This is a genomic window from Sediminitomix flava (genome assembly GCF_003149185.1).
Taxonomy (GTDB): domain Bacteria; phylum Bacteroidota; class Bacteroidia; order Cytophagales; family Flammeovirgaceae; genus Sediminitomix; species Sediminitomix flava.
Genome location: NZ_QGDO01000003.1, coordinates 173,014 through 230,684, shown reverse-complemented (window position 1 = coordinate 230,684; position 57,671 = coordinate 173,014). Strand labels below are relative to the sequence as shown.

Below are 57,671 nucleotides of genomic sequence, written 5' to 3'. Positions count from 1 at the left end.
GATTTATCTAATAATTCATCCGTATCACAACCTACAATTGATAATCCTAGTAAGGCTGCCCCTATTGTTTTTATAAATCTTTGTTTCATGACTTCAGTTGATTAAGGATTAGAAATTGATTTGGAATCCGCCCATTACTGTTCTTGGTTGTGGATAGAAACCACGGTCAATTCCTACATCCAAGAATGCTCCACTGTTTGATTGTCCAATTTCTGGATCAGCACCTGTGTAATCTGTGATCGTAAATAAGTTTTGTGCTGAAACATAAACTCTAACCTTTGAAGCTCCAATCTTCTCTACAAGTTGAGTTGGTAAAGAATAACCTAAAGAAATGTTCTTCAATCTTAGGAAAGAACCATCCTCAATGTAGTAGTCAGATACTTCATCATGACCTCCGTGATAACCGAATAGGTTAGATCTTGCTACATCTGAATTTGAGTTATCAGCTGACCAAGAATCTCCAAAATATGTAGGTCTGTTCAAGTTGATGGCATCTGGACGAAGGAATGCTTTGTAGATATCGTTTCCTTGGCTTCCGAAGAAGAAGAAGTTCAAATCAAATCCTTTGTATTCCAATCCACCCGTAATACCGTATGTAAACTCTGGGAATGGGTTACCGATAAATGTTTTATCAGCCTCTGTGATTCCTTCTTCTCCATCTAGGTCTTTGAATACTATGTTTCCAGCTTCATCAAAACCATCTACTTGATAACCATAGAAACTAGCGATAGAATGTCCTTCTTCTGTTTTCGAGATTGGTGATGCCCAAGATGGTTGAACCACACCTGAATTAATTGGCTGTCCTCCTCCTAAATCTGTCACTTCATTTTTCATGGTAGCGAAGTTGAAACCAAGATTGTATTTCAAGTCACCAGCTACTGTGTTTCTGTGGCTAAGAGCGATTTCAATACCTGAGTTTCTTACACTACCTACGTTAGAGAATGGAGCACCGATTCCTACATAAATTGGCGTACCCACTTGTGCCAACATATCAGAAGTTTCTTTGATGAAGTAATCCACAGAGATTCCGATTCTATTATTTAAGAAATCAGCATCTAAACCAATGTTTGTTTGAGTTACTTCTTCCCACTTGATATCTTGGTTACCCATAATGATTGGTGCAATACCATCTGTTTGCTGTCCTGAAATCACATATTGAGCATTAGAAGTAAGACTTGGAAGGTATTGGTAAGCATCAATTTGGTCATTACCATTTACACCCCAACTCGCTCTAAATTTCAATAGATCAATAAAGTCTATATCCTTAATGAATTCTTCATCTGAGATATTCCAACCTGCAGAAACTGAAGGGAAGTAACCCCATCTGTTATTAGGACCGAATTTAGAAGAAGCATCCGAACGAACTGTAGCTTCGAACAAGTATTTTCCTTTGTAGCTGTAGTTTACTCTACCAAAGTATGACAACCATCCGTTCTCAACAACTGAAGCTGGAGTCACATTGATTTGTGATTTATCTTTCATCATTGCGAAAGTCACATCATCAAAGTTATTTGTGTAGAAGTTTTGACCATTCATTGACGAAGAAGACCATGAATCTTCAATAACTGTCATACCTAGAAGACCGACTAACTTATGATCATTTTGTTCAAAAGTATATTGTAAAGTATTATCCCATTGAGTTCTAAAAAATGTTTCTAAACCTTCTTGGTAATAAGCATTTAGATTTGTGAAAGTTTGCTCTGGATAATCGAACGTAGGTGTGAATGAACGAGTTTTACCCGTTTGACCGTAGTACGAATAATTTGTTCTAAACTTGAAGTTGTTCACTTCATAAGATGCTCCTGCGAATGCCGATACCACATCAATTACAGCATTGTTGTTCGTCAGCTCAAGTGCTAACATTGGGTTTGTAATTGCTCCAATATATGGCAACTCTACACCATTATAAGACTGTACTGGAGTTTGTCTACCTGGGTTAAAGATTTCACCGTTGTCCGCATAAACTGGGAAGATTGGAGGCAAGTTGTTCACATAATTCAAAATAGCACTACCTGTACCTGCACTGTTTTCAGCTAAGAAATTACGATCTGTTTGTGCATAAGTACCTCCAAAATTAATTTTCAATCCTTCTGCTAAATTTTTATTGAAGCTTCCTCTAAGAGACTTTCTTTCAAAGTTTGACTTATCCAAGTCTCCGCCTACCATACCATCTTGTTTGTAAATACCAGTTGCAAACATGTAGTTGTAGCTTTCTCCTCCGCCACCAACGCTAGCATGGTAATTTTGAATAGCTGCTTGATTGAATACTTCGTCATACCAATCTGTATCTGGTAATTTAGCTGCCTCTTCTGCTGTAAATTTACCTCTTGAAGGAATGCCTTCTTCTAGACCGTAAGTGTTATAATAATCTACTGAATTGTTAAAGAAGTCAATGTATTGATTCTTATCCATCAATTCTGGCTTATTACCCAAGCTTTGAACTCCGTAATAACCTGAGAAGCTTACTTTAGGAGCTGTTGTCTTATTATCCCCTGTTTTAGTAGTCACCAAAACTACTCCATTACCACCTCTAGCACCATAGATTGCAGCTGAAGCACCATCTTTCAAGATTGAGATATTTTCAATATCTGAAGAGTTTAGGAAATCAAGATTAGGAACCTGTACTCCATCTACGATATAAAGAGGATTTGAATTGTTCACAGAAGAGTTACCTCTAATTCTGATGGTCATTGGCGCACCTGGTGAACCAGACTCTTGAAGTACAACAACTCCTGGAGCATTACCCTGTAATGCTTGCTCTGCACGAGCTACTGGCTGTTGAGCTAATTTTGAACCGTCAATTTTAGTAACTGCTGTTGAAACTTCTCTAGCTGAGATTTCACCATAACCAATTACTACAATTTCATCTAACTGATCAGCTTCCTCAATCAATTCAATATTAATTACTGATCTTCCTGCTACTTCAACTTGTGTGGTTTGAAAACCAATGTAGCTAAATACAAGTGTACTATTTTCTCCTACAGATAAAGTATAATTACCATCAAAATCTGTAACCGTACCTGTTGATGTTCCTTCTAGTTTTACGTTAACACCGGGTAAAGGCATTTTATCTGTTGCACTAATGACATTTCCTTTTATGATTACCTCTTGAGCTTGTGATGGAAGCACAAAGGCAAAGCTTAAAAGTCCGAAGAGAAGCCATCGGCAAGACATCGTTCTTTGAATAAGTTTCATAGTCTTATAGTAGTTTACAGTTGGCAGCATTCAGCTATCCATATAAAAAATATTGCATGTATTTTCATGCGTACGCCCGGGCATGTACGTCAATAAACAGATGCTTAAACTTAGTGAGTCAGAAATGTGATTTTGTATTCTTTTTGTAGATGCCGAAACACCTGTGATGATTAAAAAGTAATACTGTTCCTTTTTTCTGTCATTGCAATAAAGGGCTAAAACAATAGTAAAAACAACACTTCAACTACTTCAAGGGTACTTCAACCCCCAAATCAGCACACTTCAATCACGCAAATAGCGTCATAAAGACACTTATGTTGATTTTAATTTATTTTCACATTTACTCATCCAATACTTTTATCGCTAAGAATTCTATTATATAAATTTAAAGAACATCTGTTAAGATTTACATTTCAATTGAATTACTTCAAAAAACAATAGAGCTATTAAAAAGAAAAAAGTCCACCAATACACTTGATGGACTTCAATACATATACTTCTAAGATTAGCTTATAAAGTCAGGATAAAATCTTTCAATTTCACTTCTTTTTCTAAGCCTAACTTTTTCTTTAATCTATACCTACTTGTTTCAACTCCTCGAACAGACATATTCAAAGTATTCGCAATATCTTTAGTTGACATATCCATTCTTATATACCCACATATTTTACATTCTTGCGTTGTCAAATCTGGATAGTGATTCTTTATCTTTTTAAAGAAATCGCCATGAACAAAGTCAAAATGCTCCTCAAACTTCTCCCATTCTTTGCTATCATTGATATCTTTTTCGATTCGTTTAATCAAAACCTTTAGTTCTTTCTGCTGAAGTTTTTGATCAACTCCTTTCAATGCTTTTTGTAGATCTTCTTGAAGACTTGATAAAAAGGCATTCTTTTGAGTCAAATGCATGGTAGACAAAGTCAACTCTCTGTTTTTAGATTCAATCTGATCTTTCAACATCTCATCTTGAAGCTGTTTAATTTGCCCATCTTTCTGAGTAAGTTGATATTGAGTTTCCTCCATCAAATCCTGTTGTTCTCTAGCATAATGAGATCGAACAACGTATATACCGACTCCAGAACTCGTCAATAAAATAGCTATATAGCACAAAATAGCCCAGTTTGAGCGATACCAAGGTGGTTTAATGATAAGTCGGACTGAAGTTTCAAAACTAACTTCTTCTTGAATATTCTTTGCTCTTACTTTAAAAATGTAAGTACCTTCTCTCAAATTTGTATAACGTTGTTCAGAAGTTTTATTCCACTTTGACCAACGATTGTCATAACCATCTAAAATGTATTGGTACTCAACAAATTCGCTCCCCTCAAAATTTGGAGCTACAAAAGATAGTTCTATGTTATTCAGTTCAAAAGGTAAATTTATCGTTTTAATCTTATTCGCTTCTGGAAGGTATTTCTGAAGAACAATTTCTTCTTCAGTCCCATTCATTGCTTTTATTTCTCTGATTGAGACTTGATATTCCTTCTGATTATTGGGTTTAAAAGAAGGGTTATAATGAATAAATCCATCTTTACTTGTAATCAAAATATTATGAAGATCAATCGGTACTACTCGGTCAAAATTATCACAGATCATAGGATTAATTCTGAAGAACTTCTTTCTCTCGACCTTATGGTTCCCAAATTTATCTAATTGTATATACCCAAGCTTGCCTTCTTGAAGGAAATAAATATTTCCATTCATATCTTCAGTCATATAAGAAACTCTCTCTTCTCCTAATAACTGATTAAAGAAATCATCCTTTACAAATCTATCTGAAGTTTCATCATAAACATAAATACCTGATTCAGCACAAAATATAAGACGGGAATTGATCTTATACATGTTGATAAGCAAGTTAGAAGGAAAACCTTCGTCTTTACCATAATGCCTGAGGTCCTCTACACTATCCTTTTCGGCATTGAGTTTCATCCGATAGACTCCTTTAAAGCCATGACTTGCCCAAATAAAGTGGTTTTCATCTTGAGCCATTAACCTTGGAGATTCAGTAAATCCTTTCAGCTGACGAACAGGTTTCCATGTTTTATTTTGTTTTTCATAAAGAATGATACCCCCATAAAACCCTTGAAGAACAAAGTTTTCATCTTCAAGTAATTTCATATAGTTCCAAGCTCCATTTTTATTACTCAACTGTTCAACACCATCCTTCTTTATCTTGAATGCCCCATTGTGTTGAGCATAATAAAGACTTCCATCTAATTCTTCTATTTCATGAGCTTGACCTTGAGAGCCTAACATAAATTCAAACTCTAGTTGATGAGTTTGAGGATGCTTATTTCCTTTGAAAAGGCCATTTGAGGTTCCTATATAAAGTTGACCTTCAAAAACTTTTGCAGCATAACCCGCCCCTTCTACGCCATTATTTTCATTAAATAGCGTAAACGGAGAATTTAATTCAACATAAGAAATTCCCTCATTGTGAGTAAGCCATAGATTACCATTCTTTTCCTGATAAATACCATAAACTATTCGATCATTCAATCCTTTTCCTTTGTTGAAATGATGAATAATTTCGCCTTCATCTGAGATGATAAACAGTCCATTATTTTGAGTACCAACAGCGATCTTTCCATCTTTAAGTACTCGAACAATATTTATCATACTGTTTTCAAAAATAGTATGTAAAGAATTTGCCCAAGGGTGAAGTTCCTTGCGATCATACAAGTACATATTTCCTTCTAAGGTAGCAATGAGCAGTTGATCATCTTTAAATGGTACAATAGAACGAACAGTTTGTTGCTCTAAAACAGCACCGCCTTTCACCTTTTTGAAGGAATCGCCGTCAAGTTCCTGCAAGCCTAAACTCCAAGAATTGGCATATACTTTACCTCTCACATAATAGCTATAGAAAGTAGGTGTTTGGGGTAAAATCACCTTTAAATTCTCGCCATCATATCTGAAAAGTGCATTATGAGAACAAAATAGAATTTCAGAATTTTCTAATTCGTAGATATCCCAAACTTCATCAAACTGAACATTTAAGGATGAATCTATTTTGACTGTTAGGTCTGTGTATTGGAGTTGCCCATTCTCTGCTTTTGAGAAAAAACCAAAGTTACCCTGTCCTCCTACATAAATATTTCCATCTGTAGTTGCTAAAAGGGACATCAAATTGTTATTGGGTCTGTTCAAAGCATAGGTTTGCCAATACTTTCCGTCAAACTCAAGTAAACCAGCACTATTTGCGAAGTACATACTCCCATCTTTTCCTTTAGTCACTTCCCAGTTCTTCGAACCACTCTGATAATCAAGGGAACTGTAGGTTTTAGTTAAATGAACTCCTTTAAAAACTCTTTGAGCTGATAAACTCTGATAATAAAAAATAAGACTGAAAAGAAGACCCAATCGTAGATAAGAATTTCTTGATGATATCTTCATGTTGATAGTAAAATATGTGATGTTGTTGTAAAACTCTAAATGCGCCTTGTTTTACAAGATAAAAATTAATTTAGAAAATATTTAATTATTCAAATTTCTAAGGATTCTTCTGTGCCTTAGACCTAATGAGATATATAACTATATTTATTTTGAAATCAATCTAAATTATAAAAAAAGGGATCACAGTATGATCCCCATTTTTCCTAAATAACATGATTACTTTATTATCCCAATCAAATTGTCGCCACTTTTTCGTTTTCCTCAATTTTTTCAATTTCTTTCTCACCCTTCCATAAAGCTTCCATATCTTCTAAAGATTTACCTTTTGTTTCAGGGACATATTTCCAAACAAATACAATTGTTACCATACACATTACTCCATACACCCAGAATGGAAAACCTCCATGAAAATTATCTTGAAGCGTCTGATTATCCATCATCATTGGGAAGGTCTGTGATACTATAAAGTTTGATATCCATTGTACAGCTACAGCAATTGACATCGCTACCGCTCTAATACTATTTGGGAAAATCTCAGATAGCAATACCCAAACTACAGGTCCTAATGATAATGCAAAACAAGCTATATAACCTAGAACAAATACCAACAACCACACATCTGTATTTTGAAAATATGCTGCAGTACCCAATGCAATCATACAAACGCCCATTCCAAATGATCCGATTAGCAATAAAGGTTTACGACCAAACTTATCTACTGATACAATTGCGATCACGGTAAATAATAAATTTACGGCCCCAACTACAATGGTTTGAAGCATTGCCGTATCGGTTCCTCCATCACCCAAATTCTTGAATATTTCAGGAGCGTAATACAAGAATACATTGATGCCTGTTACTTGTTGGAAGAAAGAAATAAGTGAACCAATCACTACAATTTTCAATGCCCATGGAGCAGTAATACTCACTTTTTCTACAAGACCTTCAGCATTGAGAGATTTTTGAATACTATTTAAAGCAGCTTTGGCATCTCCGCCTATTTTTTCTAAAACTCCCAGTGCTTGACTTTCCTTATTTTTCATTGCCAACCATCTTGGAGATTCTGGAACTGTGATCAATAGAAATGTAAATAAACCTGCAGGAATTGCTTCAGAACCAAACATCCATCGCCAACCTGTATCTACATTCCAGCTAATATCACCTTGAAGAACAATATAATAATTCACGAAATAGACCACTAACATACCAAAGATGATAGCAAATTGATTAATTGCTACTAACCGTCCTCTTAGATGTGCTGGGGCAATTTCTGCGATATACATTGGAGATAGTATAGAAGCAATACCTACACCTACTCCACCGATGATTCTATAAACAATAAACTCTGTAAAAGAATCAGGAACAGCTGAACCTACTGCTGAGATAAAAAATAAAATACCTGCAATAATCAATGCTAATCTACGTCCGATTCTATCGCTCAACATACCCGCTACTCCTGCCCCCAATATACAACCTCCTAAAGCACTTGAAGCTGCAAAACCTTGCTCAGCTGATGATAAATCAAAAAAAGTTTTCAAGTTTCCTATTGCTCCCGAAATTACTGCGGTATCATATCCAAAGAGTAAACCTCCTAATGCTGCTACACAGGTTATTAAGGCTATGAAAGTCGTATTATATGATTGTTCTATTTTTGTATTCATTGATTTCTTGGTTATTAGTTTTCTCTATGAGTATTTGTCCATGATTACAATCACATTTTAGTGTAATCATGACACATATTCAATTTCTAACCTCATGGATTTCCAAGAAAGCGGTTTCGCAACCGTTTTCAATACTTCCAAAAGGGATTAAAAAACTATAATTTTTACTGAGAAACTTCTAATTCATCAAGAGGTAAAACCAGACCTTCTGCAAAACTGTAATAGGCTGGTTTAGGCTCCAATTCTTCATCAAAAACCGTTGGCCAATCAGTCAAGTTAAAGAAGGGACGAATCCATGTATCTCGATCTGTAAAATCCCAAAACGTAATCCCAAATTGCTGAGCCGCAGGTACAACTTTTCTATATATTTTTACGATTCTTTGGTATTTCTCTGCTTGAAGTTGTTTGAGCTCTTCTGTCAACTCAGTAATACTTTGTTCTCCTCCACCTTCAGTATCATTGTGTTTATTGAAAATGATGTCAAGCTCTGAGATATGTATTTTTAAACCTGTTTCAGCAGCTTTCTTTAAAGAATTTTCAATCAATTCTTCTGGTGTATCAATACGGATATGCATCTGAAAACCTAAACCTGTAATAGGAACATTTTGCGCTTTCAATTCGGTAATCATAGAGATTACCCCATCCAATTTCTCAGCATCTCTTTCAATATTGAAATCATTGTAAAATAAATCTGCTTCAGGATCAGCTTCATGAGCATATCTAAATGCATTTGCAATATATTTTTTACCCAGATTATTGTACCAAAGCGTTTCTCTATATGCTCCACCTTCAGAAGCAAAAGCTTCATTTACGACATCCCAAGCTGCTACTTTTCCTTTATACCTTCCGACTACCGTTTGAATATATTCTTTCATAAAAGAATCCATCCATTCTGCGCCATTTTCTGCTGTTTGATCTTTTATCCATTGAGGTGCTCCATGGTGCCAGATTAAGGCATGTCCAAAAAGTCTTTGATTATTCTTTTCACAGAAAGAAACCAAGGTATCAACCTTATCCCAATAATAAACACCTTCTGTAGGAATTATACCGTACATTTTCATGTCATTTGTGGCAGTGATACTATTGAAATTCTTTTCTGTGATAGCTTGTAATTTCGGGTCTTTTAATACGTCACTGATATTTACGGCTCCTCCGACTGGAAATTTGCCCCAATCTTTTAAGCCTTTGTCTGTACTTTGTCTGATCTGATCTTGAATAGAAATTGTTTCTTTCTGTTGGCAAGAAACCACGCCTACTAAGGTTGCTAAAAAGCACAAATAAAGCATTGAATATAATTGATGTTTCATGTTGTCAGTCTTTAAAATTGTCATGAAACCCAAAACGTCAGTTTAATACCGATTAATAAAAGATGGTATGTCCACTGACGTTTTTGAGCTTTTTGTTTAAACTACTTATTTATGAATTATTCAAGTCCTTCAAGGAAACCCGTATGTGCTTTCTTGATATTAAAATCTTCATCATAGAACAATGCCCAGTCGGCATGTCCTTGTTGATTAGGAATCCAAGATTCATTGTCTCTTAATCCCCAAATTGTGAGAGCAAACTTGCTTCCCTCTGGTATTGCATTATAGATTTCTACAACTTCAGTTACCTTGTCTTTTTGTGCAAATGCTCTTTCTTCAGTCAATTCAGAAATGTCATTGTCTGGGTTTACTTTCACATCTAATTCTGAATAATGAAGTAAAACACCTTTGTCTGTGACGAGCTTCGTATTTTCTGCAATTCGAGCTTTAGAAGGGCCATTGTAACTGATATGCATTTGGAAACCAACTCCATCTAAAGGGACATTATTAGTCTGAAAGTCATCAATCAGATTTAGTACTGTACCTAGTTTTGTTTGATCCCAACAAAGGTTATAATCATTGTAGAAAAGCAATACATCTGGATCAGCTTCTCTAGCCCATTGGAAACATTTTTGGATATAATCAGCGCCCATTCTTTGAAGGAAAACTGTATTTCTCAATTCGCCATTACTATCATTGACTGCTTCGTTTACGACATCCCAAGATACGATTCGACCTTTGTAACGAGAAACGGTAGTTTTAATGTAATCTTCTACCATTGTTTCAAACTCCTCATCAGTTCCTGCAAAATCTTCAACCCAAGTAGGCGTAGCAGCATGCCAAATAAGTGCATGACCGTGAATTCTCATTCCATTTGCTTCGGCATAATCCACCAATTGATCTGCCGCAGTGAAATCATAACGTCCTTCTGTTGGATACATAATATTCATTTTCATCTCCCATTCTGCAGTAATTTGATTATACTCTCTCTGATAAATCTCATGATGTGTACCATTCAACCTTTCAGTAATAACGGCCATACCTACGTGGAATGACTCTGCGACTTCTTTTAGTGCTGTATCTGGCTCTACATCATCGGCCACTAGAGTAGTTACCTTTTCTGCCACTGAACTTTCAGATCTCAATTCCTGATATTCTGCGGTTACTCTCACGTAATAGGTCTGATTGGCCTGTAAGTCCGTAAAACTATAATTATCATCCTTCACACTTACGCTTTCATATGGCGAGACAAGTTCTGTAAAAGATTCATCGGTAGCCAAACTGATCTCATAACTCTGAGCATTGACTATTTGTGTGTATTCAATTTTAAAACTATTCGCTTTAAGATTGGTCACATTATATATTTCTGGCTGAGCTAGCGTAATGCTTCTCTCCTTGTTTTCTTCGCAGCTTGTGAAAGCTAAAAGGAAAGCAAATAGAACTAGAATGTGCTTTGTGTTCATGATTGCTTCTTTTTTAATGTTTAAAAAAATTAAACTACATATCCGTTTCGGATACTGCATTTACTCTGAAAAATGTAATCTTATTGATCTATAATAAAGACTACAATTCGTGATAGGTGATATTATCGATATAGTAATTACCTGCTGTATTCCCTTGAATCACTACCCAAGGATACGTAATGCTAGGATCAATCTGATCTTTTAGATCATACTCTAGCGTCTGCCATTTTCCTGCTTCTACATCAAGGAAATAGCCTGTTTCAAAGCTTTCTTCTAATTGGAGTTTTAGTGACCCCGCTTCTTCAAAGTAAACATCAATCGTAATTTTATCTGCAGCTATACCTACAATCTCACCATTTCGAACGGCATTTGAAGACCAAGGCTCTGTTTGACTCATCATCAGCACAAATTCAGAACTGTTTTCTGCAGATGGTGACGGATTTGCCACAACAGACACAGGCTGACTCCACGCATTCCATTCTCCGACTTGCTGATCTTCGAAATCGCCATAATTTGTACCTCCAGGTCCTCCAACATCTAAGGCATAATATTTTATGTTATCGATATAATAACTTCCTCCTGTATTTCCTTGAAAAAGAATCCATGGATATTCTGTACTATCATCTACTTCATTTTCAATATCATACTCTAAAGTCACCCATTCTCCCGCTGGTACTCCTTGGAAATAACCTGTATTAAAATCTCCTTCAATTTGAAGCTTAAGATCTCCTGCTTGTTCAAAGTAAACATCTACAACAATCTTTGTGGTTTTACCATTGACTTGAGCCACTTGACGGCAAGCACTATTCTCCCAAGCACTAGATTGTGTCATTTTCAACACCATATCTGATGGATTAACGGCATTTGCTGCAGGGTTTGCGACTACAGAAACATCTTGCCCCCATGCATTCCAATCTCCTACTTCGCCATCTTCAAAATCACCTAAGAGTAAGAAACTATCACCACCTACAGGTGGAAGATCTGGATCGCGTTGGTTAATGACAATCTCTTGAGAAGTGGAATCATATCCCAAATCATTACCCGAATACAGCGTGACTTTGTATGTCCCTTCATTTGGATAATAGGTGGTATCCATTCCCAACTTTCCTCTCACAAAAGGACCATCTTCTTTAAACTTCCAAGAGCTTAGTACATGTGAGCCTGTTGAAGTATTATTTAGAACAATATAGTTCGGATTTTCTTCACTTGGTGTCGCTGTAAACTGTGCTACAACGGATTCTAAACTTGGCTCATCTTCTGAATTATTACAACTGTAAAACAGCCCTATAAGTAAGAGTGAGCTAAAATATATCGCTATCTTTTTCATAGTGAATTTCATAAGATTAAAAATTAATAGCCTGGATTTTGGTCTGCTTCATCGATGACTGGATTTACATCAATTTCTTTCTGAGGAATAGGCAACAGTTCATGTTTTCCTTTCACAAATCCTGTTCCTGCTAAGAAAGATTCTGCCAGATTCCAACGTAGTAAATCATTGAGACGAACTTGCTCTCCTGCCAACTCTACTTTTCGTTCGTGAACAATTGCATCAAAAATTTGCTGCTTGTTTCCGACAGGATAAGAAACATTCATTTCTGATGTTCCATAACGAGGCATACCTACACGATCACGTACTTGATTCATAAGTTCAACGGCCTTAGAAGTATTGCCCAACTCGTTCTCCGCTTCTGCCCACATCAAAAGGACATCTGCATATCGGATGACTCTGTGGTTGATCCCAGAAGCAATTTCTTCATTCGGACGTTGGTAATAGTTTTGGTATTTCTTCCATGCGGCTCTATGATCTGGTAAGCTTACTACCTCTGTACCATTATTAAACATTTCTCCATCAGTATAGAAATTGGCTACATATCTTGGGTCATTGTCTTCATATTCATCAAGCAAATCATCACTAGGATAAGAATTAAACCAATCATTCCAACCATACTCCTGTCCTCTAAGAGATACATACTGCATACCAGAAGCGTCTTCATTCCACCAAGTATCTGCATCAGACCACCCAAACTCTCTAGTGAACCCAACTTCAAATATAGACTCCTCATTATATTCCGTTTCTTCCAAGAAGTTGTCCATATAATCAGCTACCAAGTTATAACCTGTCACCTTCTCAAAACTATCTCTTGCTGCTTGCCATTCTCCCAAATACAAATGCATTTTGCCTTTGAGTGCCCAAGCGGCTCCTACAGTTGCTCTACCTCCATCCGTATTCAAACGATCTGGTAAAAGCTCTGTGGCATAGTTCAAGTTTTCAAAAATGAAATCATACACTTCCTCTTTCGTAGCTCTTGGCTGTGGTATATCTGTCAGCTCTGTATAAATAGGCACACCGCCAAACCTTGTCACCAACAGATGATAATAAAAGGCTCTCATAAAGTACGTTTCACCTAAAGCTCTATTGATATCATCTTGCGTGACATTCTCAAATTTGTCTTGATTAGAAATGACAAAATTCGCCTTATTGATTCCTCTGAAACAATTGTCCCAATAGGTAAAAATCCCTTGATGGTTTGCATCAAAATTGAAATCAAAATACTGTCTTTTATCTGTCTCGTGCTGAGGGTTCAGAGATACTTCATGCGCCATGTTATCGTGCATGAAGAAGAAATGACGAATAAACAAACCCTTCGACTGCATATTGGCATATGCTGCATCTACTGAAGACTGTAACTGTGCTTTATTCTTGAAAAAAGTCTCATCAGTCAGATCATTTGGGTTTGATAATTCTAAAAAGTCTGTACTACATGAGCTTGCGAAAAACACAATCAACAATGATAGAATATTAAATCGTTTCATTTTCATCACCATTTAAAAGTTTAGTTGTAGTCCGCCAATAATTGTGACAGGTGTTGGGTAATTCCCTCTGTCGATTCCCATTTCAGCAGGGTTATTTCCACTTGCAGCAGCAGCACCTACTTCAGGATCTAAACCACTGTAATTTGTCAGTGTGAAAAGATTTTGGGCACTCATATACAATCGACATCTTGAAATGTATTTAGAGATTTTCTGACTCGGAATCGTATATCCTAAAGTGATATTTTTTAACCTCACATAAGAACCATCTTCCACAAATCGATCTGATGTTCGAAGGTTATCTCCAGAGCTATTCAGACGTGGGACATTTGAATCTGGATTTTCTGGAGTCCAAGCATTCAACATCTTCGGCTCGGCATTGAAGAAACGTTGTCCACCTTCCAAATACCATAAAGTAGTGTTGTAGATTTCATTTCCATAGGTTCCGTTTAAGAACATATTCAAGTCAAAGTTTTTGTATGAGAAATCTAGACTAAAACCAAAAACCAAATCTGGTGTAGGATTACCGATCACAACTCTATCATTTTCATCGATCACGCCGTCATTGTTCTGATCTCTGTATTTGATATCTCCAGGAGCTGTATTGTTGGTTTGTTCTGCTGAAGTATAAATTTCTTCCCAAGACCTGAAAATACCCGCTACTTCATAGCCATAGAAATGGCGTAGTGGCTCTCCTTCTACACTTCTCAGAATAGAACCATTGTTTTCGTAATAGCCTTCGTACAAAGTTTCTCCACCCAAATCATTGACCTTATTATTCATGGTACTCAAGTTCAGATTGGCTGACCACTTAAAGGCTTTGTCAAAGTTTTTCACCCCCAAATTGACTTCCACACCACTTACTTGTGCTCCTCCTGCATTTTTGGCTTGTGTTGAATTAACTCCACCAATCGAAGAAACTTGTGAAACATTGATCAATAAATCATTACTTTCATTTTTATAATATTCTGCCGAAAGTGTAAAACGATCTTCAAACAAACCTAAGTCGATACCTATGTTAGTCATAAATGTCGTCTCCCATTTCAAGTTCGGGTTGGGTAAGTTTCCAGCCGTAGAACCCGGAGTTTGATACAATCCATTATTTCCTTGGAAAATATAGTTGTGATTACCCGTCATAATAGATGCAGAATAGCGGTAATCTCCAATATTATCATTTCCTACTGAACCATAACTACCTCTAAGTTTCAACTGAGAAACGGCATCTGTTTCTGGGAAAAAGGCTTCGTCTGCGATATTCCAACCTGCGGAAACGGAATAAAAACCAGCCCATCTATTATTTGTTCCAAACCTTGATGAAGCATCATATCTGTAAGAAGCAGCAAATAAATATCTGCCATCATAATCGTAGTTGAGTCGGCCTAAATAGCCCAATTTTCCATATATAGTTTCGAAAGAACCTCCTGTCAGATCAACATTGGTTATGTTTTCTATCTCGTTTGTAATTTCATTAAAGCTAGACATTCCTGCATTCGAAGATTTCTTTTCAATTCGTTCCGCTACGGCAATCGCATTAATATTATGTTTGCCAAATGATTTTATGTAACTCATTTGCCCTATCAATGTCAAAAGGCTGTGCTCACCATAGGCTCTTTCTATCAATGCTCGATCACGAGACAGCGCAGAACCATCATTGTAAGCCGCTGAGAAAAGCTCATTTTTATAACTGAAATAATCCATACCCGCCTGTCCTTTGGCAGTCAAACCTGGTAAAATTTCATACTCGGCTGAAAGTGTACCGAGCATATTTACTCTTCGATTAGAGATTTGCGTATGCTCTAATACTCTTAAAGGGTTTTCGGCATCTTGCCCATCTAGTTTTACGTCAGTACCTTGAAAACCGCCTAAGTTAGAGGCATTATAAGCTGTCAAATATGGAGGCATCTTAATGGCATGTTCTAAGGCAGAACGTCCTCCACTTGTTTGTTCGGGTTGTTTATCTGTATAAGAAACAGAAAACGTTTGATTTACATTTAGTTTGTTTTTGGTATAAGAAGAATTGGCTCTAAACATATATCTTTCGATACCTGTATTTTTTAGAACACCATCTTGATTCATGTAATTTGTACTGATTCGGTAAGTTGCATTTTCAGAACCTCCCGAAAGGCCAACATTATAATTTTCAATTTTCCCTGTTTGGAAAATCTCATCTTGCCAATTTGTATCGTATTTGCTGATATCCATAAACTTCGGATTATCCAATCTTCCCGAGGCAGGATTTTCCCACATTCCCGCATATTGAATATACTCGTCTCTGTTCATTACATTGTAACGTTGATTCACGGACTGCACTCCTGTGTATCCATCTACATCAATTGTAATTTCTCCTGTCTTTCCTTTTTTCGTAGTGACCAAAACAACACCATTTGCACCTTGTGCACCATAAATTGCTGTTGTAGCAGCATCTTTCAATACTGTCATATTTTCGATATCAGAAGGGTTCAGATCTCCTAAACCTTGTACAATAATACCGTCAACAACAATCAGTGGAGAGTTTCCGCTTGTACCCATCACTCCACGAATTTGAACAATCGGGTCATTTCCGGGAGAACCATTATTACTCACCATTACCCCCGGTGCTCTACCTTGTAAGGCTTGATCTGCCGTATAAACGGGCACTGAAGTAATTTCTGCTGAACCTACGGTAGCTACTGCACCAGTTACCTTAGCTCTTTCTTGTGTACCATAACCAACTACTACTATTTCTTCCAACTGCTGTACATCTACTTCAAGTGTTACGTTTATCTCAGTCTGTCCTAAAACCTCAACTTCTTGAGATTTATACCCTACAGAACTGAAAACCAAAACGCCTCCTTCTTGAGGTACACTAATAGAAAATTCACCATCAAAATCGGTGATTGTTCCTGTAGAAGTTCCCTTCAAAAGTACGTATGCACCTACTAAGAATGTCCCGTCACTTCCATCTGTGATCGTTCCTTTAATCACCCTGTCTTGTACGCCTTCTGCCAGAAGCGGAATCGAATAGACATTTAGCATAAACACTCCCAAAAAAATGAGTGCTCTATGCCATTTTTGAGGCAAAATCACTTTAAGTTGATTACAATTCATTGTATTTTGCGTTAAAATAAACATTGATTAAAAAAGCTGCCGATGCCTGCACAGCATTTGGCAGTAGTCAGTAAGCCTGCACGCTTACTGACTTTTTATCTTTATTTCATTTTCAGATTAGCGGTTATGACTTCAGTACTTGAGGCATCTGCTACTCCTTCAAACCCTGCTTGCTTTCCTCCTACCGAAAACTGTACCGTTCCTTTATAATTGATTTTATTGCCTCCCAAAGTGATCACCTTCAGTTGTTCTGGCTTTAAATTAAAAGTAACTCGTTTTGTTTCGCCTTTTTTCAAATGAATTCGGTCAAAACCAATTAAAGATCTAATCGGAGCTAATTCTGCATCTGGCATACTTACGTAAAGTTGTACAACCTCATCGCCATCATAATCTCCTGTGTTAGTTACATCTACACTCACATTTACCTTTTTGCCTGCTTCTAGCATTTTAGGAAGATTCAATTCAGAATATTTGAATGTCGTATAACTTAGACCATGACCGAATGGGAATAAAGGTTCTCCCTTGAAGTATTTATACGTTCTATTCGTCATGTCATATGATTTGAAATGTGGCAAATCATCTACGGACTTATAGAATGTGACTGGCAAACGACCTGCCGGATTGTAATCTCCAAATAATACGTCTGCGATCGCTTTTCCTCCAAATTGCCCCGGATACCAAGCCTCCAAAATTGCGGGTACGTTTTCAGCCGCATAATTCACCGCCAAAGCACTACCATTCATGAGTACCAATGTCACAGATTTTCCTGTTTTCATGATTTCCTGAAGTAACTCTCTCTGAGGTTTCGGTAATCTAATATCAGAACGGTCTCCTTTGTCAAAGCCCTCCAAAAGAACAGGCATTTCCTCTCCTTCAATATCTGGACTTAAACCAAGACACAAGATCACTGCATCTGCTTCTTTTGCTGCCTTTACGGCAGGAGCGAGTAAGTCTTCATCCATTCTACCCCAAAGCAATTGAACTTGTGGGTCTGCATGGAAATTGTAATAGTCAACTTGAACGGCTACCTTTTCTCCTTCCTTCAAATTCATATCATAATATTTCATTTGAGGCTGGTGATCATCCGAAAATTCAAATACTTGTTCTCCATTCAAATGAAGTTTACCAGAGTTACAAGCTCTTAGTCCAATACGGTAACTTCCTGCTTTAGGTGCCACTATTTCTCCTTCCCATCTGACCGTCATTGTATCTGATAAATGCCCTTCAATTGGTCTTTCAATCCAAACAAAATCTACTATTTCATCTTGGCGAACAAAAGCAGGTTCTCCGTTCCAATTATCATTTGTAAAATAACTTCCTTTTAATCCTTTCTGACCTTTACAATTCAAGTTTTCAGCAGGAATTGGGGTTAGTAATGGCCAACCTTCTGCAATCTCAGTTCCTCTTTCATATACCACTTCTGCATTTGGTAATTTGGTTTTAATCGCTTCTAGTGGTGTAATATATGTTTTTGGCGTACCATGATAATTCCCTAGTAAAGCCTGCTTTGAGTGTGCGTTAGGACCAATAACAGCTACTTTTTTCAAGTCTTTAGAAAGTGGCAAATGCTTATTTTCATTTTTCAACAATACCATCGACTCTTTAGACATTTGCTCAGACAAAGCGTAATGCTTTTCACTTGTTACTACATCGTAAGGAATTTGTGCCCAAAATACTTCTTTTTCATCATCAAACATTCCCAGTTTGAAACGAGCCGTAAATAATCGTGTAAGTGCAATATCTAGCTCTTCTTCATCAATTATTTTCTCAAGAACAGCTTCGGCCAAATGTGGATCATAAGTGTTTCCACAGTTCAAGTCTGTTCCTGTTTTCACGGCCAAAGCAGATGCTTCTTTTCCATCTGAAGAAACGCCATGACGGTTTGGAAAATAGAAATCATTGATGGCCCAACAATCTGAAACTACGTATCCATCAAAAGCCCAATCTTGTCTTAAGATCGAATCTAGCAAAAGATTACTTCCACAACATGCTTGATCGTTATGTCTATTATATGCACACATCACCGACGCTACATTGGCTTCAATAATTGCAGCCTCAAAAGCAGGTAAATAAGTTTCGTGCAAGTCTTTATCTGTAGTGATATAATTATCTTCGTGTCTTGACTTTTCTGGCCCCGAGTGCACGGCAAAGTGTTTTGCTGTTGCTACCACTTTCAAATAATCATCTCTATCCCCTTGAAGGCCATTAATAAAATTCACTCCAATTCTTGAGGTCAAAAATGGGTCTTCGCCATAAGTTTCTTGTCCACGTCCCCATCTCGGATCTCTGAAAATATTGATATTGGGCGTCCAGAAAGTTAAACCTTGATAGATTCCTCTTTTTCCTTCTTTAATAAATCTATGGTGCTTTGCTCTAGCCTCATCTGAAATGGCTGTTGCAGCCTCAAATATAAGCGTAGTATCCCAAGAAGCCCCCATCCCGATTGCTTGCGGAAAAACCGTTGCTTCTCCTGCTCTACCTACTCCATGCAAACATTCATTCCACCAATTATAAGCAGGAACATTTAGGCGTTCGATGGCTGGCGCATCATATTTCATTTGAGAAACTTTCTCTTGGAGTGTCATCTGACTTACCAATTGTCTAGCTCTCATTTCTGGTGTCAATTCATTTTCTACATCCTTATTAAAAGTATATGCAGAACCTGCCACCACAATCGTGATAAGCGCTAAGAAAAATATCTTTTTAGGTTTAAAAAAATGTTTCATATGTCAGTCGTTTACTTTTTATACAAATCGGACAATTGCAATGATCAAAACTATCAACAAGGTGATCAGTAAGGTCTCAATGATGATCACCTTTTTAGAGATCGTTGGCTTCTTCATGGCTTTCTCGTTTTCGTTCTTTGCAAGAGCAAGCTACATAAACGTACGATTGACACCTATAACGAATCGTTCACGAAAGTGTATTATTGACGCATTTGAGGTGGTTTTCGCATTATTGCACGATATGTTTCATGCAATGCATCATCATTTGCACCACTGACAAGATATTTTTATTCATTATTTAAAAAATCTAAAAGTGTAGCAAAGCATGGGCTACATTTCTTCTAGTAAAAAAGTGTGAGTGTGTATAAAATTAGGGATTGAAAACATTCAGAAATCTTGAGATATACTAAACTCCGTTTTCTTCTTCTCCAATGGAGCTAAACTTGTAGGAGTGTAAAAGTATTTATTCCTGGAAAGTAAAATTTTTCTATTCGTAGCGTTTTGGGAAACTATCTACAAATAGAGAAATGAATATAATCGGAAAGCTTATTTTCACTTACTCGAATTAAACTGTTTTTTTATATTGAGTCTGAAGACTCTTTTTTCATATTCCAGTTTGAAGATCGCTACGCTAACTCTTCAAACAGTGTTTTGTATGATTTCCATTTCCTCATACAAGACTCATAAGGAGGAGGGGAAATACTTTACTAAATAAAGTTTTATAACTTACCTCTTCTCAGATGAATTTATTTCATACCAATTCTCCCAACTTTTTAAATCATTATTTAAATTCTCTATAGTCCGATAAGGTAAACCGTTAAGTGAATAGACTACATTTGGTTTTATGCCTGTTAGATTATGGAGGTAGTACAAACTTTTTTTATACTCTTTAATTTCTTCATCAGTCACCCATTTTTTACCATTTTCAAAATTATAATGTTCTTTCACTATGTTTAAATGATAAAGAAATTCTCTCTCATCAAAACTCTTTTGATCAGTAGATAAGCATGAGGAAAAAGTAAAAAAGTAAACGATAAGCAATACTTTTTTCATGTTATAGATTTCTTTTTAAAATTTAAGAGACTGATTTGTCATTACAGTCACTTCACATTTTTTTATCTGAAACTACCTTTCCTTCATCACTTGGCAAAATCCCAAAGTATTCTTTATAACATTTCGAAAAATAAGAAGGGGATGAAAAACCAACTTTATAGCCTACATCACTAATATTCGTATTTCCTGCTTGAATCTGTTTTTTGGCTTCTTCTAAACGTATTCGGCGAATAAACTCAGTAGCAGAAACACCTGCTAATGCCTTCACTTTACGGTATAACTGACTCCTGCTTAAGTATACTCCTTCGGCAATGACTTCCACCGATAACTCTGGGTCACTTATTTTTTCATAAACCAATTTCATGACTTGGCTTAAGAAATCTTTGTCAGCTGTTGTGGTATTTTCTAGTTTTTCTTTTTCGCTAAAACCTCCCAAGAATTTCTCAAATAATATCTGACGAGAATGTAATAATTGCTTGAGTTGGACTTTCAAGTGAATGATATCAAAAGGCTTGCTTAAGTAAGCATCAGCACCTAAATCAATTCCTCTGATCCGATCTTTCAGAGCTGTTTTTGCAGTAAGCATTAGCAATGGAATATGACTTGTTTTAAGATTTTTCTTTACTTTTTCACAAAGTTCAAATCCATCCATTTCGGGCATCATCAAATCTGTAATGATCAGATCGGGAGTATGTTTTTGTGCTTTTTCAACTCCTTCTGCTCCATTTTTGGCCAGAATTATTTTATAAATAGACGCAAGTTCAGTTTTCAAATAGGTTCTGAGTTCGTAGTTGTCTTCTACAATCAGTACTGTTGCTTTCCGATCTTCTTCTATATTTTCTGAAAAATTATAGATTGGAGTAAAGTCTATATGTTTATTTTCTACTTCATGTACTTCCACTAAAGTATTTTGAATATATTCTGCATTAAAAGACAACGGGAAATACAAATGAAAGACCGTTCCTTTCCCTAATTCACTTTCCACTTCTACACTTCCTTCATGAAGTTCCATAAAGCTTTTGACCACTTCCAAACCAATACCTGTACCGCTGTAATACCACTTATTTTGATGTTCTACTTGGTAGAAGCGTTCAAAAATATGCGTTACGTCTTTTGCTGAAATACCAGGCCCAGTATCTGCTACAGAAAGTTTGAGATAGTTCTTCGTCAATCCTTCTTCTTCCTTTTGTTGTTCAGCAATAGAAATGCTGATTTGCCCACCATCGGGTGTCAGTTTAAAAGCATTTGATAAAAGGTTAAACAGAATTTTCTCGACCATTCCTCGGTCTACTTGAACAGGACTATCTTGAGGTGTAGGCACCAACAGATTTATTTTACGGCTTTTCGATTCTTCTTCAAAATGAGAACTGACCTCACTCACAATATCCATCATCTGAATATCTGATTTCTCTAGTTTCATTTTATTAGAATTCAACTTGCGGAAATCCATCAATTCATTAATCAGACGCTCCAAACGCTGTGCATTTCGTTGAATCGTCTGAAATTTTGAGAAAACTCCTGTCGGAACTTGCTTATTGATCACCAAATCATTCAAAGGATTTAAGATCAAGGTCAGAGGTGTTCTGAACTCATGAGAGATATTTGTAAAAAATTGAAGTTTTCGCTGATGAAGTTCTTCCTCTTGTTTAAACTTTTCTCTTTCACGCATTAGTTCTTCTTGCTCTCTAAATCGCATTTGAAATAAATAAGAAAGTCCAATAACAACCAACAGCAGTGAAATCACATAAGTCAGAATTGCCCAATTACTTCGGTACCATGGTGGTAAAACTTTGATTTTTAATGTTTTTCCTTCTGACCATTCGCCATCACCGTTTAGAGCTTTCAAATGGAAAATATAATCCCCCCTTTCCAAAGTGGTGTAAGTTGCACTTCGTTGATTACTCACATAATTCCATTCATTTTCCAAACCTTCCAAATAGTATGCAAACTTGAATCGGTCTGGGTTTGTGAAATCTATGGCCGTAAAATCTATGGTAAAAACATTCTGTTCATGATTTAGAGTAATATTTTCCGTCTCAGAGATATCATCTGACAGTGGCGAATTTTCTTGCTGAGGTAAAGTAATTCGATTATAAATCCTTAAATCTTTTAGGTAAGAAACCACCTTAGAATTCATCTGATTGACGGCTCTTGGCTTGACAATATTTAGCCCTTTAAGGTTTCCTAAATAGACTTTCTTCTGTACATCGGAATGAAGAATTGCATTGTAATTGAAGCTTTTAGAAAAAAGTCCGTCATTCAATCCAAAGTTACTCACTTCTCCTGTTTCTGGATTGAGCAATGACACGCCAGACTTCCCTGTGATCCATAATTTCCCATCTTCAGATGCTGTAATACCACAAACGATATCTTGCTCTAGCCCCTTACTCTTGTTATACCAAATAAATGCATCAGATTTAGGGTCATAACAATAAAGCCCTGCCCCGTCTGTTCCTACCCAAATACGGTGAGAAGCATCTTCAAAAAGTGTAAGTACATAATCAAAATTTGGATGATGAGGCTTAAATTTCTCGGCATCTCGGAAAGATCGAATATTGAAATCATCTCCGTTTTTATCCATCAGAAAAAGTCCATTTGTCGTGCCTATCCAAATTTTATGATCATGGGCTACCAAGACTTTTCGGACATCACTTACGTCAATCTGATGTCTTCGTATTTCCTTTTCTTGGTGATGTGTAAAAGCATTTTTTTCATAAGAATATGAATGTAAACCAGCTCTAAAAGTTGCTATCCAAATTGTTCCTTCTTTATCCTCATCAAAACCAATCACTTTATTACTCGCTAAAGCACCATTGGTATTTTCATGATTATAATGAATGAAATTCCGACTTCCTTTGGCTAAGAAAAAAATGCCTCCATCCCAACACGCTACCCATAAGTTTTCTTTACTATCTAAGAATAAACCTTGAACAGCATCATTGGTCAGTCCAGAAATGTATGTTTGGTCTTGTGAATTGATATGTTCAAAACGATTCTGATTGATCATATATTTATCAATTCCACCACCATCCATACCAATCCAAAGTACATTTTTTCCTTGAGCAACCAAGGCATTCACAGAGGCTGACTTCAATGAATTCGAATGAATCGGATTATGCTGAATCTTATCAAATTTATAGTAATTAGGATCAAACAATCCTATTCCATAATCATAATAGCCCAACCAGAGTTGATCGTGAGCAGAAGTATATAAAGCCCAAATTGAGTTTGACTCTAAAGAAGCATTTTGTAAGACATTTTTCTTAAGTTGGATAGCTTCTTTTTTTCCTTTAGGGAAAAGAAATAGTCCATCATTTTCTGTAGCAAACCAAAGTCCATCGCCTTCCGTTTCTGCAATATCCATCACTCGGTTACTGGTCAAATCAAAATGTTTCAATGTAACCAACGGCTTTCCTGTATGCTGACTCAGCTTAACTTGGTACAGCCCATTCTCAAAAGTCCCTAACCACAATTTGCCTTCTTTATCCAAATAAATAGACTCTAAAGCTTGATGTACTAGCTCAGAATGATTCATGGCAAAAGACGGATAATACAAATGTTCGTAGTCTTTGGAATATTTTAATAAGCCTTGATTTGTAGCTAAAAATGCAGTTTCGTCTTTATCGAAAACAATATCATATACATTCGGGTCTGATTTGTCACTTCCTTCAGGCTTCCAAATTCTTTGAATCTCAAAAGTTTCGGGATTGATTTTTACCAAACCAAAACTATGTGTTCCTATTAAAATTTGGTGATCAGAATCTTCCGAAATACAAGCGACTGAGACTGGGAATCCTTGAAAGGAAAGTTCTATTCGTTGGAAGTTACGCGCTGTTTTCTGATACAAATTCAATCCTTTTTCTGTTCCTACCCATAGCCTTTGCTGGCTGTCTTCAAAAATGGCTTGAACAAAATTGCTACTCAAAGACGTTGAATCTTGCCAATCGAAATGAAAAGCATCATAATTATGTCCGTCAAAACGGTAAAGTCCGCCACCATAAGAGCCAATCCACAAATAACCCAAATGATCTTCTTGAAAAGAATTGATCGGACGATTCGCTATATTTTCTTCAAAAGAAATAAAATGTTGGAAATCGTTATGCTGTGCACAAAGAAGGTTTTGGCCAAATAAAAAGGTGATTAAAAATAGATATTGAAATCCTTTAAAAAATTGATGGTTAGTCTTCATTCTTCACTTTCAAGTCCCAAAAAGCATGATGTATTATTGGACTAATTTACATAAATAAATATGGTCTAGGAAGTAGCTAAGCAAGAATATAAGTCAAAAAAACACTTATATATTGATATTTAGCTACATTCCATTTAAAGACCTATTTAGATTCTATATTTTTCACTTTTTTACTTGCCCAATATATCCCTCCAAAGATGTGTTTTAAGAAGTTTTCATCTTTGTAAACTTCGGGTTTGTGCCCCAATGAAGTATAAAAAACACTTCCACCTTCAAAATGATGAGACCAAGCCACAGGATGGTCTTTTCCCATGCCTTTCAAAGGGATTTCATCATAGCCAAGTGTATAATCATAAGTAGATTCATCTACGGTAAGGATCACATTGAGTTTGCTCACATCAATATGAGAGAAATTATACCATTCATCACTCCAAAGCCACTTCTGAGGCAAATGCCAAGTAGCAGGAAAATCGCCCACATTATGAACTACTCCTGCTTGCAATTTCGGATGATCTACAAAAACACCACCTACTAATTTATCATACCATTCATTTCGTTTTATGGATGCCGATGCACCATGAATCCCTACAAAACCACCTCCTTTGTGAATAAACTCTTGCAATGCCTCTACTTGTGAGCTATCCATAAAGTCAGTATTGGTATTCAGAAAAATAACAACATCACACTGTGGCAACAATGTTGGAAGCTCATTTGGGCGTTGAGTCCATCGGAAAGCAAATTGATTTTTCTGAGCCATGTCCTGAAACGCTTCAACAGCTACAGGAATACAGTCTGAGTGCCAATCATCATGATGTATAAAAAGCAATACCTTAAATTGATTTTGCGCTGGAGCTTCTTCAGTAAAAGACATAAGTAATAGAGTTAGAATCAAAAATTTGTGGATAGATCTCATTGGCTGATTTCATCTAATAAGTCATAAAAAATATATCTCCATGCCAAATTCACACTAAATAAAGGCGGATAAGAATAGTCTTCTACTTCTGCAACCAAATATTGTAAGCCTGCTAATTCTTTTAACTTGATCAGTTCTTTAAAATCAATCTTTCCACTTTCTCCCAATTCTTTTTCGTCCTTCATATGCCAGCTCACAAAACGTTTCGGGTATTTCTCAAAATAATCTTTTGGATCTACTCCTCCCTTATACATCCAATATAAGTCCGATTGAAATGATACATATTCGGGATTTGTATGGGCTAAAAAGTAGTCGTAAATAGGCTTACCATTCACCTCAAGAAATTCATCGGCGTGATTATGATAAACGAAAGTCAGACCGTTTTCTTTACAGAGTTTCCCAACGGCATTATAGTACTTACAATAAGCTTCCAATTCTTCTTCCGAACGGACTTGCTTTAGCTGATGATTTGAGGTAGAAAGATATTCCACACCTGCTTTTTTATGATCTGCAATACAATTTTGCCACCACTTCATAGCCTCTTCCCATTTTCCTTTTTGAGGTAAATCATAGAAAGTCATTGAACCCAAAAACTTCATTCCTTGCTTTTCGACTGAGGCTTTAAATTCTTGAGCTTTCATTCCATAGAAAAGCCCATCTGAGTAGACAAAAGTCTCTACAAAACTATAGCCCATTCGCCCCAATTGTTTTAATGTTCCTTCTGGATCTTTCAGCATATCTTCATGAACAGAAACCAACTGTATTCCGATATTTTTCCTCTTAGAATTCTGTTTGATATACTTCACTTTCCAAAGTGATTTTTCAGAAGGGTCAAAACCTTCAATAGATAAATCAGTGAAATTATTAAAGGTAAATTTAGCGGTCATAAATGGCTTTCCACTCATATCAATATCAAGCATATCCCAGCCATTTTTATGATTTGAGAATGTTCCTTTTCCTAAAAACAACACCCCCTCACCGTTTTGCCCTAAGGCAAAAAGAGAGTCAGATTTCTGATCATAACTCAACTGTTCTGAGACAATATTTTTATAAACACCATCTTGCATTTGAAAGACTTCAACCTGCAACGATTGGTTATTCATTGTTGGACGGCAACTTACTCTTAACTCTGGTTTTTCAGCTATACTATCCGAATTTGAAGAGACGGAACTTACCCAATCTCCTGCATACCACATGATTCTATCTTTATGTGCCGTTTCTGACAAATTGGATTGTCCGAATAAATTAAATGCTAGGAGGTAACTATTAAGAAAAAAGAATATTGAAAGTAATCTTCTATTTTTTTTGAGGAATATCATACGAGAAAAGTTTTTTAGGGATAAAATATTATGAGAAAAAATACCGCCTATCAAAATGACAGGCGGTATCTCATAATCATGACTGAGGCCTTCGCCTCTTAACAATTTCAAGTTATATATTACTCACTTAGAAATGTTCTAACTTCATTGGCAACATGTGCTGCGGTAAATCCAAACTTCTCATCAAGTACTCCTGCTGGAGCAGAGTACCCGAAGTGATCCAGACCACAAACTTTTCCATTCTCTCCTACCAACTCTAAAAGGGTTACTGGCAAACCGGCTGTAAGTCCCAATTTTGGCACTCCTGCTGGCAATACTTCTGCTTGATAAGCTTTGTCTTGCTTTCTGAACAGTCCTTCTGAAGGAACTGCTACAATTTTCACTTTATACTCTGTCAATAATTCAGCACCCGCTACCAACGTAGCTACTTCAGAACCACTTCCTAGCAATAGGATATCTGGGTTTTCTACATCAGTAACTACATATGCTCCTTTTCTAGCTCCTTGAGCTGCCTCACAACGAGTACCCTCAACTACTGGAAGATTCTTGATATTTTGTCTCGAAAGAATCAGAGCAGAAGGCGTAGCTGTATTTTTAAGTGCCATTTCCCAAGCTACTGTTGTCTCTTCTGCATCAGAAGGACGAAGTGCCAACATCGAGTTTTCTCCATGATGGTTTTGTAAACGTTCCATCAAACGGATTTGCGCTTCATGCTCGATTGGCTGATGAGTAGGTCCGTCTTCACCCACACGGAATGCATCGTGAGTCCATACATACTTCACCGGAAGCTCCATCAAAGCAGAAAGACGGTATGCAGGCTTCATATAATCAGAGAATACAAAGAATGTTCCGACTACAGGAATTACACCTCCATGAAGTGCCATACCATTTGCCAAACAAGCCATTGTAAGCTCAGATACCCCTGCTTGAAGGAATGCGCCTCCATAATTATCTTTTGTGATTGTTGTCGTTTTCTTCAAGAACCCATCTGTTTTATCTGAGTTACTCAAATCTGCTGAAGACACAATCATGTTTTCTACTTTCTCTGCAAATGTGGCCAACACAGCCGATGAAGCTGCTCTAGTTGCTACATTTTCTTTTTGTACGATACTTGCAAAATCAACATTCTCGATGGTATTCATTTTGAAGAAATCATCCAATTTCAATGCTAAATCTGGATGCTCTTCAGCCCATGAAGTTTCTGTTGCTTTTCTGCTTTGTACATACGTTTGATTGTAAGTATTCACCTCTGCATAAAGCTCTGCTACTTCAGGAAAAATTCGGAATGGATTTTCAGGATCTCCACCCAAGTTTTCAACTGTCTTGGCAAAAGATGCACCCGCATTTGTAAGAGGCTGCCCATGAGTAGAAGTTTTAGCTTCATAAGATTCGCCTTCAGCACCAACAGCTCCTTTACCCATTACGGTGTTACCAATAATTAGTGTTGGTTTGCTTTCTTCTGCATGTGCATCATAAAGTGCTTGACGAATTTGAGCATGGTCATTTCCATCTATCTCAATCACGCTCCATCCCCAAGACTCATATTTTGCCTTTGTGTCTTCACTCGTTACCTCCTCTACGGTAGTCGAAAGCTGAATTTGGTTTGCATCATAGAACATAATCAAATTGCTCAAACCTAAGAAACCAGCTATTCGCCCCGCTCCTTGAGAGATTTCTTCTTGAATACCTCCATCAGAAATATAAGCATACGTTTTATGTGCTGTCCACTCACCAAACTTAGCCGCCAAGAAACGTTCTGCAATTGCTGCTCCAACAGCCATAGCATGTCCTTGCCCTAAAGGACCAGAAGTGTTTTCCACACCTCTTTCGACATCTACCTCTGGGTGTCCTGGAGTAGGGCTTCCCCATTGTCTGAAGTTCTTTAATTCCTCTAAAGTATATTTCCCTTGCAATGCCAACACACTGTAAAGCATTGGAGACATATGACCTGGGTCTAGGAAGAAACGATCTCTGTTATTCCATGTAGGGTCTTTCGGATCAAACTTCAAAAATTCGCTGTAGAGCACATGTATAAAATCAGCTCCTCCCATTGCACCTCCTGGGTGTCCTGATTTTGCTTGCTCAACCATTGCCGCAGACAGAATACGGATGTTATTCGCTGCTAGCTCTGATACATTTATATCTTGTAGAATATTATTTTCCATGATGATCGAAAAGTCAAGGTATTTGAAAAAAAGAAGACGGTGATCAATTTATCCATCACCGCCTTGCCCCAAAATATGAAAATGAAAATCTTAAGAACTAAGACATATTTAATGTGTTTTGCTTTCCATTAAAAATATCCTTACACAGTGGACTCAGTAGTCCTTTGACATTATTGTAGCCTTCATTTTTTGTCTTGACACAAAAAACGAAGCAAAAAAAGTCAAGTCCCATTCAATCGTCCTCCCCATAAATCTACCCTAGCTCCGCACGATGGGACAAGCAGCTCACTTATGCGTATTAGTGGGTTGTTTGCCACAAAAGCGGAGAAGCGAAAGCTAGTGGACTGACCGTTTTTTATGTGGCTTGATTTTCTTTGGTTCGTTTCTTTCATCAAGGAAAGAAATGAACACTACAATTTGAATAAGAAACACAGTCTCCACAATGCAAGAGATTTTAAAAATAAAAACGAACTCATGTTCTTATATCTTAGCACAAAAACCTAATTCTTATGCCTCTTGTGCGACTTCAGCATTTACTTTTGCATGGTCTGTCAAGAATTTCTCCAAACCACTGTCTGTAAGTGGGTGGTTTAATAACTGTAAGAATACTTTTAGAGGAGAAGTTGAAACTTCAGCGCCAAGTTTAGCACAGTCTAACAAGTGCATTGGATGTCTGATCGATGCACATAAAATTTCAGTACCAAGATCATAATTATCAAAGATCGTCTTGATATCTGCGATCAAATCAACACCAGACATACTAATATCGTCCAACCTACCTAAGAAAGGAGATACGTAAGTTGCTCCTGCTTTTGCAGCTAATAATGCTTGCCCTGCTGAAAAAATCAATGTACAATTTGTACGAATTCCTTTGTTTGAGAAATAACGGATAGCTTTCACACCGTCTTTGATCATTGGTAACTTCAACACGATCTTAGGGTCGATTGCAGCTAATCTTTCTCCTTCTTCAATCATTTTTTCATAAGTAGTTGAAATAATTTCAGCACTTACTTTATCATCTACGATATCGCAGATTGCTTTATAATGTGCCATTACATTTTCTTCACCTGCAATACCTTCTTTTGCCATTAGTGAAGGATTGGTCGTAACACCATCCAATACACCTAAATCATAAGCTGCTTGGATTTCTTCAAGGTTTGCTGTATCAATAAAAAATTTCATTGTCTTTGGTTTAAAATGGTTATTTGTAGCAGTTTTCTTAATGGAAGCGTGAATGTGTTTTGTAGAGACAAGTCATAAACAATGTTAGTGCTTGCCTCTACTAAGATTTCAAATAATCAACACATTTATAAAGCTTATCTCATGTACATGTTAATCAAGTTCTCTAAGTACTCTTGTCTTCCACTGATTCTTGCAGGCTCACCATTTTCAACAGCATGATAATACAGGTCTTCCAACTTCAAAATACCCTCTTCAAACTGTTGACCTAATCCACTATCGAATGAAGCGTAACGATCAGTTCTGATTTGGTTATACTCAGAATTTTCTAAGATATCATTTGCAATCAGTAGAGCTCTAGCAAAGTTGTCCATACCACCAATGTGTGCATAGAACATGTCTACTAAGTCAGTTGAGTTTCTTCTTACTTTTGCATCGAAGTTAACTCCACCACCTTGGAATCCACCACCAGGTAAAATGACAAGCATCGCTTCCACTAACTCATAGACATTTGTAGGGAATTGGTCTGTATCCCATCCGTTTTGGTAATCACCACGGTTGGCATCTATACTACCTAGTTTTCCTGCATCTACAGCTACTTGTAATTCATGTTGGAAAGTGTGCCCCGCCAAAGTAGCATGGTTGACTTCTAGATTTAAGTAGAAATCATCCAATAAATCATATTGTCTCAAGAAACCGATTACAGTTTCTGAATCGAAATCATATTGGTGCTTACTTGGCTCTGCTGGCTTAGGCTCAATAAAGAAGTTACCTTTAAAGCCTTGCTTACGTGCATAGTCTTTCGCCAAGTGAAGCATATGAGCCATATGCTCTTTTTCACGCTTCATGTCTGTGTTTAGAAGGCTCATGTAACCTTCACGACCACCCCAAAATACGTAGTTTTCTCCACCCAATTCAATAGTTGCATCCAAAGCATTTTTCAAATGAGCTCCAGCATATGCCAATACATTGAAATCAGGATTAGTCATCGCTCCATTCATGAATCTTGGATTCGAGAATAAGTTTGAAGTACCCCAAAGCAATTTCATTCCTGAAGCTGATTGCTTTTCTTTTGCATAGTCAACAATTGCTCTCAAACGCTTTTCTGTATCCAATACATTCGCCCCTTCATCTACCAAATCAATATCATGGAAACAGTAATAAGGTAAACCTAGCTTTGTGAAAAATTCGAAGGCAAAGTCCATTTTAGCTTTTGCTTTCTCTACAGGGTCTTTAATGTCAGCATATGGGAATAAACGAGTAGCTGCACCGAATGGATCACCACCATCTCCACACATGTTGTGCCAGTACGCACCAGCAAACTTGAAGTGCTCCTTCATTGTTTTTCCAGCTACTACTCTGTTTTCATCATAGTACCTGAATGCCAATGGATTTTTTGAATTTGGACCTTCGTACTGAATTTTCTCAATACCTTTGAAATACTCTTGATTGCCTAATACTACGCTCATCGCTCTTATGGATTTATGAATGTGAAAATTTCTTCTATATATCTTATGTGACCTTCAGCGGAAAAGATGAGAGTGAAGTAAACACCTCAAACAACCTCACTCATACATCTTTTATAGCATTACAGAACTCTTTCACCTTTTCTTGTAATAATGCTTCCGTTGTCAGTTGATCACTTTTTATTTTCTTAATTATTTGACTAGCTCATCAAACTTGATTTTCCATTGCTGATAAGCATTCTCGTACTCTTCTAACTTGTTTGTTTCTGGCTCAATCACGCCTAATTTATCCGTAGATTTAAAGGCTTCATCAAATGAATCGAAATAACCAAAACCGTAAGCTGCACCCATTGCTGCTCCCCTACTTCCATCTGTTTCGTAGAGTTCAATTGGAGCACCTGTTACCCCAGCCAAGGTTGCTGTAAATACAGGGCTCTGGAACATATTCGCCTTACCAGCTCTAATTACTGTAGGATTCATGCCCATCTCTTGCATGATCGAAATACCATAACGGAAGGCGAATACAATTCCTTCTTGAACCGCTCTACAAAGGTGTGCTTGTGTATGTTTATTAAAGTCGATATTTTGGAAACTTCCGCCTACTAACTGATTTCCCAATACTCTTTCAGCTCCATTTCCAAAAGGGTAAGCTAGCAGCCCTTCAGAACCAATGTTCACACTAGCTGCAGCTGTATTCATTGCTTCATAACCTAATTGGTTACTCATTGCATTTTTTAACCAACTATTTTGAATGCCTGTTCCATTAATACATAACAGAATACCTAAACGTCTTTCTTCTTCTGTATGATTAACGTGAGCAAATGTATTTACTCTAGAGGCAGGATCGTACTTCAACTCATCACTTACGCCATAAATTACTCCTGAAGTTCCTGCAGTTGCAGCTATTTCTCCTGGGTTCATTACATTAAGTGATAAAGCATTGTTAGGTTGATCTCCAGCTCTATATGTAATTTTTGTACCTTCAGCTAAACCCAACTCTTCAGCAATTGTAGCCGTAATTTTCCCTTGCTCACCAAATGTTGGACATAATTCTGGTAACAATTCTTTGTCAATTCCATATTCTTCTAAAAGAATCTGAGCTGGTTGCTCGCCTTTAAAATCCCAAAGAATTCCTTCAGACAAACCACTAATTGTTGTATTCACTTCTCCAGTCATGCGCATCGCTATGAAATCGCCTGGCAACATGATCTTATAGATTTGCTCATACACACTTGGTTCATTTTCCTTGACCCATTTTAGTTTTGATGCAGTGAAGTTGCCCGGTGAGTTCAACAAATGCTCAAGGCACAACTCTTCTCCTAACGACCTAAATGCCTTGTCTCCAAGTGTGACTGCTCGACTGTCACACCAAATTATAGAAGGACGCAAAGGTTGAAGTTCACCGTCAACTACCACCAAACCATGCATTTGGTAAGAAATACCAACACCAATAACTTTTTTTGTATCTATCCCTTTAGCTCTAAGCTCTTTTGTTGCTTCTTTCAATGAGTTCCACCACATTTCTGGGTCTTGCTCCGCCCAAGCGGTCTGATGACTCGTAATAGGTTGTTCCTCTTTCGGAAAATAAGCCGATGCTTCCAACTTACCCGTATCCGCCTCTATGATACTCGCTTTTACCGATGATGTCCCAATGTCATATCCCAGAAAATACATATTCGTGTTAATTTATGGTTTCACTCTATTTGTCCGCTGTGGACATTACAATGCTAGTGTAGACTAAACACATAATCAAGGTTTGTGACCCAACTCAAGATCAAAAAGCGGTTTCGCAACCGTTTCCAATTTTCAAAAACAGGAAGGATTGCCTATATTTTGTGTGTAATTTTGAGCATACATAAGATTTTTTCAAGAGGGGAATTTGCAGGACACATGAGAAAAAAAAACTATACTATCACAGACCTTTCCATCAAATTAGGTGTATCCAAATCAACAGTATCGAGAGCACTGAAGGATCATCCTGATGTAAATCCTAAAACACGGGCTAGAGTAAAAGCTCTTGCTGAGGAACTTAACTACCAACCAAATTTATTAGCATCAGGCTTAGCCAGTAAAAAAAGTAGTATTATAGGTGTAATTGTTCCAGAGATTTCGAGGCAACATTTCTTTGCTGCGGCTTTAGAAGGCATTCAATCTGAAGCAAAAAAGAGTGGTTATACAATTATGATCTGTCAATCTGATGAAAGCTTTGAAGAAGAAGTCAAACAGTCGCAAATCTTACGAAATAATAGAGCTGCGGGTGTTTTGATGTCTCTATCTCGCGAAACACAAAATCATAACCATATTCTTAACCTTAAAGATAGTGGCGTACCCGTTGTTCTTTTTGACAGAGGAGCAGAAGGACTTGATGTTTCTCAAGTAATTGTAGATGACTTTAAAGGGGCTTACGAACTGACAGCTTACTTGCTCGAAAAGGGCTATGATGATATTGCCTATTTCAGTGGTCCGATGAATCTTGAAATTAGTCGAAAAAGATATGAAGGTTACATCCAAGCTTTACGTGACTATGGGCAAAGAGTATCTGAAGCTAAAGTTTACGAATGCGAACGCCTTTCATTAGACGTAAGAGATGCTATTCGTAAGGTATTCTTGGAAGAAAATCCGCCTAAAGTCATCATGTGTATGCATGATTATATGGCTGTAGAAGTGATCAAAAGACTCCAACAAAGAGGATTAAATGTTCCAAATGATATTGCTGTAACTGGTTTTGCTGGAGACCCAATCACCGATATCATTACCCCTAGAATTACAACAATGGAACAACCTGCTTTTGAAATAGGAAGAGCCGCAGCAGCTCAGTTGATCAAAGAAATAAAAATTGAAGAAGAGGAAGAAGTACTTCCTCATGAGATCAAAGTTTTTGAAACTAAACTCGATGTCAAAGAATCTACCTAATTAATAAAAAAATAGATCATAAAAAGTGAAAGGGTTTTAGCGATACTAAAACCCTTTCTTTTTTTTAAATTCTATACTGAGATAAAAATCAATCAAACTTTTCCATAATCTTCTTCATCACACTTTGGAGATGTTTACTTACTTCCCAAGGCACGACTTCAGAGGACTTACGACCTTCTAACAAATCAATACTTACAGCTTCTATCTCAAATTCAAAGCCATTCCCATTTCTATGATCTTCAAAGACTTCTACACAGTCTTCCATTTTATACCTTCTACATTCTTTTGCTCTCCAAAAATCTGGAATCTCGATATAACCTTCCTCACCTATAATGATACAAGAGTTGGGAAGTTTACACCTAAAGGCTGTCGTCAAATTCGCAATCTCATCTTCATAAACTAATAATGTTGTGACATCGTGATCTACACCACTTTCTGCTTTACGAGCTACCACATGAATATCTGAAGGTTCTTTTCCATCAAAAAAGAAACAAGCCATGGCTACATTATATACCCCCATATCCAAAAGTGCTCCACCTGCCAATTTTGGGTCATAATATCTACTTGAAGTATCATAAGGAACAGGATAACCAAATTCAGATTTTACATGCTTTACTTTTCCTATTTTTCCTTCCTTTACCCATTGTTTCGCTTTCTGAATTACAGGTAAAAAATAAGTCCACATTCCCTCCATCAAATAATTACCTGATTGTTCTGCAAAAGCAATCAACTCATCAGTCTGTTCAGCAATATGCGTTAGGGGTTTTTCACATAAAACGGCTTTGTTTGATTGGAGAGCTAAAAGCGTTTGATCGTAATGAAAATTATGAGGTGTTGCAATATAAATCGCATCAATTTCTGGGTCTTCACAAAGCGATTCATAAGAGGTATAAACCTTCGGAATTTTATATTGATCAGCAAATTTTTTAGCTCTTTCTTCATTTCGAGAAGCAACTGCCACAAGTTCTCCTTTAGTAACATGAGCAAAATCTTGTGCAAAACTATGTGCAATAATTCCAGGACCAATAATTCCCCATTTAATCTTTTTCATAAATCATTTATATGGTAAAAAATAAACCTTATTCAGGCGCTATAACAATTCTCAAAAAACAAAAAAATATAGCAAAGTATACACCTTAAGCTACTTCGCGACTACTTCATTAACGTATTTTACACACTTCATTCTTTTTTGGAGCTACCTACTTGAAATTAATTTTACTTACTTCTACTCCATAGTTCTATAATTTTTTGACAAGAACTCTTTTTCACTTTTTACTAACTCCATAAAATATACTAAGAGTAATGGATATAACAGCTTATGCACAACAATTTTGGGAAGAAGGATATTTAGTGATTGAAAACTTTTTTGAAGATGAGTTGATGGATCAACTAAATCAAAAAATCATTGACCACTTCGGGATGACTCCTGATTGGGATCATTCTGATGAATTCATTGAAAAATCAGCTACAGAAGTAGTACCATGGTTCCCTGCTCGAGAAGGTGTTTTGGACTTTCAAGTGATCGAAAACGACCCAAGACTTAATGAACTTACGAATCAGGTTTTGGGGGATAAATGGAATCTTCTTTACTGTATGATTATGTTCTCTAAACAAGGAACAAAAGGACAGGCATGGCATCAAGATTGTCCGCCCGAAAACTCAAAACAATTCAATCTAAATCGACTCATCTATACCCACGACATTACACCTGAGATTGGAGGGGAAACCTTGGTTTACCCAAATTCACATAAAATGGGAGAACTTACTTCTGGCAAACCGGATGAAGCTCTCGATAAGCAAGTAGTTTTGACTCCGAAAAAAGGAACACTTGTCCTTTTACATGGTCATACTTGGCATCGTGTGCTTCCTATAAAAGGAGCTTACAGAACTTCAGTCAATTTCCGTTCAACACCATTTGGCACTCCAGAAGATATTACAGATATCGCTGTTTACAGAAACATGAGATATAAATTTTCTACCAGTGAAGTGATCGAAGAAAGAGTCTAAAACTAGGGCATATATTTATCATTGATATACGTATTAAACCACCTTAGGAAGTAACCTAAGGTGGTTTATTTTTTAATTTCCCCTTAACTACTATCTATTTCTCACCTTAAAAATCTTTAAATAATAAACACTCAACATGATGCTCTTAAAAAATAACAAAGCATAAAAGAGTACATATTACAATTAATAAACTCCTTACTATAAGTAACTTATTTAAAAACTTATACCAATAACAAGATGAAAAGAGCATCTCTTGCCATTTCAATGATGATTGGCTTACTCTCATTGAGTGCTTGTCATGAAGAATCGCAACTTCAACAAGAAATCAATGACCAAATCCCATCTCAGAGTAGTCATTTGAGGTCTGCTGTTACTCAAGCAGATTGGACACCAGGTTCTATTTCAAGTATTGTTCCTTTGGATCAGCTTGAAGATTTGGGTGGTCAACCTACAGAAAAAGAAGTATGGAAAAGTAACAACCCTGAAATTTTTAGAGGAACGGGGTGGCTCATGCAAAACTCTCGTACAGATGCAACTCGTGGAGGTGCTCCAACACCTCTTTCAGGTACATTTCCGATCTACCTTTTCCACATCAACCAATCTGGAAGTCAAAAGTATGTACACATACTTGTCACTAACCCGAATAATTCAGCTATTACAGTTTCGGGTAAAGGTTCTATGTACACCAACTCTGAAAAACCTCTTTTAGGAGCTGGAACAGGTCAGAGTTTTCATGTCGCTAAAGATTGGCTAAACAACACTCCACGCTACTCTTTCTCTAATGTAAACATCAACAAATACAAGGCTTATGAAATAGCGAGACTCCCTGTAGCCAATAACAGTATGATTGATGGTAGATTTGAAGTAACTGCTAGTGCTGGTGCTTATGTATATACTGTTGTTACCTCTACGGGTAGTTTGACAGATGCCATAAACAAGTCTCAGAGCGGACCTGCTAATGGAGATATTTATTCTCCAAACCCTAATGCTTACGGACGTGAGGCAGGTGTTTATGAAAGTAGTGAATGGGTAGGTAGTACCGATATTTCGCTGCCTTCTTCGCAGTCTTACATAGGATTTGCATTGAACACAAGTGGTAAATTTGCTTACAATGGAGTGTATCAACAAGATCAGAATGCGCCAGCAGTAACACGCCTTTCTGACTCTGCCGATAAGACCTACGGAAACTACGGACACCGCTATGATATTACTTTAGCAATGAACAATCCGAATAGCACTGCCAAACAGGTTACCTTGTACTTCGCATCTAATTACACCAATAGTGTAAACAGTCCTTCTTTCACTTATAACGGACCGTTACGTATGAATGGAGTCGTGAAAAATATTTATACAACTCCAACTGCTCCTCGTCAGTGGTTAGCAACTTGGAATATTCCTGCTGGAGCAAACTTCAACGGAAAGCTAGATTTTTACATTCCTGGCTTAATCACTACAGGTCAACAATTGATCTTGCAAGTCAACTAGGTTTATTCCTGTTTACTTTTTAGATCATAAAAAAAAATCGGAGTCGATAGGTGTCGACTCCGATTTTCATTATAAAAACAGATTATAAATCAAACATTCTAAAACTCTGATGTTACCTGTAACCCAATACCTGTAACATATCTTGGCTTGTTTGTTCTTCTCGATACACATAATCTGTAAACGCTCCATTTTCATCTTTATCAATAATGATATGCTTTGGAGAAGGAATCAAACAGTGTTTAATTCCACCATATCCTGAAATAGATTCTTGATAAGCCCCTGTATTGAAAAAGCCAATATAAAGTGGATCATTCATTTTAAATTCTGGCAGATAAATAGCATTGATATGCTGTTCTGAGTTGTAATAATCATCACTATCACAAGTCATTCCACCCAAAAAAACACGTTCGTATTTATCTCCCCACCTATTTATCGGCAGCATTACAAAGCGTTTATTTATAGCCCATGTGTCTGGCAGTGTCGTCATAAAAGAGCTATCAATCATATTCCATTGCTCTTTGTCATTCTGTTTCTTCTGATTCACTACAGAATAAATTGTTCCTCCAGATTCTGCGACAGTAAATGAACCAAACTCCGTAAAAATATTAGGATGTTCTGCTCCGACACTTTCTGCTTCTTGCTTAATCTGAGCAACGATTTCAGTAATCATGTACTGATAGTCAAACTCAAATGCAAGAGAGTTTTTTATGGGAAATCCACCTCCAATATCTAGATGACAAATTGGGGCATCCGCCTTAATCAGATCTGTGTAAACATTTATGAATTTTCGAAGTTCGTTCCAATAGTAGGCATTATCTCTAATTCCTGTATTCACGAAGAAATGCAGCATTGAAACTTTAAACTTCGGATGCCCTTTCAATCTTTTTTTGAAGAAAGGAACAATATCCTTATAGCCAATACCGAGTCTAGAAGTATAAAACTCAAACTTAGGATCTTCTTCAGATGCAATTCGAATTCCAATTTCCAGAGGAGTATCGATCATTTCATCTAAAATTTCAAACTCGTCAAAACTATCAATGATGGGTATGATTCTATGAAAACCTAAATCAATTAGCTCTGCTATCTTGAGTATATACTCCTTTGTCTTATAACCATTACATAAAACATAGATATCATCATTGAGTAAACCTTGATTGAAAAGGTAAATGATAATATCAATATCAAAAGCTGATGATGTCTCAATGTTTACTTGTTTTTTGAGACATTCTTTAAGTACAAAATCAAAATGAGAACTTTTTGTGCAATAGCTATAATGGTATTTCCCCTTATAATTATGCTCTTCAAATGCGTTCTGAAACCACTGTCTACATAAATCAATCTTTTCACCGATCACAGGTAAATATGAAAACTTGAAGGGTGTTCCATACTTCTTTACAAGTGCATTCAAATCAATATGATGGAAATGAAGTTGATTGTCAGCTAGCTGAAACTCTGCTTGAGGAAAGTCAAAGGTCTGCTCTATTAAGTCTCTATATTTATTCTTCATTGGCTTCGACTCATACAAACACTAGGTTGTATTTTGAAGTTCTAAATTACAATTAACATTTAGTCATTTTAGCCCCAAATTTCAGATACAAAAGTGAATTTATTTGCATAACAATATTATTTTAGTAATAATTACTACCAAATAAGTAATTGACATATATTTTAAATGAAACTAGACGATATTGATATCAGAATCCTTGAAAAACTCCAAGAAAATGCCATGATCACAGCTAAAGAATTGGCTTCGGAGTTTGCGCTAACGACTACCCCTATCTACGAACGGATAAAAAAACTACAACAATCAGGAATTATTAAACAGTATGTAGCCCTTCTAGATGCTGATTTAATTGGAAAAAGTATTACTGTTTTTATCAATATCACGATCAAAGACCACCACTCCGAAAAAAGAAATGAGTTTGTAAAACGTATGGAAAAACTAAAAGAGGTTGTAGAATTTTACCACACTTCAGGTAGTTTTGACTTCTTGGCTAAGGTTCGGTTTTCAAACATTCAAGAGTTCCGAAATTTTCTTGTAAACGAGCTCTCTTCCATCCATAATATCAGTGATATTGAAAGCCAAATTGTACTAGAGGAGATCAAGTACTCTACTAAAATCATTTTAGATAAAACTGGGTTGTAGTAATGATTTTTATAATCAGATCAATAAAATTAAAAGCTCAAACTAGTACCTAACTAATTTGAGCTTTTTCATTACTTCTTCTTTGGTCTGAAAGGTTTGATGACCTCTTCATTACAAACTAAATAAGGTCCTTCCATAAGATCAATACAATAAGGTACTGCTGGGAAAACAGCATCCAAACATTCTCGTATTGACTTTGGCTTTCCTGGTAAATTTATGATCAAACTGCTAGCTCTTAAGCCTGCCGTTTGTCTTGATAAAATGGCTGTAGGCACAAATTTTAAAGATTCTGCCCTCATCAACTCTCCAAAACCGGGCATCATTCGATCGCAAACAGCTTCTGTGGCTTCTGGTGTCACATCTCTTTTCGCTGGACCTGTACCCCCTGTTGTGACTACTAAACAGCAATCTTGATTATCGACCATATCAATGATTGTGCTTTCTATAATCGCTTGCTCATCGGGAATCACTTCATATACTTCTTCCCAATCAGATGTCAGATATTCATTGAGTGTATCGATGATGGCTTTGCCACTTAGATCTTCATATACGCCTGCACTCGCCCTATCACTAACTGTTATGATTCCTATTTTAGCTATAGACATAGTTTAATTCATATAGAGTTATATATCAGTATTAAAGTTTTCACCTCGCTATAAGCATAAAGTAAGATGAAGTATTCGCTTGGTTTACTTTAAAAACAAACAGAAAGATATAGTATAAATAGAAAAGCCCAAACTAGTTTTTATTCTAATTTGGACTTAGACATATTTTATGATTTCTATTCGGGTACATAAATGATTTCACCACTTTCCAACTCATAAGCTGTACCTACACGTTTGCCTTTTTTATTTGATTTACCCTTAGTCTGATTCTGTTTGTAACGATTGATTTCTTTCCCCTTTTTCGTAATGATTTCCATATTCTCTTTCCCAGGGTTTTTCACCATTGTAAAATCTTCTTGGGTCAAGATTTCTGTCATATTGAAACGAGTAACTAATGCAACCATCAGAGCTACGGCAAAAACCATGGATACATCAAATAGATTGGCAACCAAAGCAATAGGATCATCGGTGCTTTCAGTTAAGAATTTGTTCTTTCTTCTTCTCATTTTCTTCTGTGATTAAATCTGCGATGTAAGTAAGATTAGAAAGTTCTTTAGCAAACCATCCTTGTTTGATTTCAGTAAGTAAGAAACCAATCGCTCCTACCACCAACCCCACTACCGTAGTAGAAAAAGCAACTTGCATATTCTGAGCCATTGATCCAATATCTCCAGAAGCCAAACCAACCAAGGCTGGGCCCATGGGTATCAATGTTCCTAAAAGTCCTAATACAGGACCTAACTTTGACATGCGTTTTGAACTTGTCAATTTTCTTGACATTTCAATTTCATAATCATCCAAAACTTTATCTCTGAATACAGCAGACCTACTGTTGATCAATTTCTCTACAAATGAAGAAATCATTGTATCATCTTCTAGTTCCGAACGCTCTATACCTTTTCGCTCAATTTGAAGTAGATATTCATCCAAGAATTTTCTAGACTTCAATTGTTTCTGATAAAGTCCGTAAAATCCTCCGATAGCCAATAATGCTCTGATAAAGAAAAAACATAAGATCAACATTACAGGAATCATCAGTCCTGTGGAGATCCAGTATAATATTTGATTTAGAATTTCCATTTGGTTTGTAGTTTATCCTTGAATTTGTATCCAATCCACCCCACTATAAAAAGAACGACAGTAAGTACACAGACGCCTATAAAAGGGGCTAATTCATATTCATTAATCTTGACCAATTCCTTTTGAGATTGGCTCAAAATAAGCATACAGACTCCTGCGAAAAACTGAGCAATTTGAAATAGGTAGATCAACTCAATTCTTAATTGCTTTGGTAAATGTGCATACTTCAGCATCATTGGAATCAAGCCAATTGAGATGAATATCGATAAGCCGAAAGCTAGGGCTAGATACTGGTATTCAATACCATCAAAACTGTAAAAAATTTTACTTTGAAAATATAGAATTCCACCTAGCAAAAGAATACTTGGGTAAAAACGAATAAGCCTTAAAACCTTCTTTAGCCTGTAACCAGATTCTTGCTTTAGTTGAAGAATGCTAAAAGCAAAAAATAACATTGCTTCTGCAATACTAATCGTTGAAAGTAGCTGAATATTTTGTCCAATCCATTGATCTATTTGTTTGGTACTAAAATCCAGAAGCCATTCAAATGATAGATAAGAAATGCATGCTAGTAGTAAAGCTACTAGCATACGTAATTTCATTTTCCATAAACTCATTTGTACAACCGAAGTCGTAAAAGCAAGTAGAAAAGCAAACTGGACTAAAATGATAAGATTAGCCATTTTTCACTCGTTTTGCAGCTACTACAAAAATCACTACAGCCACGATTCCGATAAGTAGGAAAAGAATAGTCTGATCGGAAGATTCTTCCGCATTCTTTGGCTGATCATTTGTTTCATCAGCTTGCAATGTTTCTTTCTCCAATACCATTCCTTCCACTTCTGTCTGTACTTCTCTTACTTTTTCTAATGCCGAAGCATAAGCTTGTTGGTTTTCTTCTGATAACTGCTCAGAGATAAAGCTTTTCAGTTTTGTATTGTCACATACAAATCCACTACATCCTGCATTATGCTTTTGAATAAGTTCGGTATGTAATTCTGAAAGCTTTGCAATTTGCTGCTCACTTGCTTTCCAATATCCCTTCCGAATTGTCTCAAGCATTACAGCTGTCATTTCTTCTAAGGCATAAGGATTTTCTCTTTCGAAAAACGCCTGTACATTCAGATTAAGTTGATCTTCCACATAAACATCATACAGATTATTCCACAATGAATTATCAATTTCCTTTGGCTTCATTACGTTCCAACCATAAGTATTTCGGAAAGTCTCGGCAAAAGATTCGGCAGAAGAAGCACCACCTTTCATGTATTCTTTGATGTATTTCGGATTCAACAAGGTCGAACGTGCTTCTACCCAAAGTGCTTCTTTCAAATCTTGTACTTTGGCTTTAGAAGGATTTCTAAAATCATTGAAATATGCATCTGGATCTTCTCCTGTGACATGCCTAACAGCCATACTCAGTCCACCCATAAATTCATATACGTGATCGAGGCTCAGACCACCCCAAGTATTACTTTCTCTTGGCTGAACGACAACTTCAGTATTTTGAAGAGCAGCTTCAAATACACCTTTTTGGAATGCGCCCCAATTCTCCCCTTTATCATAGATTGCGCCCATATTATTGAGGTAAGTTTCCGCAATCTCGGCTTCATCATTCCAACCACTTCCATCTTCTACCATACCCATGATATTTGTTCCGTAGGTATTGTTCTGTCCTCCAAATACACGTTGAGTAGCCCATTCTCTGGCCTGTTTTGGAGAAAGACCATTTTCTTTCATATATCTTTCAGCATCTAAAACTCCTTTTTTGACAAAATTCTCTTGGGTATCTTTTGCCTCAGCAGCCATCGCAACAGCTTTATTGATCAAATACATTCTAGAAGCTGCCAAATCACGGAATTGTCCTGCCGTTTGCACAACTACATCAATTCGAGGTCTATCCAATTCTTTTTCAGGAATCAAACGAATATCCATTACTCTTTTGAAAGGATCACGAACAGGTTCTACTCCTAATAGATAAAATATTTGAGCAACCATTGCTCCTTCTGTTTCGATGAAATCTCCTGGCCAAAGTGTAAAACTGATCTTTTGAGGATATTTACCATGCTTTTTGAAATGTGTACTCAATAAGTTTTTAGCTAGATCTTTTCCAACATTCCAAGCCTCTGGAGAAGGTGTTTTTTGCGCATCAATCGAATACAAGTTTCTACCCGTTGGTACCGTTGCAGGATTCGTGATTGGGTCACCTCCCGAAGATGGAGCGATATATCCACCATTCAAACCATTTAGAATTGCTTGCGTCTCTGCAGCTGTACTAATGGCTAAACTTTGCTCATAATGCTTAATGCTATTTACATTCTCTTCGATAGCCAAAACAGCTTTTACCCATTCAGCTTCTTTACGATTGAGTTCTGAAATCACCAATTCAATTCGCTCAATACTTAACGAAAGTTGTTCTTTAAATCCTTCTTTAGAAGTATATACTGAAAGTGCTTCCGAATTCTTTTCAATAATAAAATCCCAATTCTTTTGATACATCTTAAGCGTTTTAGGAAGTGCCATGAGTACTTCTTTTTGCTCAAAAGGAAGCTTTGTTCTTGGACTTACATACTGAAGCGTACGTACATTTTTAGCATCTGAAAATTGGGCGAGTAACTCCTCTTCTTTTTTGATTTTCTCTTGTGCTACTTGCTCTGCTAAACTCTCATCTTCCATCAATTTGAAAGTCATCTGACGCAAAGGTTCTTTTTGCATCATTTTGAGCAGTCGGAACACATCTTCTTGTTGTCCTATTTCAATTGCTTTAGCCATAGCAGGAATTGCTTTCGCAATCTTCTTCGCTTTTTCTAAAGTTTGAGGGTCAAGAATTCCAGAGCTTTGTTTGAACTGTTTATCAGATTTCAGATTGAGAATAAAATCTTTACGTTCTGGGTATGGAGAAATCGCAATCACTAAGCGTTTCAATTCGTCAATTTCCTTCTGACCTACTTGATTTGACTTCTTTTTAGCCGCATGAGGATGTTTTTTCTTCGCAGACTTTGTCCCCATTCCGATAAATCCTTTAATGATTTCTGCATCAGACATTCCTTTGTTTTTCAACACCCATGCCTTAGCTTTTTCTAAATCACTTTTAGATATATACTGCTCTAAAACTTGTGTAGAATTCTGCCCTTGATAAAGAACTTTTTCAATCAATTTTTTAGCTTTTTGTCTGTATTGTCTATCAAAGAAAAGCGCATCATCCAATTGTTTTTGACTTACTTTTCCTTCTATTTTATCCAATGTTGCCAAACTATATGCTATCGGATCTAAAGCCATTAACAAGACCGTATTTTTCTTCTGATCTTGATTGTAAGCATTACCAAGTGTGTACAATCCACCTGTTACTTTAGAATTTCTGACTTCCTCTACATAATTCGAAAGTTTGAACAGTTCATCCTCAGAAAAAGTATTGACACTGTCAAGTGCTAAATCTTTATGCAATTCTAGCTTCTGAGCTAGTTTTGTAATCCCTTTTTTGTATTCCTCTTTTACAGCGCCTTTTGTCAGAGAAAAAGTATTTAATTGATCGCTCAATTTTTTCAAATCCCCTGTCAATTCTGATTCCATAAATGGAGGAGTCAGATAACTTAAAGTGGTTGCATAACTTCTTCGCTTTGCGATGATTCCTTCGCCTACATTACTGATTGTGTAAATATAAAAATGTGGCGTTGTACCAATCAATGCATCTGTCCAATCGTATCCCGAAAGTGCGACTTGCTTACCCGGAGTAAATTCTAAACTTCCATGAGTTCCTAAATGAATAATAGCATCTGCTTTAAATTCATTTCTTGTCCATAAATAGGAAGCAATGTAAGGATGTGGAGGTGCTACTTTAGCTCCGTGTACCAACTTGAAGGTATCTTTCCCAACTCCAGATAAAGGTTGAGGTAAAAGGGCTACATTTCCAAATTCCAATCGGGCAACAGCTAAATAGTCTTTATCCCCTTCAGAAGTTGATAAATACTCACCTGGTGCTTTTCCATATTTTTCTACTACAGCTTGATAACTTTCTGATTTGAGATCTTTTTCTACCCAAGATTCATACGTATCTGTATCGACAAGAGCAGGATTTCCTTCTTTCAAATACGTATCAAAAGCACCTTTGGCGTAGGGTCCTAAAACCGCCCCTTGCTTTTTGATCATTTCCCAAAGTTCATCAGAAGAATTGGGCAAATTGTCAACTTTGTAGCCATTTGCTTTCAACTCTTTAAGCGTATTAAAAAGTGAAGGAACTACTTCCATGTTTGCGGCTACCATCGAATTCAAACCAGGACCTTTGAAATAATAAATCGCTACTTTTTTTTCCTTGTTTTCTTTCTTTTTCAGCAGAAGAAAATCTTCCACCATATCACCAAACTTTTGTAATCGTTCTGGAACAACTTGAAAGCTCAGATAACCGTTTTCATCTTTGTATTGAGCAATGATTGCATAAGGATTAATTCCACCATCTAGCTCTGGAAGTACCACACTCATCGAAAGTAATGAGCCATCAAAACCTTGTGGATCATCTACCCATTTTTCATATTCTTGGAATACACTCAATGGACTAAGCATCGGTATATTTTTCTCTTTCAGCCAAGCAATTGCCTCTTCTGATTGCCCAAGTGTGAGTCTTCCATGAGGCATCAAGATCACTAAATCGGGATCAACCGCTTTCAAAAACTCTAATCGTTTTGTGGCGGCACTGATCGTATACACATTTAAATTTCTTTGTTCCAACATTCCGATCAAATCATCAATATGATCTCTGTTGGCATTAAATGGCCCGGGTACAGAAGTGATCAGAGCCACTTTTGGCTGTCCCTCTTTGTGAAAACCATTTTCTTTTAGGTAAGTATCGTAGGCAGGAAATTCTGTGAAGAGTTTATCTTCATCCAAATGAATAAATACATCATTTGGAATTGGCTGAGGTGCTTTTGGCGTTTCTATAAACCATTTTTTACCGTCCAAATTTTGACGAACATAGGTAAGCATACTATTGTAGTTTTGCGTACCTCCAAATTTGAAATAGTCCGTAATCATATCTAGATGAGAACCTTTCAAATTGGTCACATCTACATTTGGATTTGTAGCAGCTTCCATAAAAAGATGCACACCACTATAACCCGCATTTTCGAGTTGTTGCTTTTCTTCGGGAGACATCTGGAAGCCTCTTCCGAAAAGAAAAATAGCTTTGTAATCTCTTGCTTTGTCTAATTCATCGAGTTTCAATTCATCGATCTGAATCCATGAATTAGTGTTCGATTTATTGATTCTTGAAAGTTGAAAACCTTGATAGTTGATGAAAGCAACTTTGGTAGGACTTACATTTTTGGCATAATAAAAATAAGCAAATCCGATAAGTATGATCAGAAATGCTCCTATGCCCAATTTTTTCCAGATCGAGAATTTTGATTTCATAAATAGAGAGAAACTTAGAAAGGATGGAGTATTAACTCCACCCTTGCAGTGAACTGAAATATGTTTGTTGTAGTTTAATCCTCAAGCGATGAGTATTCGAATGTTGGATAACCATTTTCTGCATTACCTCCACCTTTATAAGCAAGGAAACGGAGTTTGTAATGATTTCCATCTACATCTTTCACCAAATACGTTACAAAGTCATATACTTTAAAAATTCCACTGCTGTGTGGAGCCAAAATGTACAACCATGAACGACCAATTGCATTTGCTGCAGAACTTGGTGAAAGTTTATCGTAATCTGCTAGTACTAAATCATCATAGTTACTTTCCTCAATTCCGTACTGATTACGCTCTGACTCAGGGTCATCATTTACTTCCAAGTGAGCGTAAGGATCATCTTTAGCAACAGATACACCTGCATAATTATTACTAACTGTAGAAGCAGTCAATCTGTAAATATCACAGTTTATACCAGGAACTGCTGCTGGTCCCATAGCGGCACAAGGAGCTCCTGTTCTTACTGTTACTGCAGAAAGCATAATATCCCAATTCTTAGGAGCAACACTTACTGACTTATTATTTATGAATGAAAAGTATGTAAAGTCTTTATCTGTATCTAAATCAAAAGTTGTTTCTTGTTCATCTGAACCATCTAGGCTAGCAAACTTGATTGTCACTTGTGTATCATTAACCGCAGCGATCTCAAATTTGATTTTACCTAAAGCATTTCCATTTTCATCAATTCCTAAATCCAAGATGTAAGGACGGCTCTCTTCCCAACCAGCTAAGGCTGTTTTATCTAAATCTCCATCTTCTGCATCATAGAAATACTGTAAGCCTTCATCAGAAGAAACATCTACAAAACTATCTTCTACAGGAGTAGCTGCACTTACTTTTTTAGCTGTATTTGTACGAATTCTTTTATTTGAGTTTTCGATAGCTAAATCCCATGAGTTTGTAGCAACTTTTGTCATTTCACCTGTACTTAGGTCTACATAAACTTGGTATGCAAGATTACTCCCCATTTCAGCGGTTAAAGTAGAACCTAGTAATGGTGGATTGTCAGGGTTTGTATTCGTATCTTCATCCTCACAGCTTGTCAAAAAAAGAGCTGAAAATAATAAAGCGATTAAAGAAAATTTTTGAATGTTCATCTTTCTAATCTAGTTTGAAATCGTATAATTAATTTTTATAAAAAAGCTACGTCCCCAGCTAATAGGATAAAAAGCCTCTCGTCCTGTCTGAAGAACTAAACCTTTACTCCCATCTCCATCCAAGCCGATATCGGTGATATCAAATAAGTTTTTAGCTCCAGCTGTTAGCGTAATATTTTGCTTTAAGAAGAGTTTTGAAATGGTAAAATCCATAGTGTTGTAGTCGTCCAAAGTGAGGACACCTATACTACCATCTTCATTTTTAGAGAACTCAGACATTTTACCATTGTATTTATAGAAAATGTTGAATCTTATATTTTTTTCGTGCCAATTGTAGCTTCCGTTCAAGTTGGCTTCATAACTCTGATAGAAATTATCATCTGCTTCACTCCCGGAACGCGCTAAAAGACTTACTCCAGGATTCAACTCTAACCTTTTTCTCCAATTCAATGAAGCTGCTAGATTGAAACCGTAAGATTTAAAGTTTGGGATATTCTCATAAACCCTTGCAACAGGTACACTTTTAGGCACTTCTTCTGGAAGAGTATTCCGGTCAAGAATCTGTACTAATTCTATTTTGTTGTCAATCTTCGAGAAGAAAACAGTAGGTGTTAAGCTTAGCTTTAAAGAAGAAATCTTTTTGGTCCAAGTCAGTGAAGTATTAAAATTACTTCCCAATTCTGGCGATAAATCTGTATTTCCTACGATATAATGATTGGCATCTATAAACTCATAATAACGTTCTCGAACCGATGGAGTACGGTAGCCCATTCCATATGCAAAACGTACCTTTAGATTTTTATTAAAATCATACATCAAATTCAATGATGGTAGAATTGGTAGATTTGCATTTAGGAAGTTGATTTTCTTCGTATCGTAACCATCACTATGGATAAACCTCAATGCAGGCTGTACTTTAAAATGTTCACCAATAGGAATTTCTATTGCTGAAAACAATCCATATTCATTGAGATGACTTTCTGCATTCTCACTGATTCTCCCCCCTTCTGCTTGGTTCATATTGACCTCATAACCCATTGTCAGAAAAACGCCTTCGTCATTCTGATTATCTCCGATTACATAAGTTCCTCTTGATGTGATCGTCGAATAAGTTGTTGTGTCATGATCACTTGGTCTAGAACTTTTCCACTTCATATCATCAATTACATCTTGAATATATCTAGTCGATCCTCTTGTGTAGGTAGATATTCCATTCACAATATTGATGTATTGCTTGTCTGTTATTGCTCCATCAAGCGTCAAAGAAGCATTTACCCTTTGCGTATTGTAATAGCTATCACTTGCAATTTCTGAGAGTTTACTCGTATGCTGATTGAAGGCAGTAGTCGCATTCCCTTGACCTATTGCATTTTCCCAAAGCTGACCGTAAGTACCTGTAATATTGAGCCTTTTCAATCTTGCTTTGAGCTTTATATCCGTAATATACTGTGTGCGAGGATTCCAGTTTTGTTTTCGCTCACCTGTAGAAGAAAATCCATTAAACTGATTCCTGGCTCCATTTACACTTACAGAAAAATTCTCCCAACCTTTAGCCAAAGATAAATCTACATTGTATTGACCAACACTTTCAACATATGCATTACTTGCTACTAAATACTCCTCACTCTCATAACTTTTAGAGATAATATTGATAGTTCCAGCTAAAGCATTTGTCCCGTATTGCACAGACAAAGGTCCTTCCACAATTTCAACTCTTTCAACACTATTCAAATTGAGTTGACTCAAGTCAAACTCTCCACCTTCACCATTAACCAAAGGAACTCCATCTATCAACATTTTGACATTAGGACCAGAGATTCCTTGCATTACAATTCGGGTACCCAGTACATCGTCTTGAATGGTTTTCAAATTCAATTCTCCTTGTAAAAGATCGCTCAGATTTACTGCTGCTTTCCCTTCAATGATATCTGAATCTATTTTTTTAACTTGATATAACGACTTACTAGCTGTTGTAGGAATGAAAGCTCCTGTAACAACTACCTCATCAAGGTCACTCAAGTTCTCTTCTAGTTTTACCGTTAGGGTTTTAAAAGGAGTCGCCCATTTTTTTATACTCTGATGACCTAGATATGAAATCATCAATAAAGTTTTCTCTTGAATATCAATGACTACTTCACCATTCAAATCTGTAATCCACCCTTTCCCCTTTGCATTTTCAGTTACAATTGTCGCACCTACTAAAGGGAGTTGATCTTCAGTAGAGATTACTCTGATTTTAGTTTGCTGTTCTTGGGCATATAGCGATTGTATTGCGACACTGAAAAGCACGCATAAGCCCAACAGAACCTTATAACTATAAGATTCCACTAATTTGTTCGTATTCATCCTTATTAAAATATAGGATAGCAGGTCCTAGTCTGTTTTCTAGCTGTTAAACAGATAATTTATTTAATTATGAGATAGTAATTTATTGTCATGTACTTATCGAAAATCCATTCAATACTGAAGTATTTAAACAAAGGGAGGTCCTCGTAAATGGTTGAATACGAATACTCCCTTGTTTAAAAAAATACGATGAATATTAACAAATGACTCCCAACCTAGGACGTCAATAATGTTCAAAATTTGAGAACCAATACCTGATTCACGCGTGAAAAAAAGATCACAAAGATCACAGTCTGTGTCTTTGTGATCTAAAACTAATTCAAGAGAGACATCATCATGGTGCAAATGACGATGTTCTAAGGCATGTAACATATACAGGAAAGGTAAGGCTATATAAAACCCTACGAAGAACTTCACTCCTATGTTTGCTACACTTTTCACACTGGTAAAGTAACAATGATTATTTATTATATGCAACAGTGTCGCATTTAATTTTTAAATAAAAATAAAACCTACATAAAAGAATGAAGACTCTTATGTAGGTTTTGAATAAAAAAAGAAAAGTACTTTTTATTCGATTACTAAAGATGTGGAATGATTAAACTCTCGACCAATTAATGTTAAATGGTAGATTCCTTGAGACAAATCAGCTAGGTTAAATTGAAGTTCATGATTTCCTCTTTGCATCAACTGCTGACTTATTAATTTCTTCACTATACGTCCATGGTTATCATAAAGATTGATAGAAATAGAATCTGTTTTTTCTAATGTAAATGTAAACTGGAAAAGTCCATTACTAGGATTAGGAATTAATTTCATACCATTTTTGTACTCAGTAAAACCTCCCAATATAGTTTCTATACTATTTTTAGAAATCTGAATATTCAGTAATATACCATTATTGTGATTTGTATTCACCAAGATATTTCCATCTACACCTTCAGTAATACAGATTGGTAAATCATACTTATCTGTGATTAACGCTAGACTTCCATCTTCTTTTCTGTACTGATAAATCTCTCCTGCTTCGGTATCATTGATATAGATGTTTGAATCGTCATCTATTGCCAAACCTTCAGGATTCTTAAAATCAAAAGGAAGTGTTTGGATTACTTCTCCTTCAAGAGATATTTCTTTGACTCTTCCTGAAACGCCCACTCCTACTTGTTCAGAAACGAAAAATGAATTATTATTTGAATACACAATATCAAATGGGAGTGCTAGGTCTTTGACAAGTTCTTCTATAGCACTCTCTCCTAGTTTAAGAATTGAGCCAGTATAGGTAATCGCAAAAACATTTTCACCGTTATGAGTCAAATTCCAAGGTGAAGTAACAGCCCAAGTTTGAAGTTCATTAAAGTCTTTGTCATAACTTTTAATCATGTTTTCATATAAAAAAGCTACGTAAAGGGTATCCTCCATCCATAGTAAACCACTAACTCCCTCTCCTTTTATCCCTGTTAACTTAATATTTCCTGTGTACGGATAAGTCAAAGAATATACTGCTTCTTGATTTCCGTAGACTTTAAATGTATCTGAAAAATACAAGGTACTATCTTTTGCAACTGCCATACCATGAACAGCTGCAGGAAATGGGGAAATCTCCTTTATTTCAAACTCATAATTTGAACGAGATTGAGCATCAGTTTTATGATGTAAAAAAACGAATGAAGTAATAGTTAGAATTATACAAAAAATGGATTGCATTTTCATGATGTTCATGAGTTGCTATTTAGTAAATAAAAAATGATACAGTAAATTCTGATCAAACACTAAAGACTATCCAAAGAATTTCGTGTCTGATTAGATTGTTTTTTGAAAGCTGTAGGTGTCAGTCCTGTTACCTTTTTGAATTGACCTGAAAGGTACTGAACACTACTATAGCCCATTTGATAAGCAATTTCACTCATACTCAGCTCTCCGTACATAATCAATTCCTTGATACGCTCAACTTTCTGAGTGATGATATATTTCTCAATGGTAGTTTCCTCCAAAGAACTAAAAAGGTGAGATAAATAAGAGTATTCTTTTCCTAACTCCTTTTCCAATAAACTTGAGAAATTCTCCTTCATTTCCTCTTCGGAATGATGAATATGCTGGATAATTATTCCTTTGATTTTAGTGATCAATTGCTTTCGAGAATCTTCCAAGAGTTCAAAACCTTCCTCTTTCAGCTTCTCAGAAAGCTTTAATCTTTCATCCTCTGTCAATTCATGATTAATTTCTACCTCTCCCAATTCAATGCTAAGAGTTGGTATAGACAAATTAGAAAAAATATCCCTCACTGCTTTTACACAGCGAGGGCATACCATATTCTTTATATATATTTTTTGCTCTTGATTATTCATTCCAAATCCATTCACCACTTGTAGACATGTACTTAACCTTCCCTTGATTCTCTACTCTTATAACATCTTCAGAAACTCTTTTGACTATCTCACATTCGGGTTTCACCAAAAATTCACCTTGTCCGTTTACAACGCCTGTAAATCTATTCAACTTCACCCAGAAACCCTCATCATCTTGCCCTAATTCATTAAAAGTAGCATCATTTGGATAAGCTCCATCTTTGGTCATCAGTCTCCAAGTTCCTTCTTCTACTTTCTCGAACTTAATATCTTTCAGTACGTGACCATCAGCTGTTTTTATTGAGCGAGTCTTCCCAAATTTATTGATGTATTCTCCATATTTCTTTTTGGTCATCTGCACACGATAAGTCTCCTTTTTATCTCTCTGGCGAGTGATTTGCCACATTTCTCCTTTTTTGGCAAAGGCAAAATCGCCATAGAAATCTGTCACTTCATCAAATTTGGCTTTATAGATAGCTTTACCTGTAGGAAGGATATGATACTGTAAACCATTGGCTAAAGTCACCACAGCTCTATTTTCTTTGAAGCTTGAAGAAATTTCTCCTTCACTAATTAAACTGCCAACCTTTTCTCCTTTTCTATCTATGATTTCTTTTTCATTTACGACTGCAAAACCATCTGAGAATGCCATCGCATTATTGAATTGGGCTTGAAGAATTACCTTACCCGTATTATCTATATACCCCCACTTTCCTCTTTGCATGATAGCTGCTAGCCCATCTGAGAAGTTTTGTGCATTCTTGAAAGTACATGGAATGACTTGCTCTCCTTCAAGATTAATAAATCCATATTTACGCTCAGAAGATTTATCTGACTGAATCTGAACATAAGCAAGACCCTCTGAAAATTCACCGATACGTTTATAAAGGAATTTTGTAGTCGCTTTTCCATCTTCGTTGATAAGTGCCTGCCACTTTCGTCCTTTCTTAGTGATCTCACCGACAGCTAAACCATTTTGATCGTAGTCTCTTACAATCTTATATTTTCCAGAACCAAGACTTAAACCTCCTTCAGCCAATTCTTCAGAACTAACATTAGTTGGTTCCAACATGCCTTGCGCATTCAATCGGTAAGTTGCATCAGCATCCGTATAAACTTTAAGTAATTGTGGTTTTGTGTTTTCTATAAACTTCACACCCGAATATTTAATAGGAAGAATTTCTTTATTCTGCTCATCTACAGCTCCCCATTTCCCATCTTGCTCAACGATTATAATTCCTCCCTTCGGATCACTTACAGAAGTGTATGCAAAAGGTATCACAACATCTCCTTTATAATTAAGGAATCCATATCGGTCATTCATCTTCGCTTTTGCCAAACCTGATTGGGCTTTCCAAACTTGCTTAAAGTCTTCAGTCACTCCTTGATAACGGATAGGCAAAACTTCATTACCGTTATAATCTACAAAACCAATCAATCCATCTTTTTTGACTCTTGCTAATCCTCGGTTTTCAGCCCATACTTCTTCGTAATTCTCAACCCTTTCATAAATTGCATCTAAAACAATATTACCGTTGTAGTTGATATAACCAATAGACCTGCCCTTCACAATTCTAGCTATCCCACGTTTTGCCGCCCAAATCTCTTCAAATTTGTTAATACTGCTATAAACTGGCTCAACTAGAATCTGACCATTTTCTTTAATAAATCCTTGAGTACGGTAACGAACTACAGGTTCTTTGCCTCTATTAATCGTGTATTTTCCCTTATAAATTGGAGCAATTCCATTCTTAAATTCTCCCATAAAATCACAATCAATCTGAGGAGAGAATAGTAAGTGCCCTTTATTATTTACTAAACCGAAAAGTCCATCTTCTATCACATACGCTTTTCCATTTTTGAAAGAGCCCATTTCATTATACTTGAAAGGAATTATGTTTTGCCCTTTGGAATTGATAGCCCCCCAAAGTCCATCCTCATTCTTTACTCTAAATAACCCATCTTCAAGATTTGAAATGCTTACATAAGTTGGTTTTACTACAACCTCTCCTTTAGCATTTATAACTCCAAACTTTTTATCATTTCTGAAAACAGCTAGACCTTTATAAAAATCACCCGCTCTTTCAAAAGTAGGTTGAATAAGAATATCTGCATTTTCGTCTAGGAATCCATATTTATCATTCGAGAATTTTATCCAAGCTTTCCTTTCTCTATACTCTCCAATATCTTTAATTCGAAGTTCTTTCCCCTCAACTTGAAAAGCTTTTACCAACTCACCTTCTTTGCTAATAACGGCATCCCATGTTGTGTCATCTGCACACCTCGCCCAGTTGCTTTCAGCAAAATCAGTTACCACAAAATCAATGAGATCTTTTTTCTTGAATAGTATTTTTCCAGCATTTCCATCAATCAAGAATAATTCTTCTGTTCCTTCATGGTCAACTGTTTTTGCCATAGAAAGAGCTGTCTTTTCATCCTCATTTACCCAATAAAACTGCTTTCCCGAAAGAACATTGCTACCTAAAGCATTCTCAAGTGTAAAAACACCTCCTTTCTTCATCCATCTCAATTTCTTGATATCAGGATTAGTCTTAGCTTTCTCAGCCAGTACTTTTGCCAAAATCTTTTTCTGAGCAAGTTCAAAGGCTTTCTGATTGACGAATTCATTTGTTTCTAGCAACTCACCTTTGTCATCTAGAATAAATCTTGTCCTAGCATTTCCGATATGCCCTAATATTAGATCCTCTTCAAAAAGGATTTTATCATATTTTGGTTCTGCAATTAACTCTCCCAAGCTATTCACTAAGCCATACTTATTTTCTTTATTTATTCTAGCAATATTTTTTTGCCCTAAACTTTCAATAGAAAGATATTCCGTTGGTAAAATGATTTCTCCATCAGATTTTGACAACCCAAATTTCCCATCTTTTAACAACCTATAAATACCTTCTGTTTCAAAAGTTATTGCATCAAAAGAAGGTTTAATGATTTCTTTATTTTCAAGAGTGACCACTCCTACCTTAAAATTCTCCCATACAATAGCCTGCCCATTTGATAAAGTCTGAACTTTCTGAAATGAAAAAGGTAAGATTTCATTTCCGAGATGATTGATAACGCCTTTACCATTTTCAGTTTCTGCAATGGCTAAATTTTGAATATTAAAAGAAGAAAGATGTTTGTAAGTAAAAGGTATAATTACTTTTCCAGTCTTATCGATTGCTCCCCATTTCCCGTCTTTCACAACAGGAAAATAATCTTGTGCAGAAGCAACCAATGATAAAAAAAATAGAAAAATAAAGTGATAAACTCTCATAGTATACGTTTTCTTGCGATCATAAAATTATGCGCCAACTTGGATCAGCAAGTATAAACTTCCGAAGAAGAATGCCATTGCTAACCACACCCATTTCCCTATTTGATTATTGATTTTGGGAACTAGGAAGTAGAACACAAGGTGAAAAAGAAATGCAAAAATGTACCAAGCCAAATAGTTTTGAAATGGAATAGTTGCATCTGCCCAATTCCAAAAGTCGTACCGCATCGCTACTGGCTCCATAAAATAATCTGTTAATACCATCAGAGCAGAACCAAAAATAGCTTTTGTCCACCATTTATTTGAGAATTGTTCAACTACACAAGCGGTAGTATAAACCATCAGAACCCAATTTACCCCCATCATAAGAGGAACATCAAACAAAGCAAAACCTAATGTATCCCCATAAGCATATTCGCCGAAAATCACTCCAGTTTTAACCCCAAGAACCTCTACGCCATAACCACCTAAGAATACAAGAATTAAAGCTATTACGAGCTTCAAATTATAAGCAGGATGATAAATGAGCAGTAACCCCAAAGTCATCACCAAAGTCATAGGTGTTAAGTCTTGAAAAAGTGAAGCAAAAGCATACATCCCTACAATACCAACACTATAAAAAATGAATAAACTTGGTATTACTTTATTTAGCTTATTGGACAATGATATCTGATTTATAAATGACATACTGTATTTGCTAGTTTAATTCTTATAAGTATTCTTTAAGTGCTATATCGGTACTTACTTTTGCTGATAGTAAACACAATGGAATTCCACCACCAGGATGAACACTTCCTCCACAGAAGTATAATCCCTTGATTTTTGATGAGAAATTTGGGTGCCTTAAAAATGCTGCCATTCGATCATTTGAACTACTACCGTAAAGTGCTCCTTGCCAAGAAGCGGTATTTTGTTCAATACTTCTAGGGTCAAGAATTCGCTCAACTTCGATATGATCTGCGATATTATAGCCCAAA

The 57,671-nt window shown here is 36.4% G+C and carries 36 protein-coding genes (2 of these 36 only partly in view); 4 read left to right on the top strand and 32 right to left on the bottom strand.

Translation table 11 applies throughout. The annotated features are described in order from the left end of the window. The 18 genes from BC781_RS12985 to BC781_RS12900 form a co-directional block, all read right to left on the bottom strand. Positions 1–89, bottom strand: partial view of a RagB/SusD family nutrient uptake outer membrane protein gene (locus BC781_RS12985; protein ID WP_109618368.1) — the 5' end (the start) only. The gene continues 1,513 nt to the left of window position 1, outside the view; only the first 89 of its 1,602 coding nucleotides appear in the window; its start codon is at positions 87–89; the stop codon falls past the left edge of the window. A 19-nt stretch (positions 90–108) separates the two neighbouring features. Then, positions 109–3,195 carry a SusC/RagA family TonB-linked outer membrane protein gene (locus BC781_RS12980; RefSeq protein ID WP_158281465.1) on the bottom strand — a complete coding sequence of 1,029 codons (3,087 nt, stop codon included), beginning with the start codon at positions 3,193–3,195 and terminating at the stop codon, positions 109–111. Between the two features lie 510 nt (positions 3,196–3,705). Further along, positions 3,706–6,594, bottom strand: coding sequence for a triple tyrosine motif-containing protein (locus BC781_RS12975; protein ID WP_109618364.1), 2,889 nt, complete (start codon positions 6,592–6,594; stop codon positions 3,706–3,708). 233 nt (positions 6,595–6,827) lie between these two features. Further along, positions 6,828–8,255, bottom strand: a complete 1,428-nt coding sequence (xylE, locus tag BC781_RS12970; RefSeq protein WP_109618362.1) for a D-xylose transporter XylE — start codon at positions 8,253–8,255, stop codon at positions 6,828–6,830. A gap of 164 nt (positions 8,256–8,419) precedes the next feature. Beyond that, on the bottom strand, positions 8,420–9,562 hold the full coding sequence (locus tag BC781_RS12965) for an endo-1,4-beta-xylanase (RefSeq protein ID WP_211323799.1): 1,143 nt from the start codon (positions 9,560–9,562) through the stop codon (positions 8,420–8,422). 116 nt (positions 9,563–9,678) lie between these two features. Continuing rightward, positions 9,679–11,022 carry an endo-1,4-beta-xylanase gene (locus BC781_RS12960; protein ID WP_158281464.1) on the bottom strand — a complete coding sequence of 448 codons (1,344 nt, stop codon included), beginning with the start codon at positions 11,020–11,022 and terminating at the stop codon, positions 9,679–9,681. Positions 11,023–11,122: 100 nt separating this feature from the next. Beyond that, the gene (locus tag BC781_RS12955) at positions 11,123–12,349 is read right to left on the bottom strand and encodes a PKD domain-containing protein (RefSeq protein ID WP_146201684.1); all 1,227 of its coding nucleotides are present in this window, start codon (positions 12,347–12,349) and stop codon (positions 11,123–11,125) included. Between the two features lie 23 nt (positions 12,350–12,372). Beyond that, a complete protein-coding gene (locus tag BC781_RS12950) occupies positions 12,373–13,836 on the bottom strand; it encodes a RagB/SusD family nutrient uptake outer membrane protein (protein ID WP_211323797.1) in 1,464 nt (487 codons plus the stop codon). A gap of 12 nt (positions 13,837–13,848) precedes the next feature. Then, positions 13,849–16,920 carry a SusC/RagA family TonB-linked outer membrane protein gene (locus BC781_RS12945; protein WP_158281463.1) on the bottom strand — a complete coding sequence of 1,024 codons (3,072 nt, stop codon included), beginning with the start codon at positions 16,918–16,920 and terminating at the stop codon, positions 13,849–13,851. 101 nt (positions 16,921–17,021) lie between these two features. Next, positions 17,022–19,646: a glycoside hydrolase family 3 protein gene (locus tag BC781_RS12940; protein ID WP_109618354.1), complete on the bottom strand. Its 2,625-nt coding sequence runs from the start codon at positions 19,644–19,646 to the stop codon at positions 17,022–17,024. A gap of 726 nt (positions 19,647–20,372) precedes the next feature. Continuing rightward, positions 20,373–20,699 carry a hypothetical protein gene (locus BC781_RS12935; RefSeq protein WP_109618352.1) on the bottom strand — a complete coding sequence of 109 codons (327 nt, stop codon included), beginning with the start codon at positions 20,697–20,699 and terminating at the stop codon, positions 20,373–20,375. Positions 20,700–20,751: 52 nt separating this feature from the next. After that, positions 20,752–24,888 carry a hybrid sensor histidine kinase/response regulator transcription factor gene (locus BC781_RS12930; RefSeq protein ID WP_109618350.1) on the bottom strand — a complete coding sequence of 1,379 codons (4,137 nt, stop codon included), beginning with the start codon at positions 24,886–24,888 and terminating at the stop codon, positions 20,752–20,754. A gap of 142 nt (positions 24,889–25,030) precedes the next feature. Next, positions 25,031–25,759: a ThuA domain-containing protein gene (locus tag BC781_RS12925; protein ID WP_211323795.1), complete on the bottom strand. Its 729-nt coding sequence runs from the start codon at positions 25,757–25,759 to the stop codon at positions 25,031–25,033. A gap of 38 nt (positions 25,760–25,797) precedes the next feature. Further along, positions 25,798–27,120: a sugar phosphate isomerase/epimerase family protein gene (locus BC781_RS12920; RefSeq protein WP_109618346.1), complete on the bottom strand. Its 1,323-nt coding sequence runs from the start codon at positions 27,118–27,120 to the stop codon at positions 25,798–25,800. A 119-nt stretch (positions 27,121–27,239) separates the two neighbouring features. Then, positions 27,240–29,285, bottom strand: a complete 2,046-nt coding sequence (locus BC781_RS12915) for a transketolase family protein (protein ID WP_109618344.1) — start codon at positions 29,283–29,285, stop codon at positions 27,240–27,242. Positions 29,286–29,792: 507 nt separating this feature from the next. Further along, positions 29,793–30,467, bottom strand: coding sequence for a fructose-6-phosphate aldolase (gene fsa / locus BC781_RS12910; RefSeq protein WP_109618342.1), 675 nt, complete (start codon positions 30,465–30,467; stop codon positions 29,793–29,795). Between the two features lie 134 nt (positions 30,468–30,601). Next, positions 30,602–31,933, bottom strand: coding sequence for a xylose isomerase (gene xylA / locus BC781_RS12905; RefSeq protein WP_109618339.1), 1,332 nt, complete (start codon positions 31,931–31,933; stop codon positions 30,602–30,604). Positions 31,934–32,122: 189 nt separating this feature from the next. Beyond that, positions 32,123–33,604, bottom strand: a complete 1,482-nt coding sequence (locus tag BC781_RS12900) for a xylulokinase (RefSeq protein ID WP_109618337.1) — start codon at positions 33,602–33,604, stop codon at positions 32,123–32,125. 216 nt (positions 33,605–33,820) lie between these two features. Here BC781_RS12900 and BC781_RS12895 point away from each other — a divergent pair, with 216 nt between their 5' ends. Next, positions 33,821–34,843 (top strand): LacI family DNA-binding transcriptional regulator, encoded by a 1,023-nt coding sequence (locus BC781_RS12895; protein WP_109618336.1) that lies wholly within the window; start codon positions 33,821–33,823, stop codon positions 34,841–34,843. Positions 34,844–34,931: 88 nt separating this feature from the next. Here BC781_RS12895 and BC781_RS12890 read toward each other — a convergent pair whose 3' ends face one another. Next, positions 34,932–35,894: a Gfo/Idh/MocA family protein gene (locus BC781_RS12890; RefSeq protein WP_109618334.1), complete on the bottom strand. Its 963-nt coding sequence runs from the start codon at positions 35,892–35,894 to the stop codon at positions 34,932–34,934. A gap of 251 nt (positions 35,895–36,145) precedes the next feature. Here BC781_RS12890 and BC781_RS12885 point away from each other — a divergent pair, with 251 nt between their 5' ends. Together BC781_RS12885 and BC781_RS12880 are read left to right on the top strand one after the other, a co-directional pair. Beyond that, positions 36,146–36,850, top strand: a complete 705-nt coding sequence (locus BC781_RS12885) for a phytanoyl-CoA dioxygenase family protein (protein ID WP_109618332.1) — start codon at positions 36,146–36,148, stop codon at positions 36,848–36,850. Between the two features lie 237 nt (positions 36,851–37,087). Then, positions 37,088–38,335, top strand: coding sequence for a DUF3370 family protein (locus BC781_RS12880; RefSeq protein ID WP_109618330.1), 1,248 nt, complete (start codon positions 37,088–37,090; stop codon positions 38,333–38,335). Positions 38,336–38,447: 112 nt separating this feature from the next. Here the strand turns inward: BC781_RS12880 and BC781_RS12875 are convergent, their stop codons facing one another. After that, positions 38,448–39,842 carry a type III PLP-dependent enzyme domain-containing protein gene (locus tag BC781_RS12875; RefSeq protein ID WP_109618328.1) on the bottom strand — a complete coding sequence of 465 codons (1,395 nt, stop codon included), beginning with the start codon at positions 39,840–39,842 and terminating at the stop codon, positions 38,448–38,450. A 165-nt stretch (positions 39,843–40,007) separates the two neighbouring features. Between BC781_RS12875 and BC781_RS12870 the strand changes: the two genes are divergently transcribed. Continuing rightward, positions 40,008–40,481, top strand: coding sequence for an Lrp/AsnC family transcriptional regulator (locus BC781_RS12870; RefSeq protein ID WP_109618326.1), 474 nt, complete (start codon positions 40,008–40,010; stop codon positions 40,479–40,481). A 71-nt stretch (positions 40,482–40,552) separates the two neighbouring features. Here the strand turns inward: BC781_RS12870 and mog are convergent, their stop codons facing one another. From mog to crtD, 12 genes are all read right to left on the bottom strand, one after another. Continuing rightward, positions 40,553–41,086, bottom strand: a complete 534-nt coding sequence (gene mog, locus BC781_RS12865) for a molybdopterin adenylyltransferase (RefSeq protein ID WP_109618324.1) — start codon at positions 41,084–41,086, stop codon at positions 40,553–40,555. Positions 41,087–41,262: 176 nt separating this feature from the next. Further along, positions 41,263–41,592, bottom strand: a complete 330-nt coding sequence (locus tag BC781_RS12860) for a DUF2149 domain-containing protein (protein WP_109618322.1) — start codon at positions 41,590–41,592, stop codon at positions 41,263–41,265. Beyond that, positions 41,561–42,166, bottom strand: coding sequence for a MotA/TolQ/ExbB proton channel family protein (locus BC781_RS12855; RefSeq protein ID WP_109618320.1), 606 nt, complete (start codon positions 42,164–42,166; stop codon positions 41,561–41,563). Before BC781_RS12855 ends, BC781_RS12860 begins: the two co-directional genes overlap by 32 nt. Then, positions 42,154–42,849, bottom strand: a complete 696-nt coding sequence (locus BC781_RS12850; protein ID WP_109618318.1) for a hypothetical protein — start codon at positions 42,847–42,849, stop codon at positions 42,154–42,156. The genes BC781_RS12855 and BC781_RS12850 overlap by 13 nt, the downstream gene beginning before the upstream one ends. Next, entirely contained in the window at positions 42,842–47,569 is a 4,728-nt protein-coding gene (locus tag BC781_RS25650; RefSeq protein WP_109618316.1) for a cobaltochelatase subunit CobN, read from the bottom strand. Before BC781_RS25650 ends, BC781_RS12850 begins: the two co-directional genes overlap by 8 nt. A gap of 74 nt (positions 47,570–47,643) precedes the next feature. Further along, positions 47,644–48,726, bottom strand: a complete 1,083-nt coding sequence (locus BC781_RS12840; protein WP_109618314.1) for an HmuY family protein — start codon at positions 48,724–48,726, stop codon at positions 47,644–47,646. A gap of 9 nt (positions 48,727–48,735) precedes the next feature. Then, positions 48,736–51,072, bottom strand: coding sequence for a TonB-dependent receptor (locus BC781_RS12835; RefSeq protein ID WP_109618311.1), 2,337 nt, complete (start codon positions 51,070–51,072; stop codon positions 48,736–48,738). Between the two features lie 570 nt (positions 51,073–51,642). Beyond that, positions 51,643–52,794: a T9SS type A sorting domain-containing protein gene (locus tag BC781_RS12825; protein WP_109618307.1), complete on the bottom strand. Its 1,152-nt coding sequence runs from the start codon at positions 52,792–52,794 to the stop codon at positions 51,643–51,645. Between the two features lie 50 nt (positions 52,795–52,844). Continuing rightward, on the bottom strand, positions 52,845–53,420 hold the full coding sequence (locus BC781_RS12820; protein WP_109618305.1) for a helix-turn-helix domain-containing protein: 576 nt from the start codon (positions 53,418–53,420) through the stop codon (positions 52,845–52,847). Then, a complete protein-coding gene (locus BC781_RS12815; RefSeq protein WP_109618303.1) occupies positions 53,413–56,694 on the bottom strand; it encodes a WG repeat-containing protein in 3,282 nt (1,093 codons plus the stop codon). The genes BC781_RS12820 and BC781_RS12815 overlap by 8 nt, the downstream gene beginning before the upstream one ends. Positions 56,695–56,721: 27 nt before the next feature. Continuing rightward, a complete protein-coding gene (locus BC781_RS12810) occupies positions 56,722–57,381 on the bottom strand; it encodes a carotenoid biosynthesis protein (RefSeq protein WP_109618301.1) in 660 nt (219 codons plus the stop codon). A 22-nt stretch (positions 57,382–57,403) separates the two neighbouring features. Then, positions 57,404–57,671, bottom strand: the final stretch of a protein-coding gene (gene crtD, locus BC781_RS12805; protein ID WP_317047237.1) for a 1-hydroxycarotenoid 3,4-desaturase CrtD. The gene runs 1,214 nt beyond the window's last position; only the last 268 of its 1,482 coding nucleotides appear in the window; its start codon lies off the right edge, out of view; it ends in the stop codon at positions 57,404–57,406.

Coding starts and splice junctions, on each gene's coding strand:
- BC781_RS12975 (WP_109618364.1), bottom strand. CDS start 6,594: ATGAAGATATCATCAAGAAATTCTTATCTACGATTGGGTCTTCTTTTC.
- BC781_RS12920 (WP_109618346.1), bottom strand. CDS start 27,120: ATGATATTCCTCAAAAAAAATAGAAGATTACTTTCAATATTCTTTTTT.
- BC781_RS12940 (WP_109618354.1), bottom strand. CDS start 19,646: ATGAAACATTTTTTTAAACCTAAAAAGATATTTTTCTTAGCGCTTATC.
- BC781_RS12925 (WP_211323795.1), bottom strand. CDS start 25,759: ATGTCTTTTACTGAAGAAGCTCCAGCGCAAAATCAATTTAAGGTATTG.
- BC781_RS12955 (WP_146201684.1), bottom strand. CDS start 12,349: ATGAAAAAGATAGCGATATATTTTAGCTCACTCTTACTTATAGGGCTG.
- fsa (WP_109618342.1), bottom strand. CDS start 30,467: ATGAAATTTTTTATTGATACAGCAAACCTTGAAGAAATCCAAGCAGCT.
- BC781_RS12915 (WP_109618344.1), bottom strand. CDS start 29,285: ATGGAAAATAATATTCTACAAGATATAAATGTATCAGAGCTAGCAGCG.
- BC781_RS12835 (WP_109618311.1), bottom strand. CDS start 51,072: ATGAATACGAACAAATTAGTGGAATCTTATAGTTATAAGGTTCTGTTG.
- BC781_RS12950 (WP_211323797.1), bottom strand. CDS start 13,836: ATGAAACGATTTAATATTCTATCATTGTTGATTGTGTTTTTCGCAAGC.
- BC781_RS12860 (WP_109618322.1), bottom strand. CDS start 41,592: ATGAGAAGAAGAAAGAACAAATTCTTAACTGAAAGCACCGATGATCCT.
- BC781_RS12815 (WP_109618303.1), bottom strand. CDS start 56,694: ATGAGAGTTTATCACTTTATTTTTCTATTTTTTTTATCATTGGTTGCT.
- BC781_RS12825 (WP_109618307.1), bottom strand. CDS start 52,794: ATGAACATCATGAAAATGCAATCCATTTTTTGTATAATTCTAACTATT.
- BC781_RS12885 (WP_109618332.1), top strand. CDS start 36,146: ATGGATATAACAGCTTATGCACAACAATTTTGGGAAGAAGGATATTTA.
- BC781_RS12820 (WP_109618305.1), bottom strand. CDS start 53,420: ATGAATAATCAAGAGCAAAAAATATATATAAAGAATATGGTATGCCCT.
- BC781_RS12965 (WP_211323799.1), bottom strand. CDS start 9,562: ATGAAACATCAATTATATTCAATGCTTTATTTGTGCTTTTTAGCAACC.
- BC781_RS12895 (WP_109618336.1), top strand. CDS start 33,821: ATGAGAAAAAAAAACTATACTATCACAGACCTTTCCATCAAATTAGGT.
- BC781_RS12935 (WP_109618352.1), bottom strand. CDS start 20,699: ATGAAAAAAGTATTGCTTATCGTTTACTTTTTTACTTTTTCCTCATGC.
- mog (WP_109618324.1), bottom strand. CDS start 41,086: ATGTCTATAGCTAAAATAGGAATCATAACAGTTAGTGATAGGGCGAGT.
- BC781_RS12960 (WP_158281464.1), bottom strand. CDS start 11,022: ATGAACACAAAGCACATTCTAGTTCTATTTGCTTTCCTTTTAGCTTTC.
- BC781_RS12930 (WP_109618350.1), bottom strand. CDS start 24,888: ATGAAGACTAACCATCAATTTTTTAAAGGATTTCAATATCTATTTTTA.
- BC781_RS12880 (WP_109618330.1), top strand. CDS start 37,088: ATGAAAAGAGCATCTCTTGCCATTTCAATGATGATTGGCTTACTCTCA.
- BC781_RS12810 (WP_109618301.1), bottom strand. CDS start 57,381: ATGTCATTTATAAATCAGATATCATTGTCCAATAAGCTAAATAAAGTA.
- BC781_RS12875 (WP_109618328.1), bottom strand. CDS start 39,842: ATGAAGAATAAATATAGAGACTTAATAGAGCAGACCTTTGACTTTCCT.
- BC781_RS12870 (WP_109618326.1), top strand. CDS start 40,008: ATGAAACTAGACGATATTGATATCAGAATCCTTGAAAAACTCCAAGAA.
- xylE (WP_109618362.1), bottom strand. CDS start 8,255: ATGAATACAAAAATAGAACAATCATATAATACGACTTTCATAGCCTTA.
- BC781_RS12945 (WP_158281463.1), bottom strand. CDS start 16,920: ATGAATTGTAATCAACTTAAAGTGATTTTGCCTCAAAAATGGCATAGA.
- BC781_RS12855 (WP_109618320.1), bottom strand. CDS start 42,166: ATGGAAATTCTAAATCAAATATTATACTGGATCTCCACAGGACTGATG.
- BC781_RS12850 (WP_109618318.1), bottom strand. CDS start 42,849: ATGGCTAATCTTATCATTTTAGTCCAGTTTGCTTTTCTACTTGCTTTT.
- xylA (WP_109618339.1), bottom strand. CDS start 31,933: ATGAGCGTAGTATTAGGCAATCAAGAGTATTTCAAAGGTATTGAGAAA.
- BC781_RS12900 (WP_109618337.1), bottom strand. CDS start 33,604: ATGTATTTTCTGGGATATGACATTGGGACATCATCGGTAAAAGCGAGT.
- BC781_RS12980 (WP_158281465.1), bottom strand. CDS start 3,195: ATGAAACTTATTCAAAGAACGATGTCTTGCCGATGGCTTCTCTTCGGA.
- BC781_RS25650 (WP_109618316.1), bottom strand. CDS start 47,569: ATGAAATCAAAATTCTCGATCTGGAAAAAATTGGGCATAGGAGCATTT.
- BC781_RS12890 (WP_109618334.1), bottom strand. CDS start 35,894: ATGAAAAAGATTAAATGGGGAATTATTGGTCCTGGAATTATTGCACAT.
- BC781_RS12840 (WP_109618314.1), bottom strand. CDS start 48,726: ATGAACATTCAAAAATTTTCTTTAATCGCTTTATTATTTTCAGCTCTT.